A 55307-nucleotide genomic window follows, 5' to 3' on the forward strand; every position below is an offset into this window, starting at 1 on the left:
TAGACTTCGGGGAGACGGTGTACACCGAGGACGGCGACGTCATCGGGACGGTGCGCGGTGTACAGGAGGGCGGCATCCTCGTCACGACCCGGACGGGCGTCGAGGCGCTCAGCGAGGAGCACGTCCGCTCCGGCCAGTCGTGGGGGTCCGCCGAGTTGATGTGGCGCTGCATGGAGTGCGGCGAGATGGGTCCCATCGAGGGCGACATCCCCGACGGCTGTCCTAACTGTGGCACCGCCCGCGAGAACCTGATGTACTGGACGGAAGATTGAGGTGGTCCCCGGCGCCGGGGAGTGCCGGGCTGACGATGTAGCGGAGGGCCCTGGGCAGGTCGACGAGCACCCGCTGGGGTACCGCGTCGTGAACTGCTCGCGGACCCGGTCCGTACCACTGCACACAGAGTCACGAGGACTGGCACCCGTCCCCCGGTCGAACCGGCAAAACCCGACCGTACCGGGCTACAGAAAGCGCTTACCGCCGTCCGTTGCCGGGATGGCAGTACGCGACGGCCCGTCCGTGAACAGCGAGTAACCGACCGTAACGTCACGTCGTTCGGGCAGCGACGGCTCGAACTGTCGTCCAGCCCATCGACGGCGGAAGAAGTGACGGGGGTACCGCAGTCTGGAGGCCTACGCCTGGGACTGTGAGCGGATGATGTCGGCCGCATCCGCGAACTTCTCGCTGAGCATGAGGAGGACGTCGTCCAGCGCGACGATGCCCTCCAGGTGTCCGGCGTCGTCGACGATGGGGAGTCGGCGGATGTTCGCCTCGCTCATGCGGTCCAGCGCGTCGAAGATCGACTCGTCGGACGAGGCGGTCACGACCTCGTGGTCGACCAGGTCGGCGGCGGTCTTGTCGCCGATGTCCGGCATCGACTCGATGGCGAGTGCAATCTTGCGGTCGGTGAGGACGCCACGCGGTCTGTCGTTCTCGACGAGCACCACGCTACCGACGTTCTCCTTGGCCATCGACGCGACGACGGTCCGTATCGGCGTGTCGGGGTCGGCCGTGACGACGTCCGTCTGCACCACGTCCTCGACGCTCACCTGGCGCAGTCGTGGCTGGGGTCGCTGGCCGACCATCTGCTGGGGCTGGGTGGACGGCATCTGCATCTGCATGGACCCACTGGCCAGGCTCTGCTGGCCCGGCGGTTGCTGGTACTGTGTCGGCAGCTGCCCCTGCGCTCCTTGCTGGTACTGGCCCTGGGCTCCCTGCTGATACTGCTGGCCCGTCGGGATCTGGCCCTGGGGCTGGCCGTATCCACCCTGTTGTGGCTGTTCGTACTGCTGGCCCGTCGGGATCTGGCCTTGGGGCTGACCGTACCCACTCTGTTGTGGCTGTTCGTACTGCTGGCCCGTCGGGACCTGGCCCTGGGGCTGTTGCCCGTACTGGCTCTCGCCCTGCTGGTAGTACTGGCCCTGCTGTCCTTGCTGGTACTGCTGGCCCTGCTGGCCGAATCGTCCTGTCTGTGGCTGCTGCTGCCATCGTGGTGCGTTCGGGTCGTTCTCTTGGTATCTCATGGGAGTCACGTCGGCCTCGCGGCTAGCCAGTCGACCGACAGTTGGCCGATACGACACCGACCCAGTTAAAACCGATGGTACCCTGGAAATCGGGAGCGAGGGGGGTCTCGCTGGGCTGTATCCGTGTCCGCCCGCGCCTGCGCTCACGACCGTCCTCGTCAACGGCTGGGGCGCGCCTCTCGAAGGCGGTCCACCGCGGAGAAGAAGGCGTCACCGTGCTGGTAGCACGGTCGAAATTACCAGCGGTCCGGGACGACCTGCCCGCAGTCGTTACTGGTAGCCCTGCTGGGGCTGGGGCGGAACGACGACGATGTGGCCGTCGCTGTAGATGGTGACCTGACACCCCCAGAGGACGAAGTGGACGTGCCCGTTGACGAACGCGGAGTCGTCGGACTTCGACTGGAAGAGGCGGTCCAGCGCTTCCGGGTCGATGACGTCGGCGAGGGTGTGCTCCGTGTCGCTCACGTCGATGCCCGTCACGTCCGAGATGGCGTGGATCAACGTGGTCGTCAGCGACGCAGACCCGTCGAAGTCGTGCTTCACCGTGTACGAGGGGGCCTCCTGTCTCTGGTACTGGGGCGGAGACTGGGGAACCGATTGGGTGGTGTTCTGGTGCATTGGTTGATGGACGTTCGTTAGAACCTCGATAACTAAAAGTTTACTGCTGGTATAGACCTTCTAACTCGACCGACCGACCGCCAGGACGACTAGTTCCGCCCGACTCTAGGACGGCCTTACCTGCCGGGAACGCCTCGTTCGACGGCTGATACCCGCTCTGACCGCGCCATCCGGCCCGGCGGTCGTCTCGTGCGAGCCACTCCTCACAGGTCGATGTCAGGTCGTCCCGGTACGTTCGGCCTTCCGGACCGACGAACGGGGTCCGAGCGTCGATGCGACCGGCGAGTCCTCGGCGCCCCCGGCTCGGCGTGGCACCCGTTCAGCCTGTCGGTCTACGGGTGACTCGCGCCACCGGTAAGCCGACTGTCTGTAACCTTAGCCGAGAACGACGCCCGGAGGAGCCGCTACCGGCGCGCCGCGACGACGTGCGCCGTCGCGACACCGTTCGTTCTCGACGACAGGTCAGAGCCAGAGCCGTGTCGTGTCGGAGACGGCTCGTCTTCAGCCCGGGACGGTCGTGGGCACGCGACGAAGTGGCGACGTGGGCGTACTCGGACGCTGGCCCGTCGAACCGCTACGACGAGCCTCGCGAGACGGGGGCGAGTGATTCACCGGCGGTCCGACTCCCAGCCAGACCCTGCTCCGGGGTCTGTTCCGTGCCCTAGTCCTCGTCCTCGCCCTCCGTCTCGGGCTTGAGCAACACGAGCACCTCCCAGGTGCCGTACTGCGGGTTGAAGAAGCTATCCAGGACGTAGTCCTTCGGCCCGAGTGTGACCTGTTCCTGCTGGCTCCCGATCTGCACCCACTGGAGCGTCGGTTCGGAGACGCTCCCCTCGGTCGCCGGGCGCGTGGTCTGGGCCGGCTGGCGCTGTTCCGGTTGCTCCCAGCCCTGCTGGGCCTGTCCACTCCACTGCTGTCCCTGTTCCGGTGGTCGGCCGGGTTGATTGTTGGGTTGCATCGACAGGTACGAGGTTCGGCGGCGGCGTACAAAATTATACGTCCCGAAACGACCGGAGCGAGAGCGAGACGTCGTCGAGGAGTGCCGACTCGACGGTCAGTGACGGTCTGGTCGTCGCCGTCCGGCCGTTCCGTCGCGGTCGGGCCTGGACGCCCGGCGGCGGGCGACGCGGGACGGCAGTCGGCGTCGATAAGCGGGCATTTCGGGGGACGTGGCGGGAGCGGACGGACGACGAGCGCCGGACCGGCCGCCCTGGCCGTGTAACGCGGTTCTACCCGGGAAACGGCACCTTTTACCCGGAAACGTTCACCATAACAAAGACTCCCCCACGTGTTGGCACCACTGGCCTATTCGGGTCATAATGAGACAGAACGCTCGGAGACGTCAGTACACCCCACGAGGGGTGCACGTGCTGGTCGGGACGCGACCGCCGTTCACGGCGGCGCCCGGACCAGTACCGTCCGGACGCCCGCACGACCAGTCCTGCACGACGGCTCCGAGCAGTCACAGTCGACCGGTGCACGGTCGAAGCGAACCGCGGTCAGACGACACAACCGAGGAGAACCAAGATGGCAGACCCAGTATTCACGGACGACGACAGAGGAAAGCGCGTAGTGAACGCCGACGGCGACAAGATCGGGATGATCTCGAACGTCCAGGGTGACGTGGCACACGTCGACCCGGACCCCGGAATCACCGACCAGATTCGGTCGAAACTCGGCTGGGACACCGCCGGCCAGGAGGAGTTCCGACTGGACCAGTCCAAGGTGAACACGATAACGGAGGACGAGGTTCGACTCAAACGGAACTTCTAGAACGCGAGCACGGTCCAGTACCGCCGTCGGAGGGCGGGTCGGCGTCCGCCCCGTTCGGTGGGCGCCGACCTACCCAGTGACGGTGTGACCCCCCAACCACTCGGGTGCATCGACGTCGAACGACCTCTCGTACCAACTATGAGTCAGAACGAACCAGACATCACACAGACGGTCGAAGAAGGACAGAAGATACTGGAAACGGAACAGCGCGCCATGGCCGAAACGATGCAGTATCCCTACCAGCAGGCGGTCGAACTCCAGCGCAACGCGGCCCGGTTCATGCTGACCGGACTGGACATCGCCGAGTCGACCCAGCGGATGGGCGTCGACGCCACGCGGGCGGTATTCCAGAACTTCCTCGACGTGGTCGACCAGACGACGCGGTCCGCCGCGGAGCTGGCAGGTCAGGCCGGTGCGGCGATGGAGCAACCACAGTCGACCCAGCAGCAGCAGACGGCTGGTGGCCAGTTCCAGGCTCCGACGGGCCAGCAGTACCAGCCACAGGGTCAGCAGGCTCCGATGGCGCAGGGCCAGCCGTATCAGGCACCACAGGGCCAGCAGGCTCCGATGGCGCAGGGCCAGCAGTACCAGCCACAGGGTCAGCAGGCTCCGATGGCGCAGGGCCGGCAGTACCAGCCACAGGGTCAGCAGGCCCCGATGGCGCACGGCCAGCAGTACCAGCCACAGGGCCAGCAGGCTCCGATGGCGCAGGGCCAGCAGTATCAGGCACCACAGGGCCAGCAGTACCGGGAACCGGCACAGGAGCGACCGACCGAATCGCAGTACAGTCGGCGCCAGAGAGAAGAACCGCAGTACGAGCAGACGCAGTAGGCGGCGGTCCATAACCCACGCTGACGCCCGGCCCGACTGCTGTCGGACGCTCTATCCACCCTTTTCGCACCGGACTCGTCGCACGCCACGACCACTGGACCGGGTCGGCGTCTACCCCAGCCGGTCGCCCCGTCGACGGCCGTACCACCAACTACTACCACCCTAAGTACGTGTTACCGGTTACTCCGGTCTTCGTTCGGGAGGAAGTCGCCAGACTAGGTGCGGATTTCGGACGCCCTAACGTTCGTCCGGTCGGGGGCTCGCCACACGTTCCGTGACAACACGTGACTACTGGCGTTACAAGGATACAACTGTAACGTACGGGGCCGCGGGGTCGCCCAGTCGGCACCGGTAGCGACGTCTCGGTTCGACCGATTCTATGCTCTTTCTACCGTTGATATGCGACGTCTAACGGGGTATAATTTACGCGAACCGTCTGCTAGCTTTATACTCGCCTGCCGACTTCGGACGGCTGATGTCTGCAAACCAAGCTCCGCACGCAGAACTCACCGACGACTCGCGGCTGCACCTCCCGGACGGCCTCGAGACGGAACGCTCGAAGCTGGTCTACCTGACGCTCGCCGTCGAGGGCGAAGGAACCCCTCGCGGTATCGCCCGCGCTCTCCGTCTGCGGGCCATGGAGGTCTACCCGGTTCTGGGTTCCCTCGTGGCGAACGGGCTGGTCAAGAAGCGCGGAAACGCCTACGAGATTGCAGGTGGTGCCTGATGCCGACCTGCAACAACTGCGGGCAGTACGTCTCACACGACTTCGTCAGGGTGTTCGGGATGTCCGGCGAGGTCGAGAGCTGCATCGACTGTGCGCGGAACGTGGACCTCCACGAGGGCGAGGCAGCAGCACGGTAGCGACCGGGCTGGGTCGGGGCTGGGGACTCCTCGCTCGCATCGCTCGACGAACGTGAACGCCTTCGGCTCCCGGGTGTATGGACTGCCGAACCACTGTCGGCAGGACTCACCCGTGGAGTTACTTCAGGTAAGAAGTATATAGCAATAGGTCGCACTGGCGAGTCACGAGTCCATGCAGACCGTACTCCTTGCCGCAGGGGACGGCACGAGACTCGACACGCTGGCCGACAGGACGCCGAAACCGTTGCTCCCGGTCGCGGGCGAAGCCCTCGTCGTTCGGGCGGCCCGGAGCGCAGTCGAGGCGGGCGCCACGGAGCTGTACGTCGTCGTCCCGCCCGACCATCGCAGATTCGCCGACCGACTCGGTCGCTCGGTCGACGGCGCTCCGGTCACGTACGTCGTCCAGCCGCGTCCGATGGGGACTGCCGAGGCGCTTCGGAAGGCGGGCAGACACGTGGACGGCGACTTCGCCGTCGTCTGTGCCGACTCAATCTACGACACCGCGTCGCTCGCGCGGATCTTCGAGCGCGTCCCGAGCGTCGGCGTCGTCCCGGACGAGGCCGGCCGCCAGGACAGGGCCGGCAGACCTGCCGCCGTCGGGGACGGCGGTGCGCTGAACGTCGACGCCATCGAGGCAGCACCGCCGGAGGAGCGCGTCCACACTGGCGCGTGCTCGTTCCCGGCCGAGGCCGGCGACTGGCTGGACGTCCCCGTGAGCGACCGCGGCGAACGCGAACTCGCGGACGTCCTGACCCAGGTGGGGCGGACGCAGGACGTGGCGACGGTCGAACACGAGACCTACGTCGACGTCGACCGACCCTGGGACCTCCTCCGGGCGACCGAACTGGTGCTGGCGGAACAGGCCGGTCACGAGGACGGCCCGCTCGTCGAAGGCGACGTGGCCGACGGTGCCCGACTCCGCGGCCCGGTCCGCGTCGCCCCCGGAGCCACCGTCCGGGCTGGCGTGGTCGTCGAGGGCCCGGTCGTCGTCGACGGGGGCGCCACGGTCGGACCGAACGCCTACCTCGAACCGGCGACCTACGTCGGCCCCGACGTCCACGTCGGTCACGGCGTCTCGGTCGAGAACAGCGTCCTGCTGGCCGGCACCAGCATCGGTCACAACGTCACCCTCGCCTACAGCGTGGTCGGCGAGGACGTGACCGTCGGGGCCGGAACAACGGTCGCCCATCGCCGTCACGACGGCGGTCACGTCGCCGCCCGCGCCGACGGCGAGTACGTCTCGACGGGTCGCCGTCGCTTCGGCGTCGTCGCAGGGTCGAGGGCCAGCATCGCCGTCGACACCACCATCGGTGCCGGCGTGACGTTGGAACCCGGGACGAGGACCGAACCGGGCGAACGCGTCGTGGGGGACGACCGGGGACCCGCCGCGTCGGGGCCGTGACCGACCACGGACCCGGCGGAATGCGCTGTATAACAAACCGTGGTCGCCGCCCTTCGAGTCTACGATGCAGGGCACGAGTACACCGTTCGAGTGGATGCGAGACCAGTTCGACCGGCTGGGTGGGACCGTCCGGTCGTCGTCGATACCGACGGACGTCCCGCGCTCGACGGCGGGTCGCACCGAACGGCAGGTCGAGATACCGGGGTGAGTGCCGTGTACGAACACCTGCTCGTGGCGACCGACGGGAGCGAACCGGCGTCGAGAGCCGTCGAGGACGCCCTCGACGTCGCCGAGCGACACGACGCCACCGTCCACGTCCTGCACGTCGTCGACACGGGCCGATACGACGAGTCGGCGCTGTCGAGCGCCGAACTCGTCGTCGACGACCTGGAGGACGAGGGCTGGGCCCTCGTCGACGAGGTTGCGGCCTCGGCGTCCGACCGGGGACTCGACGCGGTCACGACGGTCTGTCACGGGCGACCGGCGGACGAGATACTCGCGTACGCCGACGGGCACGACGTCGACCTGGTCGTCCTCGGGTACACCGGTGAATCGCACAAGCGGACCGCCACCATCGGCCACGTCTCGGAACGCGTCGTCCAGCAGGCTCACAGGCCCGTTCTCGTCGTCTGAGTGTGAGTAGCCTCGGGCTGACAACCTACCCGCGCCCTTACTCCGGCTAACCGGGGAGTAACTATACCCAGACCGGACGACACGTTTCCCGTCAGGACCAGTCAGCGGTACGGAGACTGGCGGAAGACGGCACACATGCAGCTCACAGTGAAACCACTGCGGGAAGAGAACGTCCGCCGGGGGTTGGCAGCAGTGGACCTCGCGGCCATGTCCCAGCTCGGGCTCTTGAGCGGTGAGCACGTCGAGGTGAAGGGACCGGACGGCTCCGTCCGACCGCGAGTCTGGCCCGCGTACGCGGACGACGAGGGGTCACGCGTCATCAGACTCGATGACGACCACCGGAGACAGCTTGGCGCCGAGGTGAACGACTTGGTAGAGATCGAACCGACAGACATCGACGACGCCGAAGCGCTTCTCGTCGGCGTTCCAGACCGATACGACCTGACCGAGGAACTCGGCCGCACCATCCGGGACCACCTCGTCGGGTGCGTCGTCGGGGCCGGGGACACGGTCGCGACGCCGACCGACGGAGACGCGGGTGACGACAGGATTCCGGTCCGAATCGCCGGCACGAAGCCGAACGGCCCGGTATCGGTTACGGACTCGACGACGATGAAAATGCGAACGTACCAGGACGAGGACGAGATGGAATCGGACGACGAACGCTCGGACCGGACGACGTACGGGGACGTCGGTGGACTCGACGACGAACTGGCCCGGGTCAGGGAACTCGTCGAACTCCCCCTGCGCGACCCGTCGCCGTTCGACGAACTCGGCGTCGACCCGCCCACGGGGGTCCTGTTGCACGGCCCGCCGGGGACCGGGAAGACGCTGCTCGCACGCGCCGTCGCGGCCGAGACGGGCGTGACGTTCGTCTCGCTGTCCGGCCCCGAGGTCATGTCCCGGTACTACGGCGAGAGCGAGGAACGCCTCCGCGAGGTGTTCGAACACGCCGAGGAGAACCAGCCGGCGGTCATCTTCATCGACGAACTCGACGCCATCGCACCGGAACGCTCGGACGCGAGCGGCGACGTGGAACGACGCGTCGTCGCCCAGTTGCTCACCCTGATGGACGGCATCGAGTCGTCGGGCGACGTGGTCGTCCTCGCGGCGACGAACCGGCCCGAGGCCATCGACCCGGCGCTCAGGCGTGGCGGCCGCTTCGACCGGGAGGTCGAGATTCCGGTCCCCGGTCGGGACGCTCGCCTCGACATCCTCCGCATCCACGGCCGGGAGATGCCACTCGGCCCGGACGTGGACCTGGCGGACTACGCCGACCGGACCCACGGGTTCGTCGGCGCCGACCTCGCCTCGTTCATGCGGGAAGGCGCGATGCACGCGCTCGAACGCGCCGAGGGCTACTCCTCGGACGGCGGGGCGGTCGGAGAAGGCAGGACCACGTCGCTGGAGGTGACCGACGGCGACCTGGCGGCCGCGTTCCAGGCGGCCGAACCGTCGGCCCTCAGGCAACTGTACGTCGAGGTGCCGGACGTCTCCTGGGACGACGTCGGCGGTCTGCAGGAGGTCAAGCGCGACCTGCGCGAGGCCGTCGAGTGGCCCCTGTCGCACCCGTCGGTCCTGGACAGGGCCGGCATCGACACCGCGATGGGCGTCATGCTGTACGGTCCGCCCGGGACGGGGAAGACGATGCTCGCCCGGGCGGCCGCCTCCGAGTCCGACTGCAACCTCATCTCCATCAAGGGACCCGAGTTGCTCTCGAAGTGGGTCGGCGAGTCCGAACAGCGCGTCCGCGAACTGTTCGAACGCGCCCGGGAGAACGCCCCTGCCATCGTCCTCTTCGACGAGATCGACGCCATCGCGTCCGAGCGCGGACACGACCAGGGGTCGGGCGTCGGCGAGCGCATGGTCGGACAACTGTTGACCGAACTCGACGGCGTCGAACCGCTGGAGGACGTGCTGGTGGTCGCCACGACCAACCGGCCGGACATCGTCGACGACGCGCTGATGCGGCCGGGGCGACTCGACCGGCAGATACACGTCCCGGCACCGGACCGGAGCGCCCGTCGCGAGATATTCGCCGTCCACAGCGCGAACTCGCCGGTCGGACCGGCCGTAGACTTCGACGCGCTCGCGAGTCAGACCGAAGGTTACGTCGGTGCCGACGTGGCAGCCATCTGCCGGGAGGCCGCGACGCTCGCCACGCGGGAGTTCCTCGACTCCGGGTCCGACGGCCACGGCGGGTCGGCCGAGGAACTCGTCGTCACCGAGGCGCACTTCGAGGAGGCGCTGGAGACCGTCTCACCGAGCGTCTCGGCGGAGACGTGTCGTCGTCACGCCGAACGCGGACGGCGGTTCGACTCGTCGGAGGGGGAATCGGACCAGGACGACGGCCGCGGCTTCGAGTGACCCTGGTCGTTCCGGTCGCGAGACTGGCGTCGACACCGGGCAGGTCGGTGAGCGACTACTTCCCCGTCAGTCTCGTCGACAGTTCGTCTATCTCTCGAGCCGCGTCCTCGAGCGACCCGGCCAGCGATTCGACGTCGCTCGCCGGTTCGACGCGTCGCGTCTCTGGGTCGTACTGCAGCCACTCCGCACCGTCGAGCCGTGGGAGGTGCGTGTGGTGAAGGTCGATCCGTAACGCGTCCTCGTCGGAGACGAGCGCGGGCTCTTCCTCGGCCAGCGTCTCGGCGAGCGAGTCGAGCGTGACGGGGTCCGCCCGGTCGACGACCGTCCTGATGACCGCACGCCGACGCTGGTCGGCGAGGAGCGCCAGCGCTTCCTCCATCTGTGATTGGTCTGCCATACCTGACGTCGAAGAAAACGTCGTCCTATGGTATGGTTAAGCGGTTGCTTCGATTCGGCGTCCTGCTCCGCCGTCGCGCCCTGCCGATGAGAGCAGACGGCCGGAGCGAGAAATCTGCAGTTACCGTTCGTCCGGACCGACCGGGCGCAACCGGGTCACGTCCCCCGGTAGTATTAGGTTATCTACTGTTCAACGTCGGCGCACGACCGGTCCGGGTCGGGTCGCGGTCGCTCGCACTGGTCGGCGTGCCCGTCGGACGCTCGCTGTGCTGATGGAATCGAATCTCGGAGAAACGGACCGCTGGGGCGTCCGTCCGGGCCGGCGTCAGGTGGCGTCGAGACGGTCGTGCAGGGGGTCGAGGTGGTCGAACCCGACGACGGCGACGACGTCGCCTTCCTCCCGGAGGCCCTCGATCCGCCTGGCCATCGTCGACTCCCTGAGCCGGTCGAGGTCGCCGACCGACTGCGGGAGTTCGACGGCCGAGAGCAGCGTCCGACTGCGCGAGAGTTGCCGTCGTTCGTCTTCGGCCTGGTCGGCGGCCGAACTCTCGTGGGTCACGTCGAACGACGCCGACCTGTCCGGGACGAGTCTGAGGTGGGTCCGGGCGTCGATGACGGACGCGATGCGGTACCTGAGGGCGTGTCTGAGGATCGGCGTCGCTCCCGAGACGACGCCAGCGAGCGTCTCCCGGCCCGGTCGTTCCTCCCCGACGTACGCCGTCAGTTCGCGGATGAACCGTCGGTTCGGGGCGTCGATGCCGACGACGCGAGCGTCGTCGCTCCCCTGTATCGCGGCGGTCATCTCGCCGCCGTACCGGGGTGGGAAGTCGGCTCTGCTCGCGTGGCGTTCGAACAGGGGCATCGCGAGCTGGGGCAGTTCCAGGGCGACGACGTCCGGGTCGATGGCCGCCACCGTCTCTGCGGCGCGGTGGACGCTCGACGGGTGGTCGTGGACCACGCCGACGAGCAGGAGCGAGCCACGTTCTCGTGTCTCGGGAACGCTCCGGAACCACCGCTCGTCGAATCGCGGGTCGTCCTCGGTCGTGGGGAGAGTTTCGGTCATGTCGTCTTCGTTCATGGGTAACGCGCCGGGTTAGGCACCCGTTAAACAGTCGTTACCACCAGTAGACACCGGCTACGTATATCGCTGTCGAACCGTGCTAGCCGTTCACTCGGCGACCGTCGAACGGCCGGTGCGACCGGTCTCGTGCTGGCGGTGTACGAATCGCATACTAAAACCCGTGGTCGGTGACGGACTGGTATGGAGATTCGTGAAGCCCACGACACCGGCGAGCAAGTGCTCGACGAGGTGACGTCCGCAGTCATCGCCGACCGAAGGATGCTCCGGACCACGCTGACGGGGCTGTTCGCCCGCGGGCACGTCCTGCTGGAGGACGTCCCCGGGACCGGCAAGACGCTGACCGCTCGCAGTTTCGCGAACGCGCTCGGACTGTCGTTCAACCGCGTCCAGTTCACGCCGGACCTCCTCCCCTCGGACGTGACCGGCACGTCGGTGTTCAACGAACAGACCCGCGAGTTCCAGTTCAGCGAGGGTCCCATCTTCGCCAACGTGGTGCTGGCCGACGAGATCAACCGGGCGTCGCCGAAGACGCAGGCGGCCCTGCTGGAGGCGATGGACGAGAAGCAGGTCACCGTCGACGGCGAGACCCACGACCTGCCGAACCCGTTCTTCGTCATCGCCACCCAGAATCCAGTCGAACAGGGACAGGGGACGTTCTCGCTCCCGGAGGCCCAGAAGGACCGCTTCCTGGTGAAGCTGAGCCTCGGGTACCCCGACAGGGCGGGCGAACTCGAACTCCTGAACCGGCGGGAGTCCCGCCGCACGCCCCTCCCGGAGGTCGGCTGCGTCGTCTCGCCCGAACAGGTGCCGCAGTTGCAGGACGTGCCCGAGGAGGTGCGCGTCGACCCGGACCTCAAGGAGTACATCGTCGACGTCGTCCACGAGACGCGGGCCGACAGCCGGGTCGAGGTGGGCGTGTCGCCGCGAGGCTGTCAGCGACTGTTCGAGGCGGTCCGCGCGTACGCCGTCCTCGACGGCCGGGACTACGTGATTCCGGACGACGTGAAGGACCTCGGACCGGCGCTGCTCTCGCACCGCATCATGCTGACGCCCGACGCGATGGTCGACAACGTCAAGAAGTCGGACGTCATCGGGGACGTGTTCGAGTCGGTCGGCGTCCCGACGGTGAACCGGGCGGCACAGCGCTGACCGACCGTTTCGACGTCGATTCTCCGAGACGACGCCGGCGAGACCGCCGTCTCAGTCGTGCAAGGCGGCCGTGAGCAAGAGCACGCCAACGATCAGCACGACGAACGTCGTGAGCGAGGCGTCGGGCGTCTCGAGTCCAGCTGCGACGTTGCTGACCCTGACGGCGAGGAACGCGACCACGGCGGTCCCGGCGAAGTGCGTCAGTTCCACGCTCCACGTCTTCGCGTGTCGGCCGAGCTGTCTCCCGACGGAGATGGCGTTCTCGCCGAGGTCCCACGCGACGACGCAGAGCGTCCCGGCGAACAACTGGTCCGCCGGGGTGGTCTCCTGGACGACGGCGCTCGTGAGGACGCCGACGAACACGAGGCCGACGCCGAACCGGAAGAGCCAGCGCGACCCCTGGCCCCGGACGGGGACCAGCGCCAACCCGAGGAGCAGCACGCCGACGAACCCGGGCAGGATGTCGACGAGCGCCGGGGCACGAGCGAGTCTGGCCGCCGGGAGTGCGATACCGGCGACGGCGACGGCGAGTCCACCGAGTGCGACGACCCAGCCGAGCACCCACCAGCCGCGTCTGACGAGTGCGGCGCCACCGCCCACCACGACCAGGCCCCCGACGACGAGGAGGAGTCCCCGTCGAACGACGAGTTCGCTCCCGACGACGGAGATGGCGTAGGCCGCGACGAGGACGGCGAGGACGCTACTGACCACCGACGGTCGCTTCGAGACGACGACCGGGTCCGTCACGAGAGCCACCTCGTCTGAGTCGCCTCGACGGACCGCCCGAGCGGTACGTCGGGGTCCCACTCGACGATGGGGATGTCTCCCGCGCGCAGCGACGTGATCCGGTTCGACCGCTCGATGGACGCGAGTCGTCGGCCCAGCGTGTCCGACTCGACGACGTCCGGACTCACGATGCTCACCGGGTAGCCGTAGGCGTCGAGTCGCCGTGCGGCGGTGACGATCCAGTCGTCACACAGCGGCGAGAGCAGGATTATCTGGGCCGCGTCGGGGAGGCGTTCCCGGAGCGTCACGAACTGGTGGTCCGCGTCTTCGTCGTTCGCAGGTGGGACCGGGTGGAACGCCGGGTGCGTCGCGAGCGTCTGCTGGGTGCGGACGAGGTGGTCGCGCCCGTTGTTCGGCGCCACCCAGCACAGTTCGCGACCGAAGGCGGCGACGCCCGCCTGGTTCCGGTCGCCCAGCAGTTGCACGAGCAGTTGCTCGGCCGCGGAGACGCAGAGGCCGACGGCGTGGACGTCGTCGGCCGTCGAGTGGTACGCGCTCGACCGGGCGTCGACCAGGACGATGACGTTGACCGAGCGCTCGGTACGGAACTCGATGGTCGTCAGTTCGTTCGTGCGGGCGAAGCGCTTCCAGTCGATGCGGCTCTTCTCGTCGCCGTGTTTGTACTCGCGGGTGCGGTCGAACTCGATGCCCCGGCCGACCTGGTCCGAGAGCACGCGACCGACGTAGTCGAGCGTCTGGGGTCGAAGCGGCGACGAGTCGAGGTCGGCGGTGCAGTCGATCTCCGTCTCGCCGACGACGGTCGTCTCCAGTTCGTGCCCCCCGCTCACGTCCCGGACCACGGCAGTCGCGGGCTGGAAGTGGTGCTTCCCACGCTTGGCCTCGATCTCGTACGTGTACGTGAACTCGCCCCCCGGCCGGAGGACTGCGCCTCGTCGCGGGGAGTCGCCGACGACCGAGAGCGCGGGCGGGACCCCGTCGACGAACCGCAGGTCGAGTATCGGTCTGTCGCCGACGTTCTGGACCGTCGTCTCGACCGTGACGCGCTCGCCGTTCTTCGGCGACGGGTCGCTGAGCGACCGGGAGACGACGAGTTCCGGTCGCCACGTCGGGCTCAGCGACGGATAGACGCTGAAGACGACGCCGATGGCGGCGAGAACGAGCAACGACGGTCGCTTCGCCCCGAGCGCGACGACGACGGCGAGGAGTGAGAACGCCAGCACCCCCCGCCACCGGTTGGTCTCGTGGAACTCGCTCACCGGGTCTCACCGCCGTTGGCCGACTCGACGAGCACGGTCGCCGTCCGTCTCGCGCCGAGTTGCGTCCACGGTCGCAGGCGGACCCACGACCGAAACACGGCCCAGAGACGCGCCCCGGTCCCGACGTCGTCGGCGAGGAACAGCGCGGCGTCCCTGTCGTCCGTCCAGTCGCCCGTGGCGACGCGCTGGTCGGCCTCGGCCCGGGTGCAGTTGTCCGACCGCATCACCCAGAAGACGGCGGCGCGACGGAGTCGCTGACGGACGAACCCCCTGTCGGAACTGCCGACGAGCGGGACCAGTGCGAGGCGACTGCTCATCGCCGCGTCGAACTCGTCGCCGGGGACGGGGAGCGAGACGGCGCGCTCCGGGTCCGGCGTCGTCGCCTCGACCTGGCTCCCGGGTCGGCCCGAGAGCATGGCCAGGGCGGCGAGCAGCAGGGCACCGGCGGCGAACGCGACCACGAGCAGGTAGTCGTTCCCGAGGACGTCGACCGCCGCGTCGACGGGGAGGGTCGAGACGAGTCCCACCCTGGCGACCACGACCGTGACGACGGCCAGGCCGAACAACCCGAGGAGGAGTCGACGCGGATTCGGGCGTGACGTCATCGCAGCGACGCACCCCCGTACTGCCTGCGGAACTGGTGCAGGTTCTCCTCCGCCAGCTGGATGCGTTCGTCGGTGATAGGTTCGCCCGCGTACCGGACCTGCTCGTACAGGTCGGTGAGCGACCGTGCGACGGTCGGGTTCACCCCCGCGTCTGCTGCGGCGCGGGCACACTCGCGCGGCGTCTTCGAGACGTCCTGGTCGAGGTTCAGTGCGCTGACCATCTCGTACCAGGCCTCGCTCACCTCGTCGTCCGGCTCGGCCACGTACGTGACCGGCGGGTCGGCCGGTCCGTCCGCCCGCTCACCGAACCGGTCCCGGAACGCCTCGAGGATGCGGTGGCGAAGCAGGTAGAGAACGGCTAGCGTCGCCAGCAGGAGTATCAACGGGAGCAACTGCTGGAGCAGCGCGAGCAGTCTCTCCAGGAGCGACTGCTCCTCCTCGCTCGGCCCCTCGCCCCCGGAACCGGCGGTCTGTTGCTGGGCGGGGCCGGACGCCTGCTCGGCCGACGCACCGCCCTGGTCGTCGCTTTCCCCGTCTCCGCCAGCGTCGTCGTCGTCGCTGTCCATGGAGTCGGCGGATTGCTCGTCGTCGCCCCCGGGGTCGGGGACCTCGCCAGACGGGTCGCCCTCGTCACTCGCGGATGCGCTCCGGGTGTCCTCGGCCGCCGGGTCGCCCGTCACCGCGTCCTTCAGTTCGCCTGTCTCGTCCTGGCTGAGTGGGAGCGACGCGTAGTCGATGTCGATGACGTCGTCGGGTTCGGTCTCGATGGCACTCTCCAGTGCGTTCGCACTCGCGCCGAGCGCGAACAGGAGACAGACCGCCAGTCCGACGCTCAGTGCGCTCTCGTAGTCCATGTGTATCTCTGCTGTTGATGTCGGTCGTCTCGACCGTCGGGCGGTAATCCGCATAAATATAGGGCGCATAGGTCCGGTAGGACACCGTTTCGAACAGCGAGTACGGCGAAACGAGTCGCTATGGCGTCCGGGCGGATTCGTAGTTCCTGTCTGCCCGAATCGGGGTCGGGCGTACGTAGAATATTACTAATGGGGTAAGTGGGGATTGGAAGGATATGTCTCGACGACTGTCAGACGACGACTGGGACCGAATCGAGAAATTCGCGAACACGCCGGCATACGAGCGCCAGCCGGAACAACTCGTCCCCGAAGACGAGACCGACGACGACATCCGTCGCGAGTAGGCCTGCACCTCACTCGACGAGGTTCTGGGTCTCCATCTGGTTCCAGATGTGTTCCCCTGTTTCTGTGATACCGTACACTCGTCCCTTGCGTCGGTTCTCCGGGACGAGCAACTCGACGAGGTCGCGGTCGCCCAGTTCGTTCAGCGCACGGGAGACGTGGGTTATCGCGATGTCCTCGTCGTTCGCGATCTGTGAGGGCGTCGCCGGTCCCTCGTTGAGCCGCCGGAGGACGGTGACGCGGTAGCTGGAACTGATGACGAACCCGATGGCGTTCCACTCGTCGCTCACTGTCCCCACCTCCTAGCGTTCGTATAACAAAGCAGGCCTCCCCCGAGTGGACGTGTGTACCATGGAACGTGTACGCCTGCGCGAGTCGTCCGACGCCGGAACGTGTGAGAACTGCGGTGCCCACCTCTCGTCGAGTTTCGTCCGCGTGTTCGGGGACAACGACGGCACTCTCCACCGGTGCTCGGAGTGCTCGACCGTGAGCGAACTGATGAGCGGACTCGGTAGTAACGCCGGCAGGTAGCGGTCGGTCGCCGGTACTCGATGCCGTCTCCAGGTTCGGTTGTGGGTACCTTCATCCTTCGTTCTCCACTGGAATCTCGTCCAGGTTCTGGTGGTTTCTACTGCTTTGGATGTAGTGTGCGACGGAGAGGCCGGCGAACGCACCGACGATGACGAGGCCGGCGATTGTCGTCGATATCGCCCCGAACACGGGAACGTTCAGCGCCACCAGCGCGTAGAAGCCGGCTGCGGCGATGGCGAGGCCGATGTAGTACCGGTGCCACGGCGTCTCCGTCGTGTCGTCGTTGGGCATGTATCGGTCTATCTCCTTCGCCTGTTCGGAGAGCCGTATCAGTCCGGTGTCCGGGTCGTAGTCGATGAGACCCGTCGACTCGAGCTTGGGGACGTGCGTCTGGTACACCGAGACGTAGACCCGCTTGCTCTGCTTGTCGGTTAGTTGGTCCACGGTCGTGTCGTTCTCCCAGGCCGCGATTCGGTTCGCCAGCTCCATGAGGCCGACGGGCTCGTCCTGTTGCTGAAGGTGCGACAGGATGAACCTGCGACGTGAGTTGCTCAGGATGTCGAACACGACGTCCTGAGACAGTTCCTCACCCTCGGATTCTGACATCGGTTGTAGATTCACCGCTCCATCATCTGTCTTTGGATAGACACTGGTACGACGTTTCCGTCCTTAGTTACGGAGCGGTTAGCGAGTGTATGGTGGCCGTACTCGCCGTGAGTGCCCGCGTTCGGGTTCTGTGTCTGGTATCTCACTGTCTCACTCCACGGTGACGCTCTTGGCGAGGTTACGTGGCTTGTCGATGTCCCGGCCGAGTGCGTCGGCGACGTCGTACGAGACGAGTTGCAACTGGACGTTCGCGAGGACCCCACGGAGCGCCGGCACGGTCTTCGGAATCGGCAACACGTCGTCGACGACGCTCGTCACCGCCTCGTGGTCCGGGTGGGTGATGCCGATGACCGGCGCGCCCCTGGCCTTGACCTCCTGGACGTTAGCGAGCATCTTCTCGACGTTCCGTCCGGTGAACACGGCGAACACCGGCGTGTTCGGTCCGACGAGTGCCAGCGGACCGTGCTTGAGTTCGCCGGCGGCGAACCCCTCGGCGTGCTCGTAGGTTATCTCCTTGAACTTCAGCGCACCCTCCAGGGCGACCGGGTAGCCTTCCGCCCGCCCGATGAAGAAGTACGCGTCCTCGCCACGGTACCGTTGCATGACGTGGCCCACGGAGCCGTCGTGGAGGACCGTCTCGATGTGGCTGGGCAACGAACTCAGGTTCGAGAGCAACGCCGGGGCGTCGTCGCTGTACGACCCGGTACGGTCCTTCACGAGGCGCTCCACGAACAGCGCCAGCGTCACGACCTGCGAGGAGAACGTCTTCGTCGCGGCGACCCCGATCTCGGGGCCGGCCCGGATGAAGAGCGCGTCGTCGAACTCGCGTGCGGCGGTCGACCCCACGACGTTGGTCACCGTGAGCGTCCTCGCCCCGACGGCCTGCGCGTGTCGAAGCGACGCGAGCGTGTCGGCCGTCTCGCCGCTCTGGGTGACGCCGACGACGAGGGTGTCGTCGTCGATGGGCGGCGGGTTGGTCGCGTACTCGCCCGCGCTGTAGACGTGGGTGGGGATTCCACGGTCGAAGAGGAACTGCCGGGCGTACAGCGAGGCGTGGAACGACGTCCCCGCGGCGACGAACTGCACGTTGCGCACGTCCGAGAACGTCCCGGGTTCGAACTCGGCGAGCTGGACGTCCGTGAAGTCACCGCCGATGCGCCCCCGGACGCTCTGTCCGACGGCGTGGGGCTGTTCGTGGATCTCCTTCAGCATGAAGTGGTCGTAACCCTTCTTCGTGGCGGCCTCCGGGTTCCAGTCGACCGTCTCCCTGTCGGGGTCGACCGGGTCGCCGTCGAGGTCCGTCACCTCGAAGCCGTCATCCGAGACGGTCACGACGTCCTCGTCCTCGATGTACACCACGTCCCGCGTCTCCTCGAGGAAGGCCGGGATGTCGCTCGCGAGGAAGTACTCGGACCCGTCGACGCCGAGGACAAGTGGCGACCCCTGTCGCGTGGCGTAGAGACGCTCCTCGTCCCGACAGAGGACGACGACGGCGAAACTCCCCTCCAGTCGGGCGACCGTTCGCCTGAACGCGGTCTCGTGGTCGGCCCCCTCGTCCAGCGCCTGCTCGACGAGGTGGGGGATGACCTCCGTGTCGGTGTCGCTAGTGAACTCGTGTCCCTGCGCCTCCAGTTCGTTTCGCAGGGCTTCGTGGTTCTCGATGATGCCGTTGTGGACGACGGCGATGGAACCCTCGCAGTCGACGTGCGGGTGCGCGTTCTCGTCCGTCGGCGGACCGTGGGTGCTCCATCGCGTGTGTCCGATACCGACCGACCCGCTCGGGCGCGTCTCGGCGACGGCGGCCTCGAGCTCGGATATCTCCCCCGCCTGCTTCACGACGGAGAGGTCGTCGTCCAGGACGGCGATGCCCGCCGAGTCGTAGCCCCTGTACTCGAGGTTCGTCAGTCCGGTGACGAGGCTATCGACGACGTCGCCGTCGCCGAATCGACCGACGATCCCACACATCAGTCCACTCCGTGGTCTCGGCGCTCTGTCTGTGGTTCGTCCGACCAGGCGACGTCGGACCGGTCGATGCGCTCGTGATCGGGAGTAGACGGTATCGTGGTCATGGGTGTACCCTCGCTTCCCGCGCTACCGACGGGAAGTGACGATACCGAAGGGTCCGGGAGTATCTGCTTAGTTATGCGTCAGTTGGACGCCCACAGGTACCTGCTAGATGAGGTAGCAGTTCTGTACCGTCGCTGGTCGGGGTCGTACGGGGGCGACGAACGCTATCGAAACGGCTCAATCGGCGCGACTGTCCCGCACCTGTCGCATCCCGACGAGGACGAACAGGACCAGCATCGAGAAAATGATGAACCCGCCCGCGAGCTGGCCCGCGAACCCGCCGAACGCGGCGAGTGCGTAGGTGACGACCGCAATCGACGCGAGTGCGATGTACCCCATCGGACTCTCCTCTTCCGTCTCGATGTCGAGGTACGGCTCTAGCTGGTCGATGTTCGCACCCGGTCTGATGATTCCGCGGTTCTTGTTGAAATCCACGATGCCCGAGTCTGCCATCTTCGGCAGGTGACACTGGTAGAGACCGACGTATACGCGCTTGCGCTGCTGAGCGCTCAGCGACTGCACCGTCGTGTCGTTCTCGATGGCCGCGATGTGTTCGGCCAGGTCGCTCAGCGTCACCTCGTCCTCGTCGATCTCGTCCAGGTACTGCAGGACGAGGCGTCGTCGCTCGTTCCGGATTATCTCGAAGACGATGTCGAGCGGCAACGTCTCTGACTCCGGTTCGTCTTCGGTCTGTTCGGCCCCGGATTCTTCCTGTGTCTGTGCGACGTCCTCCCCCTCGGAGTCGTCGGGCAACGATTCTCCCTTCTCTCCTGAGATAGCATCGCCGTGTGTGCTCATCTGTGGTCTCCAGCGTTTGCGGATTTCATTTGTTGGTTGGCGGCTTGTGTTAATGGTTCGACTACCACTGGAACGAACGCGCACCGACGGTTCCTCACGCGAAACCTCTCCCATCGGTGGACTCTCTCCCTTAGTCTATGCGTTTCACGTTTTGTACGTGGCATACCCCTAGATGATATCGACTGTTATAAAATTAATCTCACAATATCTACCCATGCGCTGTCAGGGCTAGCCCCCGAATCGAGAGCAGTACGGCGATTGAATAACGACTGGATTCGAACAGGTCGAAGCTATCTGCCAATTCTCCGATTCGAACCGCTCACCCGGCTGTCGGGCCGGTCGCGTCCCGGGGGGAGACGACGATTCGACCCTCGCTCGAGAGGAAGACGCGACTCTGCTCGTAACAGAACGATATCGAGACCGGCGTGTCGCAGTCGCAGCGGAACAGTTCCGTGATCGCGTCGCAATCGACCCACTTGCCGAGTGGAGAGATATCCATCACGTCCCGTCCCGTCGCGTCCGCGACCGCCATCGCGGTCTGTGTCGCGACGGACGCGGCCGCGTCCGGGTCGAATTCGGTTACGTATTCGTTGCGCTGATCGACCGTCCCTGCAATTTCAGTGCTATTTTCTGACATCTTGGCCACCCTTGGTGGTTTCGCGTACCACACACCACAGCCAACCGCTGTATTATTCGACGAACGATACTATCTTGCTCGTTGCTAATGTTCGCCCTACTCTGAGTACGCTTGAGTACCTGCTTAATAAATCAATCGCATTCTATCGACGGCCGCCTGAATATGCGTATCAGTAATCTCTGTCGTTTAGGTGGTCGTTCCGTGCCCTGTCGAGCAGTACTGCGCCGAACAGGGAGACCAGTGCGGCCGCGAACAGGGTCAGCGGGTTCAGTCGCGCGTCCGAACTGCGGCCACGGGCGACCAGGAGACGGACGACGGCCGCGAGTCCCGAGACCACCCCGAGTCCGTACAGCGCTGGAACGTCCCGAACGCCACGGTCGACGTACCGGGCGCGCAGGCGCCAGAGGAAGTTCCGCAGGAGCATCGCGGACACCCGGGGGACGTAGCTCTGGAGTCTGATGCCACTGTCCTCGTCCGCGTAGGTCACCGGCCGGGGCACGTCGACGACGCGGAGGTCGTTCACGTTCATGCGGACCAGCAGTTCGTTACAGTAGCCGTAGAACTCGTACAACTCGTCGATGTCCACCGCCCGCAGCGCCCGGAGCGATATCGCGGTGTAGCCGCTCTGGGGGTCGCCGACGGACCAGTACCCGCTCGCGACGCGGGTGAGCAGTTCGAGGAGTCGGTTGCCGACGCGACGGAGTTCCGGCATGCCGTCGAGTTCGCCCGGGGACATGAAGCGGTTGGCCTTCACGTAGTCGGCGTCCCCCTCGACGATGGGAACGAGCAGTCGTTCGAATATCTCGACCTCCATCTGTCCGTCGCCGGCCATCACGACGGTCACCTCGACTTCGTCTTCGCGCGCGCGTTGATAGCCCGTCTTGATGGCGCCGCCGACCCCACGGTTCTCGCTATGGCGGATTGGAACGACCGTCGGACCCTCGTCGTGGTCGGCCCAGGTCTCGGCGGCCGCCTGTATCTCCGCGAACGTGTCGTCGGTCGACCGGTCGTCGACGGCGTACACGCGGTCGACGTAGGCCGGTACCGACTCGATTACGTCTCTGACGAAGCCAGCTTCGTCGTACGCGGGTACGACGACCCCGATGGTGTGTCCTTCGTACATGATGGTGCAGATAGCGGACGCGTCCGCTTCATGGGGTACTCGGTTCGTCCACCCATTGTTAGACGCTACTTGCGAACCGAAGGAGTGAGAGCACGTCACCGTGTCTCCGCCCTCGGATAGTGGCAATCGACGTCGCGGGGGAAATCCGGCCATAACAAAGACTGGGTCTACGGAACTGGGCCGCGATGCCCGAACTGACGGCCGACTCGGTGTCCAGTCTGTGTCGCCCACCCCTCCGGGCCACGACGCTCGTCGTCGTCGCTCTCAGTCTCGCGGTCGTGGGAACGGTACTACTCGGAAGCGTCACGGCCGCGGGTGCGGCCGAGGCACCGCCGCCGGAGCAGTACTCCGTCGTGCAGGGGGACCGTTGCGTGAACGTCGCGCCGGTGACGGGGTCCCAGTCGGTCGAGGAGTTCTACGACTACCGGAACCCGTACCCGTCGATCACGGGCAATCCCGAGGCGGACACGTACAGCGCGTACGGGATGCGGGAGTACCAGGAGAACCAGGTGAGCACCCTGTTCGTGTACCGCGGCACGGACGGCGATAGCCTCGTCTCCATCACCGGGGAACTCGGCTCGGACGCGCCCGGCGGGAGCACCACGACCTTCACGTTCGAGAACCTCCCGTCGACCGGGAGCTGGGCGGTCCAGGACGACGAGTACCCGGACCGGGACGACACGTGGGAGGTCGGACCCACGACGACCACCGTCACCTGGCGATGGGCCGAGAACCGCACCGACGGCGGGGCCTACACCGGACTCCACCGGTCCACCCGGCCGGTGACCATCGACGCACGGTTCAACGAGGAGGCCCCGGCGTGGGGCGAGTGGGACGAGTCGGGGTCGCCCGACCACCGCATCACGAACTGGCGGGTCGTCGACGGGTCCGGTGGGACCGTCGACCTGAACATGACGCAACCGGTCTACCTCTCGCGCGGGTCGTGCACCGGTCGACCCGCGCCGTCGCTGCAGGCGAACGCGACGACCGTCGCCCGCAACCAGTCCGTCGGCTTCCGTGCTGGCGAGTCGACCGCCGGGGCGAGTGGGTCAGTCCTGGAGTACCGCTGGGACTTCGACGGCGACGGCACCGTCGACCGGGTCACCGAGTCGCCGCGTGCGACGTACCGCTACGCGTCCGCCGGGACGTACGACGCCAGCGTCAGCGTCCTCGCGACGGACGGGCGGTCCGAACCCGCGAACCGAACGGTCCGCGTCGCACAGACCGACGAGGCCGCCATCTCGGTCGACGGTATCGACGACGCCACCGCCGTCGCCGGCGAACCGTCGCCCGTTCGCGTCTCGGTCGTCAACGACGGTGGCGGTGGCGGCACCGACGTCGTCGAACTGGTCGCGGACGGCGAGGTCGTCGGCACGAAGGAGGTGTCGGTCGGCGCGCTCTCGGAGCGGACCGTGACGGTCGACGCGACGTTCCCGTCTGCGGGCGAGTACGTGGTGTCGGCCGGTAGCGCCGACGCCCGGGTCGAGGTCGAGGAGGCGAACCCCGAACTCAGCGTCGACGAGGTCAGCGTCGGTGACGACAGGGTGGCCGTCGACGAGGCGGTGACGGTCACCGCCGAGGTGGAGAACGTCGGCAACGCCGGCGACGAGTTCGACGTCCGACTGGAACTGTTCGACGAGGTCGTGTCGAGCAAGTCCGTGGAGGTGCCCGCCGGCGAGACGCGCACCGTCGAGTTCAGCGTCGCCGTGAGTGAACCGGGCAACTACACGGCGCGCGTCGGCGACGAGTCGGCAGAGTTCGTCGTCGACGCCGACGTGACCCCGGAGCCACCCGGAGACGACGGTCCGGAAGGGAGTGCCATACCTGGTTTCTCGGCCCTGGCTGCCGCGCTGGCGGTCGTCGCGCTGCTCGCGGTGATACTCCGGGACGGGGACGGCCCCTAGCGGCCAGTTACCCCGTACAGTATCTCCGTAACAAAGGTTTGAGGACCAGAACGGCGGCGTATGAAACTCAGACACCTGAAATCGTCTAGCGTCGTCGTGGAGGAGGACGGAACGCGTGTCCTCTGTGACCCGTGGCTCCAGGACGGTGCGTTCTACGGGTCCTGGGCGCACTACCCGCCCCTCTCGTTCGAACCGGAGGACTACGCGGACGTGGACTACATCTACGTCTCGCACATCCACCCGGACCACTGCCACCTCGACACGCTGGACCGGCTGGACAAGGACACCCCGGTCATCATCCACGACTACCAGTGGGACTTCCTGGCGAACAACCTCGAACGGCTCGGGTTCGACGTCGTCGAACTCGACCACGACGAGCGGATGCACCTCGGCGGCGACCTCCACCTCAACGTCCTCGCGTCGGACGACTGCGACCCGGAGGTCTGTGGGAAGTACTTCGGCTGTGGCTGGTTCATGGACGACGTCTCCGGCGGGACGGCGGGGTCGACCCAGATCGACTCGATGGGCGTCTTCGACAACGGCGACGAGGTCCTCGTCAACGCGAACGACTGTCGCTGGCCGATGACCAGCGCCGCCGCCCAGCGCGTCCTCGACCGGTACGGCGGGGTCGACATGCTGTTGATGCAGTACGGGGCGGCGAACTTCTACCCGCAGTGCATGCTGGACTACACGCACGAGGAGCGCCTGGAGGCGGCCGACGAGGTGGCAGAGGAGATGCTCCAGGACGCCGAGTCGTTCGTCCAGGTGTTCGAACCCGACTACTTCATGCCGTTCGCCGGCAGCTACACCCTCTCGGGACCGCTCTCGGACCTGAACCAGTACCTCGGCGTCGCGACGCGGGCCGGGGCCCGGGAGTACTTCCGGTCCAGTCCGCGGGTGCCCGAGGGCTCTGAGTGCATCCTCCTCAACAGCGAGGAGTACTTCGACCTGACCGAGGGGCGGCAATCTGCAGAGTACACGCCGGTCGACCCCGAGCGCAAACAGCAGTACATCGACGACGTGCTCGCGGACCGCTCGTTCACGTTCCACAGCGACGACATGCCGACGCTGTCGGAACTCCAGGAACTCCTCCCCGTCGCCTACGACCACATGGAGGAGAAGCGGCAGGGAATCGGCTTCGAGAGCGACACGACGATACTGCTCGACCTCGTCGAGGACACCGTCGCGGCCATCTCGCTTCGCGGCGAGGGCATCGAGTACGTCTCCCAGGCACAGAGCGAGGAGATAGACGAGTACGTCCGGATGCGCATCGACCCGCGCCTGCTCCACAAGATACTCCGCGGTCCGCAGTACGCCCACTACAACAACGCTCAGATAGGGTCCCACGTCCACTTCGCCAAGGAACCCGACATCTACGAGCGCCCGGTCTACTACTGCATGAACTACTTCCACGCGTAGCACCGGTCGGCGGTCGTCTCCCGCTCGTCGTCGGCGCACACCAGACGGCCAGTCGACGCCGCCGTCAAGCGACCGAATACGCCGACGGGGCGCCCGGTCGACCCCTCGACGGCTCGACGGTAGGTGTACTATTACAATGCTCCACGTGCTCCTACGAGGTGGCTAGTGACCCGAGTCGCCCTCGATTCGAACAGCACCGCACTCGCCAGCAGGACGTTCGTCACGCACGTCGCCCGACCCGGCGACGCCGACCGATGAGCGGGACCGTCACGAGGGGCGGGTCCGTCGAGCGCCGGTCGTACGACCTCGCCGCCGTCGGGGCGTACGCCGTGGTCGCCTACGTGCTCCTGTCGCTCCTGGGGAACGCCCTCCCGACGCTACGGGTCCTGCTCGGTGCCCCGCTCGTACTGTTCGCGCCCGGCTACGCCGTCGTCTCCGCGTTGCTCCCGGTCCGGACCGACGACGGGGACGGCATCGCCTCACTCGACCGACTGGAACGCGTGGCGCTCGCCTTCGGGACGAGCGTCTGCCTCGTCGTCCTCGGCACGCTGGCCGTCTCGCCGGCGTTCCCCGCCGGTCTCTCGACGGTCCCGTTCCTCGAACTCATCGTGACCGGGACGGTGCTCGCGACGGTGGCCGCCTACGCGAACCGACTCCGGTATCCGGCGGAGCGCCGGGACGGACTCCGGACGAGCAGGGAGCGTCCGTCCACCGCAGGGTCGGCCACCGCGACGTTCCTCGAGGTGGCGCTGGCGGTGTCCGTCGTCCTGGCTATCGGTGCCGTCGGGAGCGGGTTCGCCGCCCCGCAGGCCGAGACGCCCCACACCAACGCCGCCCTGTTGACCGAGGGGCCGGACGGCAAACTCGTCGCCGACGGCTACGTCGAGGAGGTCGGCCCGAACGAACAGGTCCCGGTGACCCTCGCACTGGAGAACGAGGAGGGCCATCGACAGACGTACACGGTCATCGTGGCACTCGAACGGGTCCAGAACGGGTCCGACGGCCCAAGGGTCGTCCAGCGGACGCAACTCGACAGGATGACCGTCGAGGTGCCCGCAGGTGAAGCGGTCCGCCAGCGCATCGCCGTGACCCCGGACGCACTCGGGGAGCAACTCCGGATCAGCTACTACGTCTTCCTGGGCGACCCCGGCGAGAGCCCGACGGCGAGCGAGGCGTACCGCCACCTCTTCCTCTGGGTCACCGTCTCCGACCAGCAGCCAGCCGCCGTCGACGACCCGCGGGCCATCCCCCTGGTGGGGGACCCCTGACCGTGTGGCCGTGGGAACACGTCGCCGTCGCCTACCTGCTCGTCTCGGCGACGTGCTGGCTGCTCCGGCGCGAACCGCCATCGGGGGCGGTCGCCGCCACCGTCGGGGTCGCCGCGGTGCTCCCGGACCTGGTCGACAAACCGCTGGCGTGGTGGCTGCACGTCCTGCCCGACGGTCGGTCGTTCGCGCACTCGCTGCTCTTCGCAGTCCCGGCAGTCGTGGCCGTACTGACGCTCGCCCGACGTGCCGGGCGCGACGACGTCGGCATCGCCTTCGCCGTCGGCTACCTGAGCCACCTGCCCCTCGACGTGCTGAGCTCCGGAATCGGCGAGGACTCGTTCGAGACGCGGTTCCTGCTCTGGCCGGTCCGCCGGGGCGAGGAGGGCGTCCCCGACAGCGCCGTCCCTCACCTCCTCGAACTCCACCGCGAGTTCCTGGCGTACCTCTCGAGTCCCGCCGGACGGCTCTACCTCGCGGCCGAACTCGCGCTGTTGACCGTGGCACTCGCGGTCTGGCTCCGCGACGGCCTGCCCGGACCGCGGTGGCTCGTCGCCCGAGTCCGCCCGGCCCGGAGGGCGGAGTAACTCCCTACCGGGCGTCAGTCGCGGTCTAACAAAGCCCGAGCAGTCGAGACACTCCGGTCGTTCATGCTGGATAGACTGACCCTCCCATGGCGAACCCGTGGAGCCGCCCTGATAACACTCGCACTCGTCGCCACGCTCGTGCTCGCGGGCGTGGGTGCAGCCATCGGCGTGGACGACAGCGACGACACGTCGACCGCCGTCGCGTCGAACGCCGAACTGACTCGCGGTGACACGAGTCCCGGGGCCGTCACGAACCACACGTTATCGTACGACCTCGACAACGCGACGGAGACCGGGACGGAGTTCGACGTCGTCGTCATCGACTACTCGAACCCGACCACCGACCTCAGCGCCGTGACCGCGTCGGGAATCACGATGCGGGACGACACCGGCCACTCCTGGAACGGGACGGACATCGAGTCCGTCAGCGTCTCGAACTCCGAAAGCCGGTTGCGCATCGTCATGACCAAGAACGCCAGTTTCTCGCTGAACGACCGGGAACGCGTCTGGGTCTCCTACGAACCGGTGACGAACTCCATCGTCTCCTCCGACAACCTCTCGGTCACGATGACGCTGTACGACGAGGCGACGGCAGTCGAGACCGGAACGGTCCAGTACGCCGTCGGGGAGGAAGAGACCACGACCACGACGACGACGTCCACCACGACGAGCGAGACGTCCACCACGACCGCCGGTTCCACCGCGACTGACCCGCCCGCGACGACCACGGCACCGGCCGGAACCGACCAGACGACACCCGGTTCACAGCCCGGCTTCGGCGTCGGTCTCGCAGTCCTCGCCATCGCCGCAACGATGGTGGTCGCGGTGCGTCGGCGCGCCTGACCACCTACCCGACCCGGTCCCCGTCCGTCGGTTCGTCTCCTCGGACCGACCCCGCGTTCGTGTGTGAGACGGTGTCACGTCAGCGTCGTGTCTTCTCCCCGTAGTAACGCTTTACCGGCGGGATTGTGCGGCATAACAATGGCCGGCGGGACGCCCAGTGTGGACAGAATGACGCTCAAGACAGCCGTCGTCGGCGCGGGAACCGTCTCCGAAGTACACCTCTCCGGTCTCTCCGCCTGTCCACGCACCGAACTCGTCGCCGTCTGCGACCTCGACGGGGAGGCGGCACGGGAGGCGGCCCAGCGACACGGGATCACGCCCTACACCGACGTCGACCACCTCTTCGACAGCGTCGACCTCGACTGGCTCCACGTCTGCACGCCGGTCAAGACCCACCGCGACATCGCCGTCGCGGCCATCGAGGAGGGTATCCCGGTACTCATCGAGAAGCCGGTGACGGAGACGGTCACCGAGGTACAGGACATCGCGGACGCCGCCTCGTCGAACGACGTGCCGGCCTCTGTCGTCCACAACCACCTCTTCTCGCCGGCGATGCGCACCGCCCGTGAGCGCATCGACGACGGTAGACTCGGCACCGTCCGTGGGGTCGACCTCCTCTACACGGGGTCGACCGCACCGGACGTGAAGAACCGGGGTGCGTGGAGCTTCGAACTCGTCGGCGGCGAGTTCGAGGAGGGACTCCCGCACCCGCTGTACACCCTGTTGAACACGGGTGGCTACCCCCGCGACGAGGCCGCCGTCCAGGCGTCGACGGCCCTCGCGGGCGAGTACGAGCAGGGGTTCGGGTACGACGGCGCGACGGTCCAGTACGTCACGGAGGACGAGGTGCTCTGCTCGGCGACGATGCTCTCCGGGACGGTCCCCCATCGGTCGCTGTACGTCCACGGCGAGGAGGGGTCGATGGTCGTCGACCTCGTCTCCCAGACGGTGGTACCGTTCGAACGCGACTACAAGGCCTCGGCGAAGAACCGTGCGCTGAAGAACGCCGACGAGATGCTCGCCCGGGGTCGTGGCACCATCGACAACCTCGGCGCCGTCGCAAAGCGCGCGACCGGTGGCGGCTGGAAGGCGGAGCGTGACCTGAACGCACACTACTACCAGTACGACGCCACGGCGAAGGCCATCCAGGAGGGCGACGAGATGCCGGTCCCGCTCTCGGAGGGTCGCTGGACCATCCAGCTCATGGAGGAGATCCGCGACGCGTCGACGCACGAGCAGCGTGGCGGTCGCCAGCTGGCCAACAGAGAATGAACGGACCGACGACGGACGTATCGCAGCCGGGCACCGGCGCTGTTCGGTCGAAAACGGAAGGGATGGGGAACAAAGGGGTGGACGCCCTCCTGTCGAGGGCGAAACGTGGAGCCCGGAGTCGCTGGATGGGAAGTGACGACTGTCGTTCGCAGGGGGAATGCCCGGGCGAGAGTTGGGGTTCTCTCGTCCACGGAGCGCCGCTTCGGTGCCACCCCAGTCACGGCTTGGGGTGTGTTCACCTTTGTTATAGAGCTGTTTTCGGCGCGCTCGCCCGCGTCCGGAGCGAAAACACGTCGTTACTCGGGGGGACGCCCGGTGGGACCGATGTTCGCTAATCTCGAATCGAGCGTCCGGGCGGCCGGCCGCCGGGTCGTCGAGAGCTACCCGGCGGCCACGGGGCCGCTCGTGGCCCTGCGGTCGTGGTACGCCCGGGCCCACCTCCTCTGGATCCGGGAACGGTCGCGGTTGCGACACGACGCGGTTATCGACCCGTTTCGGGTCGTCTGGATAGACCTCGACGCGCTCGAACTGACCGCCGAGCACTTCGAGGGCATCCCGAAGTACCGCCGTGCGGGCAGGCTCGCCGGCGGCGACTGGGACCAGGACACCGAACGCTTCCGGGACAGGACCATCTACCGGTCCTTCGCGGCCCACTTCGACGACGGCGTTCCGTGGTCCGAGACGGAGTTCTACGAGTCCATCGTCGACCGCCTGGAGTCCGGGGAGAGCTGGTGGGACTGTACCACTGAGGCGGAGTTCCAGGAGCGATGCAGGCGACTCGACGAACTGTACGACCGCATCGCCGAGCACGGCCTGCTCTCACAGGAGGAACTCGCGGCGAAGGGCTACGACGAACCGATAACGAAGGAGCGGTCCAGCACCTTCTCGCGGACGCTGGAGGACGAGATCGCGGTCCACGTCGGTCGGAACGGTGAGTTCCTGTTCTGTGACGGACGGAACCGGCTCGCCATCGCGAAGGTGCTCGACGTCGACGAGATTCCGGTGCGAATCATGGTCCGACACGAGGAGTGGCAGGCGTTCCGCGACGACGTGGCCGCGGGCCGCGTCGACCCTGGCGAGTACGCGACCCACCCGGACGTCCGGCCGTTGCTCGACTGACCTGGAGGGCGCTCAGGCCTCGTCCGCGGTGACCTGGGTGGCGTCGCCTCGACCGGGCGCGACGCGGTCGGCGGTCGGCGCGACGTCGACGTTGCGCCGCGAGAGGTACGGGGCGAGGGTCTCCGCCGAGACGATGCCACGGTAGACGCCGTCCTCGACGACGGGGAGGTGGCCGACCCCGTTCGTCCGCATCCGTTCGGCCGCCTCCGACAGCGTCGCGTCGGGAGAGACGGTCACGACCGGACTCGACAGCACCGACGCCACGGTCGCCGGGTCGCTCCCGTCTGCGACGTGTGCGACGACGTCGGACTGGGTGACGATTCCGTCGACCGTCTCGTCGGCGCCGAGGACGACCAGCGCCGTGACGCCCGGGTCTCGAAGGGCTCTGGCGGCCTCGGTCACCGCCGTCTCGGGGGTGACGGTGCGCGCCGTTCGAGTAGCCACTGCCTCGACGTGTATCGCTATCATGGCTGCTCGACGGTACCACCTAGCAGTACTTAGCTTCGGCCTGGAAACGTGTTTCAATTCCTAGTATCCCTAGAAGGGGCGACGGTCAGGTCGGTTCGACCTGCCGCGCCAGCAGGGACTCCAGTCCGGCCGCGAGCGAGACGTCCGCGTCGAAGCCGAGGCGGTCGCGCGCCTTCGAGACGTCGGCGACGCTGTGCTCGATGTCGGCGGGCCGGGGGTCGTCGTGGTGGACCGGCACCGAGTCGTCCGACAGGTCGCGTATCAGTTCGGCGAGTTCGGCGATGCTGGTCGCCTCGCCGGTCCCGACGTTGAACGCCTCGCCGGTGGCGTCCGTCGTCGCGGCGGCCAGCAGCGCCCGGACGACGTCGGAGACGTGGACGAAGTCGCGGGTCTGCTCGCCGTCGCCCTCGACGACGAGCGGTTCGCCGGCCCTCGCGTTCGACAGGAACGTCGGAATCACCCCCCTGTCGGGCAGTTGCCGTGGGCCGTAGACGTTGAAGAACCTGAGCGCGACGGCCGGGACGTCGAACCACTGCTCGTACCGGCGGACGTACTGGTCGCTCGCGAGTTTGGCGACCCCGTACGGGTTCCGCGGCGTGAGGGAGTCGTCCTCGGAGATGGGCGTCTCGTCCGGGCGGCCGTACACCGCCGCGCTGGAGGCGAAGACGACCCGGGCGTCTACCCGCCGTGCGTGTTCGAGGATGGCACCGGTGGCGCTCGCGTTCACCTGGAGACAGCGCGTCGGTTCGGCCATCGTGTCCGGGACGGCCGACAGCGCGGCGAGGTGGAAGACGACGTCGACGTCCGCGACCGCGGCCGACAACTGCGCCGGGTCGGTGACGTCGCCCTCGAGCAGGACGGCGTCTTCGTCGACGTTCGCAGCACGCCCCGTCGAGCAGTCGTCGAGGACCCTGACGTCTGCAACCGGGGCGAGTGCGTCGACGAGGTGACTCCCGACGAAGCCGGCACCCCCCGTGACGAGTATCGTCGCGTCGGCGAGGTCGCTCGCCTCGCGTTCGAGTCCGTGATCCTTCGGCATCCCTCGAATTGGTGGGTCGAACCCGGATAGTTATGGACTCGCTTCGCGGCCGGGCGGTGACCGTGAGGGTGAACGACCGAATCGGTTATCGGTGTGCGCGTCGTTCCCACGAGACACGGCCGACGTCCGGTCGGCCACTACCCCAGCCATGAGACCGAAGGAACTGGAGCCATACTTCAGGTTCGCCCTCGACTACCCCGTCGACAGCACCGAAGTCCGCGACCGACTCGGCCTCGTCGAGGTGACCGCACCGGGCGGCACCGACGGGACCACGCTGGACGAACTGCTCGCACACGCCGAGGGGGAACGATACGACAGCCATACCGCGTTGTACGAGGCCGTCATGGGCCTCCTCGACGAGACGCACGTCGGGCGGAAGTACTACGACGACCGTGGCGGCGCCCCGCCGCACGGACCCGGCCCGACGGACGACCGGAACCGCTCCTTCTGACCCCGGCGTCCCGCCTCCGGCCCGTGGTCACCTGACCATCGTCCTGATCTGCTCGACGTCGAGCAGTCCCGTCCCGACGCCGAGTACCGCCCAGACGGCGGCCCCGACCCCGACGACGAGGAACAGCGTGAGCAGGCCGGAGACGATGGGGAGCGCGAGCACGACCACGAGTCCCATCCCCGTCGCGATGGCACAGACGACGGCGAGTCGACGGGCCATCTGCCGGACGCGAAGTCCGAGTTCGGAGTGGATGACGTAGACGTTCGTCCCCGTGTAGACGGTGTAGGTCACGACGGTCGCTGCGGCGGCGCCGACGGCGCCGAACACGGGGATGAGCAGGACGTTCAGCCCGGCGTTCGATACGGCCATCGCGCTCTTGACGGTCGCTCTCGCCCGTGCACGGCCCAGGTAGTCCAGCGCGTCGCTGGTTATCTTGTTGACGGCGTTGACGAGGATGAACCCGCTGAACACCTGGACGACGGGCACGGCGGGGGCGTACTTCTCGCCGAAGACGTAGACGACGGTCGGGCTGGCGACCAGTACCAGCCCGAGGCAGGCCGGGACGTAGACCAGCAGGACGTAGGTCAGGGACTCCTCATAGAGCCGTGCTGCGCGCGCCACGTCCTCGGTGGCGCTCTGTTCGCCGAGGATGGGCGAGAGGGCGAACCCGAACGACGTCGCCGGCATCGAGATGAAGTCCGACAGTTGCTTGGCGATGGTGTAGTAGCTGACCGCTGTCAGGCTGGCGAGCGACCCGACGAGCACGACGTCGACCTTCTTGTCGAGGACGTTCGCGCCACGCGTCGCGGTCAACGGGACGGCGTACTCGAGCAGTCGTCTCGTGAGTCCCTCCTCCATCTCCGGTGCGGGGTCGACGGGTCGGTAGACCCGCCAGTAGAGCAGGCCCCCGCCGACGAGCAGGGCGACGCCGAAGCCGACGACGTAGCCGAGGAAGGCCCCGAACGCCCCGAACCCGAGCAGGACGAAGACGCTCGCGAACACGACGCGACTCACGTTGTTGACGGCGTTCGTGACGGCGCTCCAGTCGACGCGGTTGACCCCCTGGAAGTTCGCCACGACGAACTTGACGCCCGCCCGGAAGCCGACGTACGCGGCACCGACGAGCAGGAACGGTATCAGCGCCTCCTGGTGACCGAGGAGGGCGGCGAGTGGCCGGTGGACCAAGAGCAGCGCCACGCCGACCAGGACGACCATCACGAGGACGGCCTTCGCCCCGACGGCGAGGACGTGTGGCAACTGGGACTCGTCGGTCTTCGAGTACTCGTTCGCGTACCGGGCCGCCGACTTCGGCAGTCCGAGGGTGCCCAGTATCGACAACACCGCCAGCACCGACAGCGCGTAGTTGAGCAGGCCGTACTCGGTCGGGGTGAGCAGGAACCTGGCGAGCAACACGATGAGCGCGGCGTTCGCCAGCGTGTTGAGGACGTTCGAGGCGAACGACGCCGTCGCCCCGCGGCGGAGGGTCGAGAGCACGTCGTCGCCCACGTCAGCCACCTCCCCATGACCGGGCCGCTGCCGGGCCGGGCGACGCCCCGCACAGGTGGACCGCCAGGGGCGAGGGGCCGTCCGTCGCGGACGACCCGCCCTGCGGTCGCGTCGCTATCAAGACCGGCGATACCGTCGTCGGTGTCGTCTGGTTCGATGTCATCGTACGCGTCGGTGTCGTCGTCTCGCGCCGCCGTCGCTCGCGTGCCCGGCGGCGATGTCGGTACGCCCGGCGGCGAGTTCGGGCCCTGGCGACGGGGGCCGTACCGACCTGTCGCGGCTCGCCGTGTCGTCCGCGTCGTCGCACGGTCCAGCCTTTGTTATAGTACGGTTACACGGGCCGGGCGGCGCCCCCGAGGATGGGGGCGGGTACGTGAATCGTGAACGCGTCGGACGGTAAGGCGAGGCTGAAGCCCCCCGTTAGGAGGTCCGTTGGGAGGACCTGACCGTCGTTGCCGGCGTCGTCCTCGTCGAGCGTGGTCCTGTTTTCGGCGGCCTCGACGGACAGGTTGTCGTCACCCGGGTCGTTCGTGTCGCCGTCGCCCCGGAGGTAGTACAGTTCGAAGCCGCCGTTCGACACGACGCGGTTCACCCCCGGCGTCGTGTGGAGCCGCTGGAACCCGTCCCTGCTGAACCGCAACTCGTCGTACAGTCCGACCTCGACCGGTCTGGTGCCGTCGGTGAGGACGAAGTACCTGTGGTTCTTGTACCGATAGCCGAGACCACCTTTGAACGCGCGTGGTGAGACGGCGTCCTCGTAGCCGGGGAAGTCGAGTCGGTCGCGCGCCTGGTCGGTGCCGTACACCGCGTCGACGTAGCGCTGTGGACCGCCCCGGATGCCGGTGAACTCGACGCCGTCGCCCCGGACGTCGAACGCGAACTGGTAGCCCTCGTACTGGAGTTCCGTCACCTGCGAGTTGGCCTGGTAGACGTAGGGCGACGGGAACGCAGACAGTACCGCCAGCGGTATCATCGAGAGGACGACGGCCGTGAGCAGGACCCTGGACGCACTCGGATACTCGTAGCCCAGGCCGCGTTCCCCGAAGGCGCGCACGAGGGCGACCGCACCGAGGACGCTCGTGATGACCATCAGGAACCCCTGGTACCGGAAGTACATGTCGCCGGGGCCGCCGAGGAACACGACGAAGAACAGCCCCGACAGTGGCACGAGGGCGAACCCGAGGTAGACGACCATGGCGTTCCGGTGCGGGTCGTCCTCGGAGAGCCAGCCGAGCAGGGCGACCGTTATCAGCACGCCGGCGAGGAGCGAGAGGACCGTTCCGGTCAGGAACAATTTCACGAACAGTTCCGGGATGCTCCCGCCGACGGCGGTGATGGAGGTCGACTTCTGGTTGACGACCGAGCCACTCTCGCCGCCCTGCTGGACGATGTTGTAGATGATGGCGCTGGTGTTCCCGCCGACGCGCTCGAACCGGGGCGCCCAGAGGGCGAACATGCCGGCGAACGCCGACGCCTGGACGTACAGCGGTCGGTGTCCGGCCACGTAGCTCTCCGGCGCGAACTGGCGAGCGAGGAACTGGAACACGGCGACGCCCCCGAACAGCACGAGGAGGTTCGCGGCCTGCTGGGGGTGGACCAGCAGCGACGTCGCCGCGCCGATCGCGAGCAACGCCCCGACGCCGGTCACCGGGTTCAGGACGGCGTTCCGGCCGGGTTGCCGGAGGTAGACGAGAATCAGGAACAGCACGAACGGTGCGAACAGGATGGCCTGACTCGACGTGTGGGGCACCAGGTGGGTGCTGATGACGTTGATGGGGGCGAGCATCGCGGCGACGAACGCGCCGACGAGGAGGCCGTCCCGCCGCCCCGATATCAGGCGAACGCAGAGAGGCACGAACACGAGGAAGACGGCGACGAACGTCAGCACGGCGTAGAGCATCGTTCGACGGTAGGGCAGTCCGAGGACCTCGCCGAGGACGACCGTGAGTTCGTGGAGACCGGGGTAGAGCAACCCGCCGGGCCGGAGCGATCCGTCGGCGAGTTCGCGCGCCCAGCCGAGGTGGCTCAGCGAGTCGCCCGACCCGAAGAAGTAGTAGCCCCGGACGATGGGAAGGCCGGCGAACGAGATGCCGGCCAGCCAGACGAGTGCCGTCGCTGCGAGTCGCCGCCGTGACGACGCGCTCGGCACGAACCCCGCGACGGCGGCGGCGACGAACGCGGCGACCAGCCCCAGCCAGAACAGGAGGGGGGTGTTCGCGTAGATAGAGAGTTCGTACCCGCCGGCCGGCGAGAGGAGGGCGGCGGTGACGCCGACGGCCAGCGCGAGGTACCCGCCGATCAGGACCGTCGTCGTGGAAGGAGTCGACGAACGGGCCCCGCTCATCGTCGACGCTGGCCTCGAACGGGTGACGGTGCCGCCCCACGGTCGTCCGGGGCGGTTCGAGACCGCACGGTCCTGCAGGCGGTCGGCCGGGGCCACCGGTCGCGTTGCCGTCCGGCGTTCGTGCGTCGCGCTCTCCTTGCATCTGCCGACGTGGCGATGCGAGACATATCGTGACGGTCGAAGCGTGTTCGGGCCTTTGTTATACCACCGCTACGACGGCGTCGGCGCCGTGTACGCCAGCGTGACTGTCGCCGGTGCGCCTCGACTGCGGCGAACGGTTCCGCGACGACTCCCGGTCGGAGTACCCGGGCGACGGCGCACGGCGTGCCGACGACCGCGTGTGCCAGCCGATGACACGACCGCGGTCGAGTAGAACCCACTTACCCTCGCCGGCGTGTGGCTAACAATCACGACACCTCGCACAACTCGGTAGCATGGTAGAGCACGTTCCGTTCACCGAGATATACGTCGACGACGACGTCGTCGACCGAACCGAATCCGTCGTCCGAAGCAGGCGGTACGTCCAGGGTCCCGAACTGGACCAGTTCGAAGCCGAGTTCGCCGACGAGTTCGAGGTCGAACACGCGGCAGGCGTCAGTAGCGGGACCGCTGCGCTGTCGCTCGCGTTCCGGGCCTGCGGCGTGGGTCGCGGGGACGACGTGTTGCTCCCGGCACACACGTTCTTCGCGACGGCGTCCTCTGCGATGAACCTCGGTGCGAACCCCGTCTTCGTCGACGTCGACCCCGAGACGTACACGATAGACGTCGACGACCTCGCCCGTAAGGCGGACCGTGCCGACGACCCCGCGGCGGTCGTGCCGGTCCACATCTACGGCCAACCGGCCGACATGGACGCCGTCCAGGCCATCGCGGACGACCACGACATGGCCGTCGTCGAGGACGCCTGCCAGGCCCACGGGGCGCGGTACGACGGCGAGATGGTCGGGTCCATCGGCGACGTCGGCTGTTTCAGCTTCTACCCGTCGAAGAACATGACCGTCGGCGGCGACGGCGGCATGGTCGTCACCGACGACGACGATATCGACGCCGCGGTCAGGCGCCTCCGGAACCAGGGTCGGACGCCGAACGGCGACCACGTCGACCTGGGACTCAACTACCGCCTCGACGAGTTCAAGGCGGCCTTCGGGCGCGAACACCTCTCCCACGTCACGGAGTGGGGACGCATGCGCCGGGAGAACGCCCACCGCTACGACGAGCGTCTCGCCGACGTGGCGGCGGTGGAGACGCCGACGGTCCGCGACGATCGGACCCACGTCTACCACCTGTACGAGATACAGGCCGACGACCGGGACGAACTCAGGTCCTTCCTCTCCGACCGCGGCGTCGAGACGGGCATCCACTACCCGCAGGCGCTCCACCAGCACCCGGCCGTCCGCCGGCGCGACGACGACCTGCCCACGCTCCCGACAGTCGAACGACTCGTCGACCGCATCGTCTCGCTCCCGATGCACCCCTGGCTGACCGAGGCGGAGACGGCACACGTCTGTGACGCCATCGAGGCGTTCTACCGGGGTGAATCGCCGTGAAACTCGCCGTCGTCGGTGCGGGCTACTGGGGGTCGAACCACGCCCGCATCGCGAGCGAACTCGTCGAGTCCGGCGTCGTCGACGACGCACTGCTCTGTGAACTCGACGAGGAACGCGCCCGCGAGGTGGCGGCCGACAACGGACTCCAGTACGTCACCGACCACCGGCAACTCGCCGACTACGGGGTCGACGCGGCCGTCGTCGCCACGCCGTCGCCGACCCACGAGTCCATCGTCGTCGACCTGCTGGAGGACGACATCGACGCGATGGTCGAGAAACCGCTCGCCCTCTCCGTCGAGGCCGCGAACAACATCGTACAGACCGCGGCGGCCAGCGACCGGACCCTCGGCGTCGGCCACGTGTTCCGCCACCATCCCGCCCTCGACGCGCTCCGGGAACGAATGCAGGCGGGCGAACTCGGCGAAGTAACGCACCTCCGGACCGTTCGGCACGCCTGCCAGCCGGCCAGGCAGGTCGGCGCACTCCACTCGCTCGCGGTTCACGAGGTGGACATCTACCGGTACCTGCTCGACCAGAACCCCGACACGGTCTACTGCCGCCTCGACGCCGCCGTCGCCACCGACACGCACGACACGGCGACGCTCGTCCTCGGCTTCGACGACGTGACCGGGGTGGTCAGCGAGTCGTGGACCATCCCGGTCGCCGGGAAGCGCCGGGACCTCGTCGTCGTCGGCAGCGAGGGGGTCGCCGCCGTCGACTACCTCGAGGACACCGTCGTCGAGTTCTACGACGTCCCCCCGGAACGGAGCGACGACGGTACTCGACAGGGCCACATGGAGGAACTGTGTGACCCGCGGACCGTGCTCGACGTCGACGGTGCGGAACCGCTCAAGAGCGAGGTGACCGACTTCGTCACCGCCGTCCGCGACGGCCGCCAACCGCTCACGACCGGCGTCGACGGCGCGTGGGCGGTGAAACTGCTCGCCGACGCCGAGCGCTCCGCGGAGCGCAACGCCGTCGTCGACGTCCGTGCGGACGCGATGGTGCAGTCCCGGTAGGGACGCCTCACAAGGGGTCTCGTTTCTCAGTCCCGGTAGCCGACGATCCTCGCCGGGTTGCCCGCGACGATGGCGTCGGCCGGCACGTCCTCGGTGACGACCGCACCGGCACCGACGAGGGCGTTCTCCCCAACCTCGACGGGCAACAGCGTCGCGTTGGTCCCGACGACTGCCCCGTCGCCGACTCGGGTCGGTTCCCACTCGGACTCGTCGCCGCTCGGCGGGTACGGGTCGTTGATGAACTTCGCGCCGTGACTGACGAACACGTCGGTCCCGATCTCGACGAGCGAGCAGACGAACGCGTGGCTCTGGATGCGCGACCGGTCGCCGACGACGGCGTCCTCCTGTATCTCGACGAACGAACCGACCATGCACTCGTCGCCGACGTCGCAGCCGTACATGTTCACGTACCGCCAGATTCGGCAGTCGCGTCCGATGCGACAGTCCACCAGCGACGAGAACGGTGCGACGTCGGTTCCACCACCGACTTGACAGTTCTCGACCTGGCTCGTCCCCTGCTGGGCTCGCTGGGCCATGACAGAACCTGGGACGGCACGAAACTAAGAATGCGCCGGCTAACCGACTGCCCGACCGATACCTGGTTGCTTACAAAGGGGGCTGCCCTCGGCACACCGACTGCATGGACGCAATCGTACTCGCTGCAGGAAAAGGAACGCGTCTCCGTCCGCTGACCGAGGACAGGCCGAAGGGGCTGGTCGAGGTCGGCGGCAAACCGATACTCGAGGACTGCCTCGACCAGCTCGTCTCGCTCGGCGTCGACCACCTCGTCGTCGTCGTCGGCTACGAGGGCGGACAGATCGTCGACCACTTCGGCGACGACCACCGTGGTTGCCCCATCGACTACGCCGTCCAGGAGGAACGCGACGGGGTCGCCTCGGCGCTGCTCGCGGCGGAGGACGAGGTCGAATCGGAGTCGTTCCTCGTGATGCTCGGCGACAACGTCTTCCGGGCGAACCTCGGGGCGGTCGTGGCGGCACAGGAGGGCGACGCCGACGGGTCGGTCCTGGTCGAGGAGGTCCCGCGTTCGGAGGCGAGTCGGTACGGCGTCTGCAGGCTCGACGCGGACGGCGGCATCGACACGCTCGTCGAAAAACCGGACGACCCGCCGTCGACGCTCGTCGCCACCGGGATGTACTCGTTCACGACGGCGGTGTTCGACGACTGTCGGCGCATCGAACCCTCCGACCGCGGCGAGTACGAGATAAGCGACGCCATCTCGGCGTACGCCGAGGACAACCACGTCGAACCGGTTCGACTCGAGGGCTGGCGCGTGGACGTCGGCTACCCCGCCGACCGGGACGAGGTGGAGCGACGGCTAGCCGGCGAGCGTGCGGCGTCACAGGAGAGTGCAGGCGTGGTCGAATCCTCGGACTGAGCGTCGACCGGTTCCGTCACTGTGCGGCGGTCGTGGGACGCCTCGGTAGCCCCGCCGGCCTGTTCAGTCGAGGACCTCGTCGTAGACCGCACGGATGCGCGTCGCCATCGTCTCGGTCCCGAGGTCCGTGACCGCACCACGTTCGCTGCCCGGTTCGTGGTCGGCGCCCGTCAGCACGTCGACGACGCCCTCGACGAGTTCCGGGTCGCTCTGGCAGACGCGGGACAGTGCCGCGTCCGCCACGCGTCTGTCGACGTCGCCCACGTCGACGGAGACCACCGGCGTGTCGCAGGCGAGTGCCTCCTTGACCGCGTTCGGAGACCCCTCGCGGTGGGACGTGAGCAGGAGCAGGTCGGCCGCACCGTAGTACAGGGGCATCCGGTCGTGGTCGACGCCGAAGACGGTCTGTAACTCGACCGGTCGGTCCACGCGCTCGCTCGCGGCGTCGACCACCCGGCGGGCGCGGGGGTAGTTCTTCACCCTCCGCTCTTTCGGATAGGGGAACAGGACCTGGTACGAGTCGTGGTCCCAGCCGAGTTCGGTCCGTGCGTCGGCACTCGGAATCGGCCGGAACGTGTCGAGGTCGACGGCGTGGGGGATGACGTGCGCCTCGCGGTCCAGCCGTGCCGCCATCTCGTCCGTCATGACGATGACGGCGTCGGCCCGGTTCGCGAAGAACCGGGTGAACCGGCCGTACTTCCCCATCAGGTCGGTCCCCCACAGCGACACCACGACCGGCAGGCACTGCTGGAGGAGGGCGGCGGGCGCCGTCAGGCCGTTGTTCGCGTGTACGAGGTCGAAGTCGTCCAACGACCGACGCAACGTGGTCGGGACCAGCCGGGCGTACGCGAGTGGCGACCGGCTCTCCCCGGCCGCGGGTTCGCGGCCGACCGCCACCGTCTCCGTCTCGATTCCGGCCGCCTCGAGCGCACGCGTCTGGTGCTGGTAGAACGTCGCCTCCGGCGTCGTCACGAGGTTGAGTACCCGCATCGGTCACCTGGCGACGAACTGGTACACTTGCTTCGCCAGCCCCATCGGCTGGCCGCCGCTCTCGACGACGTAGTAGGGCACCAGTTCAGCCCCGAACTTGCTCTTGTACTTCGAGAGTCGTTCCGTGTCTGCACCCATCAGGTCGTAGGCGGTCAGGGAGTCGAACGGGTCGCCGTCGACGACGTCCTCGACGATGGCCCAGTGGACCAGCGCGTTGACGCTCGTCCCGTCGTAGTCGCCCCGGGTCCCGCCGAGCCAGTACAGCGCCTCGTCGTTCGAGAACAGCGCGACGATACCGCTGAGTAGCTCCCCGTCCGGGGACCGGACGACGTACGTCCGGGCGCGCTCGCCGAGTTCGGTGACGAGGTCACGGACGTACGGCCACGTCAGCGTGAAGCCGCGGTCCTGCTCGTCGTATCGGTCTCTCGTCTGCTCGTAGACCGCCCTGGCGGCCTCGACGCCCTCCACCGACACCGACACGTCCAGTTCCCTGGCGTCCCTGATGGAGCGCCGGAGGCTCTTGCTCGCGTCCCCGAGAGCATCGTCTGCCGACCGGTCCGAGAGGTCGAGGTGGTAGGTGAACGAGACGGTCACGTCGTCGTCGTCCCAGACGTACGGGCGCGGGTCGCCGTACTCCGGGGGACAGACGAACCGGAACAGCGTCGTCCGCTCGTCGAGGTCGAGTTCCTCGCGGACGGCCCGGGCGAACGTCCGGTTCACCTTCTCGCGCTTGCGCTGTTTCGGACTGAGGGGCGTGACGATGGGCCCGAGTTTCGGGACGCTCATCGCGGGCGGTGGTGAGGTGACGGTCCGCCCGACGATGCGCTCGGTTACGAACACCGGGACCAGGCCGACGGCCTGCTGGCCCTTGTAGCCGACGTATAGCTGTAGCTCGCCGTCGACGTGGTCGTCCAGCACCGACAGTGCCTCCGGCGTGTGAAACACCTCGAAGCCACTCGAGGGCAACGCGTCCTCCCACTCCGCCAGGTCGACCTGTTCGATATCCATCTTAGCGCACCCGTGCATCCGAGATTTCTTGTCCTGATATCGTCATGCTACTCGCGTGTTCGGTCCGCGGGACGACCCGACTGGTCGTCGTCCGCGTCGTGGTTCGATTCGTCTCCCTGTTCGCCCGTCGCGCGCTCCACACCGTAGTCCGGCCCGGCCGTCCGTCCACCGTCGGTCCGCCCATCGGTCAGTGTCGCCCACTGCCGATCGGCCGGGACACGGTCCCGGCCGGTACTAGGGTGTTCGAGTTGCTTGTACAGTTCGCCGGGGGACCCCACCCACGCACCCCGTTCGAGTGCCGTCCGCACCAGTCGCCGGTAGAGCCGACGGTGGCCCGGGAAGTCCTCTACGGCGAAGAACCGGGGGTGCCAGAGCACCGACATCACGGCGTCGTTCTCGGCGGCCTCGTCGAGCAGGGCGTCGAGTTCCCGCCACGCCGTCTCGAACGACTCGCCCGGGTCGGGCAGTGCCGTCTCCATCACCGTCAGGGGGAAGACGACGAAGTCGTCGTCGAACGGGCGCAGGATGCCGTACTCCCCGCCGAAGCCGTACTGCTTGTTGGAGCCCAGCGAGGTGTCGTACTTGAGTCCGACCGACCGCTGGTACCGCCACGTGAGCGGGACGTCGATGTTGAGGTAGTGCTGTCGCCCCCCGAGGAGTTCGCCCTCGAGTATCGACTCCAGCTTGACCTTCTCCCGTTCGAGCTGATCCCGCTGGAGGTAGGAGAAGTACGACCCGTGGAGCCCGACCTCCCAGTCCTCCGATTCCAGCCGACGGATGAGGTCGACGATCGCCGGGTCGGTGAGGGAGTACCGGCCGGTGAACAGCCGCCAGTTCTTCGGCTTGAACCAGTCCCTGACCGGCAGGTCGAACAGGTGCCGTTCGTCGAGGAAGTTGAACGACGACCGGACGCCGAGTTCGTCCTCGACGGCACAGAGGTCGTCGAAGGTCCAGAACGGGTTCTTCCCGGTCAGCCCGGTCCAGAGCTGTCCCGGGTCCCGGTCCCGAAGCGCGTAGTAGGGGAACTGGTAGGTCTTGTACGGGCGGTCGACGTCGTGTGTGAGCAACAGCGCGAACTCGTGGTCCTCTGGAACCACGGTCATCGCTGTCCCTCCAGTTCGACGAGGTCTAGCATGTATCCTGTCACGTCTATCTTGTCCGCGAGCAGTCTGTTCCTGGCCTCGCGCCAGCGCGCCGCCGCCGCGTCGGGATGGGTGACGACGCTCCGCGTCAGGCCGAGGAGGCGCTGTTCGTCCTCCGTCGAGTGGACGAGTCCGTACTCCTCCTCCAGTTCGACGAAGTTGTGCAACGCGCCCTCGCCGAACGTGTCGTACCGGAGTGCCGGCGTACCGAGGATGCCGGCCTCGGCGGCCGTCGTGTTCGAGTCGCCGACGTAGCAGTCGGCGTAGTACAGCAGGTCGTGCAACGCCTCCGGCGGGACCGGCATCGGTTCCGCGCCCTCGGGGACCGGGCCGTCGCCCTCGACGGAGGTGTACACCGTCCCCCGGTCCGAGAGCAACTCGACCAGTCCGGTCTTCCCCTCGGGGGAGAAGGTGGCGTTGCCGTAGTCGTGGTGGGCGTCGCTGGCGACGAGTCGCAGCACCGAGTACGGTTCGTCGACGTCGACGCCGGCGTCGCGGAGGACCGCGGGGTCCGGGTCGAATCGGGACGGGTGGAGGTACGCGAGTTCCTGGTAGCCGGCGTACCGTCTCTGGTCCGACCACTCCTCGTCGAACCCGTCGGGCGTACAGACGGCGTCGGCCAGGGGCAGCGTGTACTTCGCCAGCGCCCCGGCGGGTTCGGTGTCGTGGAAGACGATGCTCTTCGCACCGACCAGTCGGGCGGCGTGGACCGCCGCCGGGTTGAGCCTGCTCACGACGACGTCCGGGTCGAACGACCGGGCGGCCCGGACGACCCGGACCTCGCGGCCGACCCACTCGCGGACGAGTCCCAGCGGGGAGTCGCCCTTCGTCGACAGCACGTCGTGCTCGATGCCCTCGGCGTCGAGCAGGTCGGTGGTCACCTCCTTCTCGCGGGAGAGGACGCGGACGTCGTGTCCGTCTGCCTCCAGTTCGCGGACCGCGTGCTTGAACAGGTGGACGTGCGCCGGGTGACTCACGTCGAACAGGACGCGCATCGTCACTCGAGGTAGCCGAGGTCCGCGAGCCGTTGCTCGACCGCGGCGTCGTCCTTCTCCGGTGCCTCTCGGGTACCGGAGAGCGGTTCTCGGGTCCGGACGGGCGTGTTCCCCGGGACGGACTCGGGACGGAACACGTCCAGTACCCGGCCGTCCACGTCCTCCGGGACGCGCGACCCCATCGAGTGCAAGAGCGTGGGCGCGAGGTCGACGATGCGTGCCTCGCCCGTCAGGCCCTCCTCGCGGAAGGAGGGCCCGGAGAACAGGAACAGGCCGCTGGGTTCGTTGCCGCCCTTCCAGACACCCTCGTCAGCGTACCACGGACCGTGGCCGACGGCGTCGCTGGTGTGGACGTTCGTCCCCTGGTCGAGGACGAGGTCCGGTGCGTTCTCCGCGTACGGCCCATCGTAGTACTCCTCGCCGCGGTGGACCTCGGCGACCAGCGTGTGCCCCGTCTCCGGGTGCTGCAGCCCTTCGAGGTCGTCGATGAGTTCGTCTCGCGTCGCCTCGTAGTCCGGGTCGTCCGGGGTGAGCGTGAGGTAGATGGGTCCCTGGTTGCTGGCGACGGCGGTCGTCGACTCCCAGTTGACGGCCGAGAGGACCCGGTCGCGCTTGACGCCTTCCTCCCACGGCACGAGTTTCTGGACGCGTTCGGGGACGACGCGACTCAGCGTCTCGACCATCCGTAGGCGCTTCGCCACGGCGAGTGCGCGTTCGCGGGTGATTCCGGCCCGCCGGAACACCTGGTCGACGCTCGTCCCGAGCGAGAGGTAGCCCGCCTCTGCGAGCCAGCGGTTGACGTAGAAGACCGTGTCGACGTGCTGGGTCCCGTGGTCCGACATGATGAGGATGTCGTGGTCCTGCTCGGTGAACCGGGTGAGGTTCTCGTCGATGCGCTTCCAGGCCTGCTTGACGGGCTCGTCGCGCCAGAAGTAGTGCTGGAGCGCCATGCTGTAGAACACCGTCAGGTGGAGGAAGTCCGGATTCTCGCGGTCGAGCAGGCGCTCTGCCGCCTCGAACCGCATGTCGATGAGTTCGAGAATCGCCTCCACCTCGGCCTCGCCCGTCTCGGAGGGCGATATCATCGGGGACGGGTGGACCGAGTAGTCGAGTTCCTCGTCGAGGAAGCGCTCGACGTCGTCGGGCGTCGCGTAGCCGGCGTCGAGCGACCGGTACTCGGACTCGGACGCGTCCGGCCCGCCGGCGACCACGAACCCGTCAATCTCCTTCGGCGGGTACGTCGAGGGTTTGTTCACGACACCTGCGGTCTTGCCGTCGTCGTTGAGGTAGTCCCACAGCTCTGCACTCTTGAAGTCGGTCGCGTCGTGGAAGACGTGGTCGCGTTCCTGCGTGTCGATGCGGTCGAACCGGAACACGTCGAGCTTTCCGGGGTTCTTCCCCGTCGCGTAGCACTTCCAGTTCGGGACGGTCAGCGGTGGGAGGCAGCTTCGAGACGTCCCACCGACGCCGTTGTCGACCAGTCGTTGCAGGTTGGGGAGGTGGCCCTCGTCGAGCCAGTCGCCGATCAGGTTCCAGTTCGCTCCGTCGAGTCCGATAACTATCGTTGTCATGAGAAGTGGTTGATTCCGTGTTTTACGATGTTGGTCGCGGTGTCTTTCGTTTGCTCTACGACGAGTTCCACGTAGTCGCCGGCCCACCGGTTCGGATGGGAGAGGACGCAGGCCCGTGAGAGACGGTGGTCACGGAAGAGTCCGGCGAGTTCGTGGGTGGTGTCGGCCTGGACGCGCTTGTCGCCCTCGCCCATGGTGTGGTCTTTCACCTTGAGAGCGCCGTCGCGCCAGGTCCGACCGGTGTCCGAGAAGTAGACGACGTCTTCGAAGTTCATCGAGAGGTACGCCTCGCCGAGCAGGTCGAAGTCGGAGAGGTCGGCGGCGTCCCACAGGTCGCGGTTGTCGTGTGGCGTCAGCGGGTTCCCGTGCATGCAGACGGTGTCGACCGGGACGAGACTCCGGACCATCTCGAGGTTGCGCTCGAACACCTCCTTCGCTCGCTGGAGGTCGCCGCCGGCCCGGTCGACCGCCTCGTAGTGGTAGCCGACCTCGTGACCGAGGGCCTCCAGCCGACGGATGATGTCCGGTCGGAACACCTCGTCGGTCGTCCTGACGTAGTAGGTGCTCTGGACGCCCCGGTCGGCCTCTATCTCGGCCATCGTCAGCGAGTTCTGGGGCTTGCGGTCCACGTCGTGACGGTTGATGACGAAGCACTCCGGCAACTCGTCGCAGGCCAGGTACTCGCGGACGGTCAGCGTCTCGTACCCCGCAGCTGACAGCGAGTCGAGCAGCATCCGGTAGGCGTCGAACGTGAAGTCGGTGGGGACGGTCGGTACCATCTCACCCACCTCCGACCGTGTAGACGGCGTGGTCCGTGTCGTCCAGGTCGAGGGCCTGCCGACCGTCCACGACGGCCAGTGGCTTCTCGAACGCATCCCAGTCGATTGCCTCGAACTCCTCGTGGGCCGTGACGAGGGCGACGCCATCGACGTCACGGTCGTACAGCGACTCCTGGGGGACGAGTTCCAGCGGGAACGACGGCGCCTCGTCGAGCAGGGGGTCGACGCCGAGGACCGTCGCACCCCTGGCGTGGAGGCGCTTCGCCAGGGGGAGTGCCGGCGTCGCACGCAACTCCTTCACGCCGGGGCGGTAGGTGAGTCCCAGGACGGCGACGGTCGCGTCCTCGACGTCGACGCCGACCTCGCCGAGCTGGCTGCCGAGGCGGTCGGCGACGAACACCGGCATCTCGTCGTTCACCTCGCGGGCGGTCCGCAGGAGCGTCGCCTCCCGGCGGAACTGACCGATGACGAAGTACGGGTAGTACGGGATGCAGTGGCCGCCGACGCCGGCACCGGGCGTGTGGATGTCGCAGTACGGCTGGGTGTTCGCCGCCTCGATGGCCTCGTTCACGTCGATGCCGAAGTCCGAGGTGAACTGGGCGAGTTCGTTCGCCAGGGCGATGTTGACGTCCCGGTAGAGGCCCTCGAACACCTTGACTGACTCTGCCGTGGTGGCGTCGGAGACCGTGATGACGCCGCTGTCGTTTATCTCGTGGTAGACGCGACGGGCGAGTTCGGTGCTCTCGTCGTCGACGCCGCCGACGATCTTGGGGTAGCTCCCCCGGATGTCCTCGATGGCCCGACCGCTCATCGTGCGCTCCGGGCAGAACGCCAGGCCGAACTCGTCCGGGTCGACGCCGCTCTCGGCGGCGAGCAGGGGCTGGAGGAAGTCCTCGCAGGTACGTGGCGGGACGGTACACTCGACGAAGACGGCGTCGCCGGGGTCGAGTCCGGCGGCGACGTCGCGGGCGACGTCCGCCAGTATCGACAGGTCCGGTTCGTTGTCCTCCCGGATCGGCGTCGGGACCATGACGACGTGGAGGCTCGCGGCGTCGGCGGCGTCGCGGGCGTCGGTCGTCGCGCGAAGCGCGCCACGGTCGACCGTCTCCGCGACGAGGTCGTCGAGGCCCGGTTCGCCGCCGACGTGGCTCCGGCCGTCCTCGACGGCCGCCACGACCGACGGGTCGACGTCGACGCCGACGACGTCGCTCGACACGTCGGCGAACACCCCGGCGAGGGGCAGTCCCATCTTCCCGAGTCCGTACACCGCGACGGGGTACCGGCCGCGCTGGAACGCGGCGGCGAACGTCGCCTGGTCCCCCGGTGGCGGGTACGGCGCGTCCGTCTCGAGTCGACTCATTGCTCGACCACCTCGCGTCGGTCGAGCGATTGCTCGACGCGCTGTGCCAGCTCGACGGCCCGGATGCCGTCCTCGCCGGTCACCTCGGGTTCGGTGCCGGTCCGGACCGCCTCGACGAACGACCGGAGCTCGTTCCGCAGCGGTTCGCCGTTCTCGACGATTGGGCGTTCGACGACGCTCGCGGTGCGGTGGCGGACGTTCCCGTCGTCCGCGACCACCTCGGAGAGCGAGTGACGGTACAGTTCGAGCGACTGGGCGAGGTAGTCGAGGGTGACGTAGCACTCGCCGGCCGTGACCGTCAGTTCCCGCACCTTCTGCTGGGTGGCGCGACTCGCGTCGAGCGTGGCGACGGTCCCGTCGTCGAACCGTAGCTGGGCCGAGACGTGCCGGTCGGACAGCGTCCCGACGGCCGACATCGTCTGTACCTCGGCGTCGACCAGCGTGGTCAACACGTCGAAGTCGTGGACCATCAGGTCGAGCATCACCGAATCCCGGCCCCCGTCGCTCGGCGGGGGACCGAGGCGACGCGCCGACATCGCCACGACGTCGAGGTCGTCGACGAACGTCTGCAGCGCCTGGACGGCCGGGTTGAAGCGTTCGACGTGGCCGACCTGGAGCGTCACGCCCTCGTTCCGGGCGTAGCGGATGAGGTCGCGTCCCGCCTCGACGTCGTGGACGAACGGTTTCTCGACGAGGACGTGGACGCCGGCGTCGATGCACGCCTTCGCCGTCTCGACGTGGTAGGGTGTCGGCACGGCGACGGAGACGACGTCCGCCCGTTCGAGCAGGGCTGACTGCGGGAGTGCCGGCACCCCGTGTTTTCTGGCGACCGACTGGGCCGTCTCGGCGTCGGCGTCGGTGACGCCGACCAGGCGCGTCTCCGGCAGGTCGGCGTAGACCCGGGCGTGGTTCGCACCCATGTTCCCGACGCCGATGACGCCCGCGGCGAGGACCTCGTCAGTCACGGTGGAACCTCCGTATCTCGCTGGCGACGCGTTTCACCTCGTCGTCGTCCAGTCCCGGGTGGACCGGAAGCGACAGGACCTCGTCGGCGAGTCGTTCCGAGACCGGATACGACCCGGAGACCGACTCGTAGGCCGGTTGCTGGTGGATCGGCGTCGGGTAGTAGATGCCCGTCTGGACGTCGGCGCGCTCCAGGTGGTCGGCCAGCTGGTCGCGCCGGTCCACGCGGATGGTGTACTGGTTGAACACGTGGAGGCGGTCGGACGGGGTCCGCGGCGTCCTGACCGGCAGGTCGTCGAGACGCTCGGTCAGGATGGCCGCGTTGGCCCGTCGCCGCCGGTTGAACTGCGGCAGCTGTCGGAGCTGTTCGCGGCCGATGGCGGCGGCGATGCTCGTCAGCCGGAAGTTGTGGCCGACGTCGACGTGGTCGTAGCCGGCGGAGTCGCGCCCGTGGTTGACGAACTGCCGGGCCCGTGCCGCGACGTCGTCGTCGTCCGTCGTGAGCATCCCGCCCTCCCCGGTCGTCATGTTCTTCGACGGGTAGAAGCTGAAACAGCCGACGTCGCCGATGGACCCGACGGGCCGGTCGTCGACCTGCGCCCCGTGGGCCTGGCAGGCGTCCTCGACGACGGTCACGTCGTACGCGTCGCCGAGGTCACGCAGCCGGGACACGTCGGCGGGCAGGCCGAACAGGTGTACCGGGATGACGGCGTCCGCCTCGCCGTCGGTCTCGCGGAGGTAGGCCTCGACGGCGTCGGCGTCGAGGGTGTAGGTCGTCCGGTCGACGTCGAGGAAGACGGGGTCGGCCCCGAGCATGCGGACCACGTTCGCCGTCGCGACGAACGTGAACGGCGGCACGAGAACGGTGTCACCTTCGCCGATTCCGGTCGCGTGCAGTGCCGTGTGGAGCGCCGTCGTCCCGTTGGACGTCGCGACTGCGTGCTCGACGTCGCAGTACTCGGCGAACTCGTCCTCGAACGTCCTGACCTCGGGGCCGTCGGCGAGTCGCCCCGAGACGAGCAGGTCGTCGACGCGCTCGCGCGACCGTTTGCTGATCGTGGGGTCTACCAGGTCGATCATCTTCCACCGTTCGGCTCGTCGAGTCCGTCGGGGAGTGGTTCGAACGTCGCTGGAACGCCGGTGGCGAGCGTCAGCGGCGGTACGTCCTCGGTGACGACCGCGCCGGCGGCCACGAACGACCGCTCCCCGACCGTCAACTCGGGCAGTATCGTCGCGTTGGCGCCGATACTCACGTCGTCCTCGAGTTTCGGCCCGATGAGCTCCATCTCCTGGCGCATCGGGTACGGGTCGTTCGTGAGGGTGGCGTTCGGTCCGAGGAACACCCGGTCGCCGATGCTCGTGTACGAAGGGACGTACGTGCCGGTCTGCATACTGACGTCCGACCCGACGTTGGTGTGACCGTCGATGACCGCCCGCGTCCCGACGGTCACGTCGTCGCCGATGCGCGTCTCCTCACGGATGAGCGCGTGGTGCCCGGTCTGCAGCCCGTCGCCGGCGACGACGTCGGAGTAGACCACGGTCCCCGCCCTGATGACCGGTTCGCGACCCAGCGTCGGCGGGTCGCCGTCCGGCGGCGTCCCGAGGACGGCTGTCGGGTCGACGAACCCGTCACCTGCCCCGTACTCGCCGCCCGTTTCACGACGCTCCTCACTCATCTGTGTGGCCCCCGTTCGGGTGCACGTCTGCCTGCTGGTTCGAGAACGATATCGTGTGACATATTGCTAGTACTCCATGGTCCCCGGCGATACGTCCGGGATTGCTACGCAGGTCTGTTCGTCCGTCCTTTGTTATGCAGTACTTGCACCTTTCCCACGTCGTTTAACCCGTCTGTGTCTTGCGAATCCGCGGTTCGTGTGCCGGCTTCACACGACTGTGGAGTCGACGCGACCGCACCGGGTCCCCGTACGAACTCGCCGTTCGGAGGCAACCGCTACCTGCCCGTCGACGGTCACCGCGTCGCGACGAGCAGGCCATCCGCGTGTGCCCTGTTTCGCACGACTGTGACCGGTTCGGACGGTGGGTCCTTCCTGGCCGTTCGTCGTGACCCCGGGTCGGGACCGTCGACCCGCCGAGGTGGGGCGAGGCGCTGGAACGGGGGACTCACGCCGCCCGATACCGGTAGACCGGAGTTTATCGCGCGTCGAGCAGGTAGCCGGGCTATACTAAGGGTCCGCGCGTCCCCGACTCTCGCTATATGGGTTCCGTGGTAGTCTCCGTCGACGCAGAACTTGGCTGGGGTTTTCACGACCAGCGGTCGCCCCCGAGCGACCGCGCTCGCGCCGGTCGAAACGGGTGGCGCCGATTGCTCGACCTGTTCGACGAACACGAGATACCGGCGACGTGGGCCGTCGTGGGCCACCTCTTCCTCAGCTCGTGCGACCGGCGCCACAGGGAGATCCCCGCCCCGATGGGCTGGTTCCACTCCGAGCAGAACGGCCTGCTCGCCGACCCGGAACTCAGGTACGCCCCCGAACTCGTCGGCGCCACGGTCAACGCGGACGTGGACCACGACGTCGGGATACACACCTTCTCGCACGTCCAGTTCGGGTCCCTGGAGACCTCGACCGCACTCGCGCGCGCCGAGGTGGATGCGGCGGTCGAGGTCGCACGGCGCGCCGGCATCGACCCGGTCTCGTTCGTGTTCCCCCGGAACGACATCGGCCACCTCGACGTGCTCGCCGAGTCGCCCATCGAGTGCTACCGCGGCCACCGGCCGGACCAGCGCGGCGAGGTGAGCCAGAAACTCGGGAAGTTCCGCGACGCGACCATCGGACCCCGGACGCCGACGCTGGTCGAACCGTCGGTCGACGGGAACGGACTCGTGAACGTCCCCGCGTCGCTGTTCCTCTACGGGTTCGAGGGCCTGACCCGGACCCTCGCGGCGACGGTCCGCGAGGACCCCGTGGTCGCCAAGGTGCGTCGGGGGCTGGAGGCGGCGAGCAGTTCGGACGGCATCCTCCACCTGTGGCTCCACCCGAACAACCTGGTCAGTAGACGCCACGTCGACCGGATGGCTCGCATCTGCGAACTCGTCGGCGACTACAGCGACCGCGGCGAGGTGTCTATCCGGACGATGCGGGACGTTGCAGAGCAGGCACGGCAGCGTGGGCCGACCCCCACCACGGGGGACTGACCGGGCGCGTTCTCGACTGGCTCAGACGGAGGCCCTCACCGGGAGTCGTGTTCGCTGAGCGTCAGCGCCCAGTTCTCCGGCCGACGCAACTCCAGGCCGCCGACGCGCCAGGACGGTTCGTCCTCTCGCGTGAGGTCGTAGGCGACGTGCCTGCTCGGGGACGTGACCGCGGACAGCGGCCGTCGGTCGTCGGGCAGGAAGCCGAACCGACGCAGTAGCGACCGGTCGACGCTCCGGCCGGCGAAGGCGACCACGTCCGACTCGTCGGCGTCGCGGACGACCGCCTCGAACAGCGCGCGCGTCGCGTCTCGCGGACGGGCACCGGGGTCGAGGGGGACCGGTTCCATGACGTTCGTCACCACCGCGTCGTCCCGTTCGCCGGTGCCGGTGACGAGCGCGGCGACGTCCTCGCCGTCGCGTTCGGCGACGTACGCCCGGTACTCCCAGCGTGGATTCCGGAAGCGCCACCCGTAGAACGCCTCGTCGCGACGGGCGTGGATGCCGGGTTCGTTCGACCCGTCGGCGAGCGCGGCGAGGCGTCCCGGCGGCGGGCGCTCGTGTCGCATCACCCGGACGCCGTCTGGCACTCGCCTGGCGGCGTCGACCGCCGCGGTCGCCGCGTCGACGACGCCAGCCCCGGCGTTCGCCACGCGAGCGAGGACCGAGCTATCGGCCTTGCCCGCGAGCCCCGCCGGGTCCTGGACCCGATAGTGCGTGGGTATCTCCTCGACGACGTGGCCCCCGGACTTGAGGTAGCCCGGTTCGGACAGTTCGTTCGGGAAGTTGAACGCGAACGCCGGCGGGTGTCGCCGGTAGTAGTCCATCGCCTCCGTGGTCGTCGCGGTGAACAGGCCCCGTCGCCGGTGGTCCTCGTGGACGATGGTGTCGCCGAACCGGAGCGCGAGCGTCTCCTCGCCGTCGACGACCATCCGGTAGGGGACCTGCGGGCGGGCCGCGGCCAGTTCGCCGGAGGACTCGGCCTCGGCCACGAGGACCGGAACGTGCGAGACGGCGGGGTTCTCGACGTACTTCCAGTCGAACCACTCCGGCGACGCGGACCCCATGATCGGGCGGTAGAGGTCGAGGAACGCCTCTCGCTCGTCCTGTCGAAGGAACCGAATCCGGTACGTCTCGTCCGTGCCGTCCGGTTCGTAGGTCGTCATCGGCACCTGGCGGCCGGTGCTGTCCTCGACCGCCGACGTTTCTCAATCATCGTCGGCGGGCTCGGCCTCCAGTGCCTCCGGTCGTTCGTACACTTCGCAGTGCTCGGCGTGGTGGAACTCGAACCGGTCGTTGCAGATGTCCGCTTTCATCGGCGAGACGAACTCCTCCTGGATGGCACAGTAGGGGCGTTCGTGGTCGTTCTCGCCGTCTTCGTCGAATTCACGGTACTCGAGATACGGGCAACCCATGGGTCCACGTCCACCGAGAGCGACCAATGTAATGCGTTCATTAGGGACCGCACAGGGCAGGCCGCACCACGGTTCGTCTCACGTTACCCCAGTCACGTCAGGCGCTGGGACCGGCGAATACGGCCGATACGTCGCGTAATAAAGCGCGTAACTATGTCCTACCCCGTCGGAGTCGTCGTATGTTCGAGTCGATACCTGTGGTGTCGTGGCTCGGCCTGGGTGGTTTCGTCTCGTCGGCTGCACGGTCTTCGGGGCAGAGCGTCGAGTCCGACCTGACAGTGTCCGCACTGGACAGCATCCACGACGTCGACCCGAACCAGTGGAACAACCTCGTCGAGCAGTCGGACCTCGGCAGCGTCTTCCAGCGCCACGAGTGGTTGGCGCTCACCGAGGACACGGTCGCCGAGTACGAACCGTTGCACGTCGTCGTCTCGAAGGGGGAGAACCCGGTGGCCGTGCTCCCCAACGTCGTCCGACCGGTGCACGTCCCGGGGGACCCGGCCCTGGTCGACCGACTGCCCGCCCGCGAGGCCGTCTCGTTGCAACCCGGGTTCGGCGGTCCCATCGTCGGTGCCAGAGAGTGCGAGTGCCTCCCCCTGCTGTTCGACGAACTCGAGTCGACGACCGGCCCGGGCGTACTCTATCACACGATTCGTGGGTCGGACACGGCGTACGGCCGCTACGCGAAGTGGCTCGCCAAGCGGGGCTACGAACCGACGAACGTGAACTGCCGGTTCCGTCTCCACCTGGACCGGGGCTGGGAGGCCCTGCGCGAGAACATGCACAGCAGTCGCCGACGGGCCATCGACGCCGTCGAGGACGTGTCGGTGCGAGAGCGCACGTGCGACGCCTCGACCGCCCGCGACACCTATCCGGACTACGCCGCGAACGTAGAGCGCGTCGGCGGGGAGCCCTACCCGTTCGAGTTCTACGAGGCACTCGTGACCGAGTTCTCCGAGCGCGTCCTCGTGGTCACGGCCAGCCACGACGGCGAGGACGTCGGTTCGTACCTCTACCTCCTCGACGACGAACAGGACACGGTCCACTACTGGTTCGCGGCCGTCCCGGACGAGACGTGCTACGAACACAACGTCTCGGAGGCGTTGCACCGGTACGGCATCGAGTGGGGCATCGACGAGGGGTACCGGTACTACGACTTCGGCGCGACGGGTGCCCACTTCGACGACGGGGTGTTCCGCTACAAGGCGCGGTACGGGGGTGAACTCGTCCTGACGCCGCAGTGGCAGCGAGGGCACTCCCGGGCCGGCTGGATGGCGTTCAAGACGGGTCGGCGACTCTACCGCCTGGCGACGTACTGACCGGTCACGTCATCCCGAGCATCTCGCGCGCCTCGTCGGGCGTGGCCAGGTCCCGGCCGAGGTGCTCGACGAGGTTGGCGGTGCGGCGAACGAGTTGCTGGTTGCTCTCTGCCTGCTTGCCGCGTTCGAAGTAGAGGTTGTCCTCCATCCCGACCCGGATGTGACCGCCGAGGATGGCCGCGAACGTCGTCAGTGGGAGCTGGTGCCGGCCGGTCGCGAGGAGATTGAACTCGGA

General features: G+C 67.7%; 56 protein-coding genes and 1 pseudogene (2 of these 57 cut by a window edge). 24 read left to right on the forward strand and 33 right to left on the reverse strand.

Annotated features, from left to right (window positions below; genetic code table 11):
• Positions 1-272, forward strand: partial view of a DUF7130 family rubredoxin-like protein gene (locus tag ACSC1W_RS07775; RefSeq protein WP_435346363.1) — the 3' portion only. It extends 52 nt beyond the left edge of the window; 272 of the gene's 324 nt are visible here — the last part of the coding sequence; the start codon falls outside the window, past its left edge; it ends in the stop codon at positions 270-272.
• Positions 273-629: 357 nt separating this feature from the next.
• Here the strand turns inward: ACSC1W_RS07775 and ACSC1W_RS07780 are convergent, their stop codons facing one another.
• The 3 genes from ACSC1W_RS07780 to ACSC1W_RS07790 form a co-directional block, all read right to left on the reverse strand.
• Positions 630-1520, reverse strand: a complete 891-nt coding sequence (locus ACSC1W_RS07780) for a CBS domain-containing protein (RefSeq protein ID WP_435346364.1) — start codon at positions 1518-1520, stop codon at positions 630-632.
• 270 nt (positions 1521-1790) lie between these two features.
• On the reverse strand, positions 1791-2138 hold the full coding sequence (locus ACSC1W_RS07785) for a HalOD1 output domain-containing protein (protein ID WP_435346365.1): 348 nt from the start codon (positions 2136-2138) through the stop codon (positions 1791-1793).
• Positions 2139-2799: 661 nt separating this feature from the next.
• Positions 2800-3096, reverse strand: coding sequence for a hypothetical protein (locus tag ACSC1W_RS07790; protein WP_435346366.1), 297 nt, complete (start codon positions 3094-3096; stop codon positions 2800-2802).
• Positions 3097-3665: 569 nt separating this feature from the next.
• Between ACSC1W_RS07790 and ACSC1W_RS07795 the strand changes: the two genes are divergently transcribed.
• The 7 genes from ACSC1W_RS07795 to ACSC1W_RS07825 all read left to right on the forward strand — a co-directional run bounded on the left by ACSC1W_RS07795 (position 3666) and on the right by ACSC1W_RS07825 (position 10008).
• Positions 3666-3911: a DUF8593 domain-containing protein gene (locus ACSC1W_RS07795; protein WP_435346367.1), complete on the forward strand. Its 246-nt coding sequence runs from the start codon at positions 3666-3668 to the stop codon at positions 3909-3911.
• A 138-nt stretch (positions 3912-4049) separates the two neighbouring features.
• The gene (locus ACSC1W_RS07800; RefSeq protein ID WP_435346368.1) at positions 4050-4742 is read left to right on the forward strand and encodes a hypothetical protein; all 693 of its coding nucleotides are present in this window, start codon (positions 4050-4052) and stop codon (positions 4740-4742) included.
• A gap of 475 nt (positions 4743-5217) precedes the next feature.
• Positions 5218-5469: a helix-turn-helix domain-containing protein gene (locus ACSC1W_RS07805; protein WP_435346369.1), complete on the forward strand. Its 252-nt coding sequence runs from the start codon at positions 5218-5220 to the stop codon at positions 5467-5469.
• Complete coding sequence (locus ACSC1W_RS07810; protein ID WP_435346370.1) at positions 5469-5606, forward strand: DUF7563 family protein; 138 nt, start codon at positions 5469-5471, stop codon at positions 5604-5606. Before ACSC1W_RS07805 ends, ACSC1W_RS07810 begins: the two co-directional genes overlap by 1 nt.
• Before the next feature lie 172 nt (positions 5607-5778).
• Positions 5779-7008 (forward strand): bifunctional sugar-1-phosphate nucleotidylyltransferase/acetyltransferase, encoded by a 1230-nt coding sequence (gene glmU / locus ACSC1W_RS07815; RefSeq protein ID WP_435346371.1) that lies wholly within the window; start codon positions 5779-5781, stop codon positions 7006-7008.
• Positions 7009-7212: 204 nt separating this feature from the next.
• Positions 7213-7641 carry a universal stress protein gene (locus ACSC1W_RS07820; protein WP_435346372.1) on the forward strand — a complete coding sequence of 143 codons (429 nt, stop codon included), beginning with the start codon at positions 7213-7215 and terminating at the stop codon, positions 7639-7641.
• A 135-nt stretch (positions 7642-7776) separates the two neighbouring features.
• Positions 7777-10008: a CDC48 family AAA ATPase gene (locus tag ACSC1W_RS07825; RefSeq protein WP_435346374.1), complete on the forward strand. Its 2232-nt coding sequence runs from the start codon at positions 7777-7779 to the stop codon at positions 10006-10008.
• 55 nt (positions 10009-10063) lie between these two features.
• Here the strand turns inward: ACSC1W_RS07825 and ACSC1W_RS07830 are convergent, their stop codons facing one another.
• Positions 10064-10405 carry a DUF7344 domain-containing protein gene (locus ACSC1W_RS07830; RefSeq protein WP_435346376.1) on the reverse strand — a complete coding sequence of 114 codons (342 nt, stop codon included), beginning with the start codon at positions 10403-10405 and terminating at the stop codon, positions 10064-10066.
• A gap of 324 nt (positions 10406-10729) precedes the next feature.
• Complete coding sequence (locus tag ACSC1W_RS07835; protein WP_435346378.1) at positions 10730-11482, reverse strand: TraB/GumN family protein; 753 nt, start codon at positions 11480-11482, stop codon at positions 10730-10732.
• A gap of 183 nt (positions 11483-11665) precedes the next feature.
• On the opposite strand from ACSC1W_RS07835, the gene ACSC1W_RS07840 reads away from it, so the two are divergent.
• Positions 11666-12634 (forward strand): AAA family ATPase, encoded by a 969-nt coding sequence (locus ACSC1W_RS07840; RefSeq protein ID WP_435346379.1) that lies wholly within the window; start codon positions 11666-11668, stop codon positions 12632-12634.
• Between the two features lie 51 nt (positions 12635-12685).
• Here the strand turns inward: ACSC1W_RS07840 and ACSC1W_RS07845 are convergent, their stop codons facing one another.
• From ACSC1W_RS07845 to ACSC1W_RS07860, 4 genes are read right to left on the reverse strand one after another with little or no spacing between them, the layout of a single operon-like run.
• Positions 12686-13381 (reverse strand): DUF7519 family protein, encoded by a 696-nt coding sequence (locus ACSC1W_RS07845; RefSeq protein ID WP_435346381.1) that lies wholly within the window; start codon positions 13379-13381, stop codon positions 12686-12688.
• The gene (locus ACSC1W_RS07850; RefSeq protein WP_435346383.1) at positions 13378-14637 is read right to left on the reverse strand and encodes a DUF58 domain-containing protein; all 1260 of its coding nucleotides are present in this window, start codon (positions 14635-14637) and stop codon (positions 13378-13380) included. The genes ACSC1W_RS07845 and ACSC1W_RS07850 overlap by 4 nt, the downstream gene beginning before the upstream one ends.
• Positions 14634-15242 carry a DUF7269 family protein gene (locus ACSC1W_RS07855; RefSeq protein WP_435346385.1) on the reverse strand — a complete coding sequence of 203 codons (609 nt, stop codon included), beginning with the start codon at positions 15240-15242 and terminating at the stop codon, positions 14634-14636. Before ACSC1W_RS07855 ends, ACSC1W_RS07850 begins: the two co-directional genes overlap by 4 nt.
• Positions 15239-16096 (reverse strand): DUF4129 domain-containing protein, encoded by an 858-nt coding sequence (locus ACSC1W_RS07860; protein ID WP_435346386.1) that lies wholly within the window; start codon positions 16094-16096, stop codon positions 15239-15241. Before ACSC1W_RS07860 ends, ACSC1W_RS07855 begins: the two co-directional genes overlap by 4 nt.
• Positions 16097-16311: 215 nt before the next feature.
• On the opposite strand from ACSC1W_RS07860, the gene ACSC1W_RS07865 reads away from it, so the two are divergent.
• Positions 16312-16440, forward strand: a complete 129-nt coding sequence (locus ACSC1W_RS07865) for a hypothetical protein (RefSeq protein WP_435346388.1) — start codon at positions 16312-16314, stop codon at positions 16438-16440.
• 9 nt (positions 16441-16449) lie between these two features.
• Here the strand turns inward: ACSC1W_RS07865 and ACSC1W_RS07870 are convergent, their stop codons facing one another.
• Positions 16450-16728, reverse strand: coding sequence for an ArsR family transcriptional regulator (locus ACSC1W_RS07870; RefSeq protein ID WP_435346389.1), 279 nt, complete (start codon positions 16726-16728; stop codon positions 16450-16452).
• A gap of 61 nt (positions 16729-16789) precedes the next feature.
• Between ACSC1W_RS07870 and ACSC1W_RS07875 the strand changes: the two genes are divergently transcribed.
• Positions 16790-16969, forward strand: a complete 180-nt coding sequence (locus tag ACSC1W_RS07875) for a DUF7563 family protein (protein WP_435346390.1) — start codon at positions 16790-16792, stop codon at positions 16967-16969.
• Positions 16970-17020: 51 nt separating this feature from the next.
• Here the strand turns inward: ACSC1W_RS07875 and ACSC1W_RS07880 are convergent, their stop codons facing one another.
• The 5 genes from ACSC1W_RS07880 to ACSC1W_RS07900 all read right to left on the reverse strand — a co-directional run bounded on the left by ACSC1W_RS07880 (position 17021) and on the right by ACSC1W_RS07900 (position 22200).
• Positions 17021-17575, reverse strand: a complete 555-nt coding sequence (locus ACSC1W_RS07880) for a DUF7344 domain-containing protein (protein WP_435346392.1) — start codon at positions 17573-17575, stop codon at positions 17021-17023.
• A gap of 150 nt (positions 17576-17725) precedes the next feature.
• Positions 17726-19540: a glutamine--fructose-6-phosphate transaminase (isomerizing) gene (gene glmS / locus ACSC1W_RS07885; RefSeq protein WP_435346393.1), complete on the reverse strand. Its 1815-nt coding sequence runs from the start codon at positions 19538-19540 to the stop codon at positions 17726-17728.
• Positions 19541-19819: 279 nt separating this feature from the next.
• Positions 19820-20440 (reverse strand): DUF7344 domain-containing protein, encoded by a 621-nt coding sequence (locus ACSC1W_RS07890; RefSeq protein ID WP_435346395.1) that lies wholly within the window; start codon positions 20438-20440, stop codon positions 19820-19822.
• Positions 20441-20759: 319 nt separating this feature from the next.
• Entirely contained in the window at positions 20760-21077 is a 318-nt protein-coding gene (locus ACSC1W_RS07895) for a HalOD1 output domain-containing protein (protein WP_435346397.1), read from the reverse strand.
• Between the two features lie 169 nt (positions 21078-21246).
• Positions 21247-22200 carry a glycosyltransferase family 2 protein gene (locus ACSC1W_RS07900; RefSeq protein WP_435346398.1) on the reverse strand — a complete coding sequence of 318 codons (954 nt, stop codon included), beginning with the start codon at positions 22198-22200 and terminating at the stop codon, positions 21247-21249.
• Between the two features lie 185 nt (positions 22201-22385).
• Between ACSC1W_RS07900 and ACSC1W_RS07905 the strand changes: the two genes are divergently transcribed.
• From ACSC1W_RS07905 to ACSC1W_RS07935, 7 genes are all read left to right on the forward strand, one after another.
• Positions 22386-24104: a CARDB domain-containing protein gene (locus ACSC1W_RS07905; RefSeq protein WP_435346400.1), complete on the forward strand. Its 1719-nt coding sequence runs from the start codon at positions 22386-22388 to the stop codon at positions 24102-24104.
• Between the two features lie 60 nt (positions 24105-24164).
• Positions 24165-25523: an MBL fold metallo-hydrolase gene (locus tag ACSC1W_RS07910; protein ID WP_435346401.1), complete on the forward strand. Its 1359-nt coding sequence runs from the start codon at positions 24165-24167 to the stop codon at positions 25521-25523.
• A 254-nt stretch (positions 25524-25777) separates the two neighbouring features.
• On the forward strand, positions 25778-26791 hold the full coding sequence (locus tag ACSC1W_RS07915) for a DUF1616 domain-containing protein (RefSeq protein WP_435346402.1): 1014 nt from the start codon (positions 25778-25780) through the stop codon (positions 26789-26791).
• A 2-nt stretch (positions 26792-26793) separates the two neighbouring features.
• The gene (locus tag ACSC1W_RS07920; RefSeq protein WP_435346404.1) at positions 26794-27375 is read left to right on the forward strand and encodes a metal-dependent hydrolase; all 582 of its coding nucleotides are present in this window, start codon (positions 26794-26796) and stop codon (positions 27373-27375) included.
• A 63-nt stretch (positions 27376-27438) separates the two neighbouring features.
• Positions 27439-28218: a PGF-CTERM sorting domain-containing protein gene (locus ACSC1W_RS07925; RefSeq protein WP_435346406.1), complete on the forward strand. Its 780-nt coding sequence runs from the start codon at positions 27439-27441 to the stop codon at positions 28216-28218.
• 168 nt (positions 28219-28386) lie between these two features.
• On the forward strand, positions 28387-29490 hold the full coding sequence (locus ACSC1W_RS07930) for a Gfo/Idh/MocA family protein (RefSeq protein ID WP_435346408.1): 1104 nt from the start codon (positions 28387-28389) through the stop codon (positions 29488-29490).
• Positions 29491-29814: 324 nt separating this feature from the next.
• Positions 29815-30609 carry a ParB N-terminal domain-containing protein gene (locus ACSC1W_RS07935; RefSeq protein ID WP_435346409.1) on the forward strand — a complete coding sequence of 265 codons (795 nt, stop codon included), beginning with the start codon at positions 29815-29817 and terminating at the stop codon, positions 30607-30609.
• A 12-nt stretch (positions 30610-30621) separates the two neighbouring features.
• Here ACSC1W_RS07935 and ACSC1W_RS07940 read toward each other — a convergent pair whose 3' ends face one another.
• The gene (locus ACSC1W_RS07940; protein WP_435346411.1) at positions 30622-31077 is read right to left on the reverse strand and encodes a CBS domain-containing protein; all 456 of its coding nucleotides are present in this window, start codon (positions 31075-31077) and stop codon (positions 30622-30624) included.
• Positions 31078-31162: 85 nt separating this feature from the next.
• Positions 31163-32116: an NAD-dependent epimerase/dehydratase family protein gene (locus tag ACSC1W_RS07945; protein WP_435346413.1), complete on the reverse strand. Its 954-nt coding sequence runs from the start codon at positions 32114-32116 to the stop codon at positions 31163-31165.
• A 148-nt stretch (positions 32117-32264) separates the two neighbouring features.
• On the opposite strand from ACSC1W_RS07945, the gene ACSC1W_RS07950 reads away from it, so the two are divergent.
• The gene (locus tag ACSC1W_RS07950; RefSeq protein WP_435346415.1) at positions 32265-32567 is read left to right on the forward strand and encodes a DUF5789 family protein; all 303 of its coding nucleotides are present in this window, start codon (positions 32265-32267) and stop codon (positions 32565-32567) included.
• 27 nt (positions 32568-32594) lie between these two features.
• Here the strand turns inward: ACSC1W_RS07950 and ACSC1W_RS07955 are convergent, their stop codons facing one another.
• Both ACSC1W_RS07955 and ACSC1W_RS07960 read right to left on the reverse strand, forming a co-directional pair.
• On the reverse strand, positions 32595-34082 hold the full coding sequence (locus ACSC1W_RS07955) for an oligosaccharide flippase family protein (protein ID WP_435346417.1): 1488 nt from the start codon (positions 34080-34082) through the stop codon (positions 32595-32597).
• Positions 34083-34404: 322 nt separating this feature from the next.
• Entirely contained in the window at positions 34405-36417 is a 2013-nt protein-coding gene (locus ACSC1W_RS07960; protein WP_435346419.1) for a hypothetical protein, read from the reverse strand.
• Between the two features lie 434 nt (positions 36418-36851).
• On the opposite strand from ACSC1W_RS07960, the gene ACSC1W_RS07965 reads away from it, so the two are divergent.
• A complete protein-coding gene (locus ACSC1W_RS07965) occupies positions 36852-37964 on the forward strand; it encodes a DegT/DnrJ/EryC1/StrS family aminotransferase (RefSeq protein WP_435346421.1) in 1113 nt (370 codons plus the stop codon).
• Positions 37961-38983: a Gfo/Idh/MocA family protein gene (locus tag ACSC1W_RS07970; RefSeq protein ID WP_435346423.1), complete on the forward strand. Its 1023-nt coding sequence runs from the start codon at positions 37961-37963 to the stop codon at positions 38981-38983. The genes ACSC1W_RS07965 and ACSC1W_RS07970 overlap by 4 nt, the downstream gene beginning before the upstream one ends.
• A gap of 32 nt (positions 38984-39015) precedes the next feature.
• Here the strand turns inward: ACSC1W_RS07970 and ACSC1W_RS07975 are convergent.
• A pseudogene (locus ACSC1W_RS07975) lies at positions 39016-39171 on the reverse strand (acyltransferase); the annotation flags it as partial.
• Between the two features lie 452 nt (positions 39172-39623).
• Here ACSC1W_RS07975 and ACSC1W_RS07980 point away from each other — a divergent pair.
• Entirely contained in the window at positions 39624-40379 is a 756-nt protein-coding gene (locus ACSC1W_RS07980; RefSeq protein WP_435346424.1) for a sugar phosphate nucleotidyltransferase, read from the forward strand.
• Positions 40380-40442: 63 nt separating this feature from the next.
• On the opposite strand, the gene ACSC1W_RS07985 is transcribed toward ACSC1W_RS07980, so the two are convergent.
• Genes ACSC1W_RS07985 through ACSC1W_RS08030 form a run of 10 tightly spaced genes read right to left on the reverse strand, consistent with a single transcriptional unit; the run spans position 40443 to position 50863 of the window.
• A complete protein-coding gene (locus ACSC1W_RS07985; RefSeq protein ID WP_435346426.1) occupies positions 40443-41369 on the reverse strand; it encodes a glycosyltransferase in 927 nt (308 codons plus the stop codon).
• A 3-nt stretch (positions 41370-41372) separates the two neighbouring features.
• A complete protein-coding gene (locus tag ACSC1W_RS07990; RefSeq protein WP_435346428.1) occupies positions 41373-42377 on the reverse strand; it encodes a GNAT family N-acetyltransferase in 1005 nt (334 codons plus the stop codon).
• Positions 42378-42424: 47 nt separating this feature from the next.
• Entirely contained in the window at positions 42425-43480 is a 1056-nt protein-coding gene (locus tag ACSC1W_RS07995) for a polysaccharide deacetylase family protein (protein ID WP_435346430.1), read from the reverse strand.
• Positions 43477-44514, reverse strand: coding sequence for a DUF354 domain-containing protein (locus ACSC1W_RS08000; RefSeq protein ID WP_435346432.1), 1038 nt, complete (start codon positions 44512-44514; stop codon positions 43477-43479). The genes ACSC1W_RS07995 and ACSC1W_RS08000 overlap by 4 nt, the downstream gene beginning before the upstream one ends.
• A gap of 2 nt (positions 44515-44516) precedes the next feature.
• Complete coding sequence (locus tag ACSC1W_RS08005; RefSeq protein ID WP_435346434.1) at positions 44517-46085, reverse strand: alkaline phosphatase family protein; 1569 nt, start codon at positions 46083-46085, stop codon at positions 44517-44519.
• Complete coding sequence (locus ACSC1W_RS08010; RefSeq protein WP_435346436.1) at positions 46082-46864, reverse strand: polysaccharide deacetylase family protein; 783 nt, start codon at positions 46862-46864, stop codon at positions 46082-46084. Before ACSC1W_RS08010 ends, ACSC1W_RS08005 begins: the two co-directional genes overlap by 4 nt.
• Position 46865: 1 nt before the next feature.
• Positions 46866-48224, reverse strand: coding sequence for a nucleotide sugar dehydrogenase (locus ACSC1W_RS08015; protein ID WP_435346438.1), 1359 nt, complete (start codon positions 48222-48224; stop codon positions 46866-46868).
• A complete protein-coding gene (locus ACSC1W_RS08020; protein ID WP_435346440.1) occupies positions 48221-49189 on the reverse strand; it encodes a Gfo/Idh/MocA family oxidoreductase in 969 nt (322 codons plus the stop codon). Before ACSC1W_RS08020 ends, ACSC1W_RS08015 begins: the two co-directional genes overlap by 4 nt.
• On the reverse strand, positions 49182-50267 hold the full coding sequence (locus ACSC1W_RS08025) for a DegT/DnrJ/EryC1/StrS family aminotransferase (RefSeq protein WP_435346441.1): 1086 nt from the start codon (positions 50265-50267) through the stop codon (positions 49182-49184). Before ACSC1W_RS08025 ends, ACSC1W_RS08020 begins: the two co-directional genes overlap by 8 nt.
• Positions 50264-50863 carry an acyltransferase gene (locus ACSC1W_RS08030; RefSeq protein WP_435346443.1) on the reverse strand — a complete coding sequence of 200 codons (600 nt, stop codon included), beginning with the start codon at positions 50861-50863 and terminating at the stop codon, positions 50264-50266. The genes ACSC1W_RS08025 and ACSC1W_RS08030 overlap by 4 nt, the downstream gene beginning before the upstream one ends.
• Positions 50864-51402: 539 nt before the next feature.
• Here ACSC1W_RS08030 and ACSC1W_RS08035 point away from each other — a divergent pair.
• On the forward strand, positions 51403-52341 hold the full coding sequence (locus ACSC1W_RS08035) for a polysaccharide deacetylase family protein (protein WP_435346445.1): 939 nt from the start codon (positions 51403-51405) through the stop codon (positions 52339-52341).
• Between the two features lie 35 nt (positions 52342-52376).
• Here the strand turns inward: ACSC1W_RS08035 and ACSC1W_RS08040 are convergent, their stop codons facing one another.
• A complete protein-coding gene (locus ACSC1W_RS08040) occupies positions 52377-53504 on the reverse strand; it encodes a GNAT family N-acetyltransferase (protein ID WP_435346447.1) in 1128 nt (375 codons plus the stop codon).
• A gap of 42 nt (positions 53505-53546) precedes the next feature.
• Positions 53547-53753: a hypothetical protein gene (locus tag ACSC1W_RS08045; protein WP_435346449.1), complete on the reverse strand. Its 207-nt coding sequence runs from the start codon at positions 53751-53753 to the stop codon at positions 53547-53549.
• 278 nt (positions 53754-54031) lie between these two features.
• Here ACSC1W_RS08045 and ACSC1W_RS08050 point away from each other — a divergent pair, with 278 nt between their 5' ends.
• The gene (locus ACSC1W_RS08050) at positions 54032-55072 is read left to right on the forward strand and encodes a lipid II:glycine glycyltransferase FemX (protein WP_435346451.1); all 1041 of its coding nucleotides are present in this window, start codon (positions 54032-54034) and stop codon (positions 55070-55072) included.
• A gap of 4 nt (positions 55073-55076) precedes the next feature.
• On the opposite strand, the gene ACSC1W_RS08055 is transcribed toward ACSC1W_RS08050, so the two are convergent.
• On the reverse strand, positions 55077-55307 hold the 3' end of the coding sequence (locus tag ACSC1W_RS08055; protein ID WP_435346452.1) for a beta-keto acid cleavage family enzyme. Its footprint extends 606 nt past the window's final position; the window shows 231 of its 837 coding nt (coding positions 607-837); its start codon lies beyond the right edge, outside the window — the gene reads right to left on this strand; it ends in the stop codon at positions 55077-55079.

This window comes from Haloarchaeobius marinus, from assembly GCF_051207415.1.
Taxonomy (GTDB): domain Archaea; phylum Halobacteriota; class Halobacteria; order Halobacteriales; family Natrialbaceae; genus Haloarchaeobius.

Bases quoted from the DNA above. Each gene is read 5' to 3' on its own strand.
- ACSC1W_RS07910 (WP_435346401.1), top strand. From the start codon at position 24,165: ATGAAACTCAGACACCTGAAATCGTCTAGCGTCGTCGTGGAGGAGGAC.
- ACSC1W_RS07855 (WP_435346385.1), bottom strand. From the start codon at position 15,242: ATGACGTCACGCCCGAATCCGCGTCGACTCCTCCTCGGGTTGTTCGGC.
- ACSC1W_RS07785 (WP_435346365.1), bottom strand. From the start codon at position 2,138: ATGCACCAGAACACCACCCAATCGGTTCCCCAGTCTCCGCCCCAGTAC.
- ACSC1W_RS08005 (WP_435346434.1), bottom strand. From the start codon at position 46,085: ATGACAACGATAGTTATCGGACTCGACGGAGCGAACTGGAACCTGATC.
- ACSC1W_RS07790 (WP_435346366.1), bottom strand. From the start codon at position 3,096: ATGCAACCCAACAATCAACCCGGCCGACCACCGGAACAGGGACAGCAG.
- ACSC1W_RS07980 (WP_435346424.1), top strand. From the start codon at position 39,624: ATGGACGCAATCGTACTCGCTGCAGGAAAAGGAACGCGTCTCCGTCCG.
- ACSC1W_RS08025 (WP_435346441.1), bottom strand. From the start codon at position 50,267: ATGATCGACCTGGTAGACCCCACGATCAGCAAACGGTCGCGCGAGCGC.
- ACSC1W_RS08035 (WP_435346445.1), top strand. From the start codon at position 51,403: ATGGGTTCCGTGGTAGTCTCCGTCGACGCAGAACTTGGCTGGGGTTTT.
- ACSC1W_RS08000 (WP_435346432.1), bottom strand. From the start codon at position 44,514: ATGCGCGTCCTGTTCGACGTGAGTCACCCGGCGCACGTCCACCTGTTC.
- ACSC1W_RS07930 (WP_435346408.1), top strand. From the start codon at position 28,387: ATGACGCTCAAGACAGCCGTCGTCGGCGCGGGAACCGTCTCCGAAGTA.
- ACSC1W_RS07990 (WP_435346428.1), bottom strand. From the start codon at position 42,377: ATGGATATCGAACAGGTCGACCTGGCGGAGTGGGAGGACGCGTTGCCC.
- ACSC1W_RS07825 (WP_435346374.1), top strand. From the start codon at position 7,777: ATGCAGCTCACAGTGAAACCACTGCGGGAAGAGAACGTCCGCCGGGGG.
- ACSC1W_RS07890 (WP_435346395.1), bottom strand. From the start codon at position 20,440: ATGAGCACACACGGCGATGCTATCTCAGGAGAGAAGGGAGAATCGTTG.
- ACSC1W_RS08030 (WP_435346443.1), bottom strand. From the start codon at position 50,863: ATGAGTGAGGAGCGTCGTGAAACGGGCGGCGAGTACGGGGCAGGTGAC.
- ACSC1W_RS07965 (WP_435346421.1), top strand. From the start codon at position 36,852: ATGGTAGAGCACGTTCCGTTCACCGAGATATACGTCGACGACGACGTC.
- ACSC1W_RS07900 (WP_435346398.1), bottom strand. From the start codon at position 22,200: ATGTACGAAGGACACACCATCGGGGTCGTCGTACCCGCGTACGACGAA.
- ACSC1W_RS07950 (WP_435346415.1), top strand. From the start codon at position 32,265: ATGAGACCGAAGGAACTGGAGCCATACTTCAGGTTCGCCCTCGACTAC.
- ACSC1W_RS08040 (WP_435346447.1), bottom strand. From the start codon at position 53,504: ATGACGACCTACGAACCGGACGGCACGGACGAGACGTACCGGATTCGG.
- ACSC1W_RS07960 (WP_435346419.1), bottom strand. From the start codon at position 36,417: ATGAGCGGGGCCCGTTCGTCGACTCCTTCCACGACGACGGTCCTGATC.
- ACSC1W_RS07935 (WP_435346409.1), top strand. From the start codon at position 29,815: ATGTTCGCTAATCTCGAATCGAGCGTCCGGGCGGCCGGCCGCCGGGTC.
- ACSC1W_RS07905 (WP_435346400.1), top strand. From the start codon at position 22,386: ATGCCCGAACTGACGGCCGACTCGGTGTCCAGTCTGTGTCGCCCACCC.
- ACSC1W_RS07895 (WP_435346397.1), bottom strand. From the start codon at position 21,077: ATGTCAGAAAATAGCACTGAAATTGCAGGGACGGTCGATCAGCGCAAC.
- ACSC1W_RS07945 (WP_435346413.1), bottom strand. From the start codon at position 32,116: ATGCCGAAGGATCACGGACTCGAACGCGAGGCGAGCGACCTCGCCGAC.
- ACSC1W_RS07875 (WP_435346390.1), top strand. From the start codon at position 16,790: ATGGAACGTGTACGCCTGCGCGAGTCGTCCGACGCCGGAACGTGTGAG.
- ACSC1W_RS08045 (WP_435346449.1), bottom strand. From the start codon at position 53,753: ATGGGTTGCCCGTATCTCGAGTACCGTGAATTCGACGAAGACGGCGAG.
- ACSC1W_RS07795 (WP_435346367.1), top strand. From the start codon at position 3,666: ATGGCAGACCCAGTATTCACGGACGACGACAGAGGAAAGCGCGTAGTG.
- ACSC1W_RS07880 (WP_435346392.1), bottom strand. From the start codon at position 17,575: ATGTCAGAATCCGAGGGTGAGGAACTGTCTCAGGACGTCGTGTTCGAC.
- ACSC1W_RS07925 (WP_435346406.1), top strand. From the start codon at position 27,439: ATGCTGGATAGACTGACCCTCCCATGGCGAACCCGTGGAGCCGCCCTG.
- glmU (WP_435346371.1), top strand. From the start codon at position 5,779: ATGCAGACCGTACTCCTTGCCGCAGGGGACGGCACGAGACTCGACACG.
- ACSC1W_RS07780 (WP_435346364.1), bottom strand. From the start codon at position 1,520: ATGAGATACCAAGAGAACGACCCGAACGCACCACGATGGCAGCAGCAG.
- ACSC1W_RS07830 (WP_435346376.1), bottom strand. From the start codon at position 10,405: ATGGCAGACCAATCACAGATGGAGGAAGCGCTGGCGCTCCTCGCCGAC.
- ACSC1W_RS07940 (WP_435346411.1), bottom strand. From the start codon at position 31,077: ATGATAGCGATACACGTCGAGGCAGTGGCTACTCGAACGGCGCGCACC.
- ACSC1W_RS07865 (WP_435346388.1), top strand. From the start codon at position 16,312: ATGTCTCGACGACTGTCAGACGACGACTGGGACCGAATCGAGAAATTC.
- ACSC1W_RS07800 (WP_435346368.1), top strand. From the start codon at position 4,050: ATGAGTCAGAACGAACCAGACATCACACAGACGGTCGAAGAAGGACAG.
- ACSC1W_RS07860 (WP_435346386.1), bottom strand. From the start codon at position 16,096: ATGGACTACGAGAGCGCACTGAGCGTCGGACTGGCGGTCTGTCTCCTG.
- ACSC1W_RS08015 (WP_435346438.1), bottom strand. From the start codon at position 48,224: ATGAGTCGACTCGAGACGGACGCGCCGTACCCGCCACCGGGGGACCAG.
- ACSC1W_RS07835 (WP_435346378.1), bottom strand. From the start codon at position 11,482: ATGAACGAAGACGACATGACCGAAACTCTCCCCACGACCGAGGACGAC.
- ACSC1W_RS07915 (WP_435346402.1), top strand. From the start codon at position 25,778: ATGAGCGGGACCGTCACGAGGGGCGGGTCCGTCGAGCGCCGGTCGTAC.
- ACSC1W_RS07985 (WP_435346426.1), bottom strand. From the start codon at position 41,369: ATGCGGGTACTCAACCTCGTGACGACGCCGGAGGCGACGTTCTACCAG.
- glmS (WP_435346393.1), bottom strand. From the start codon at position 19,540: ATGTGTGGGATCGTCGGTCGATTCGGCGACGGCGACGTCGTCGATAGC.
- ACSC1W_RS07810 (WP_435346370.1), top strand. From the start codon at position 5,469: ATGCCGACCTGCAACAACTGCGGGCAGTACGTCTCACACGACTTCGTC.
- ACSC1W_RS08010 (WP_435346436.1), bottom strand. From the start codon at position 46,864: ATGGTACCGACCGTCCCCACCGACTTCACGTTCGACGCCTACCGGATG.
- ACSC1W_RS07805 (WP_435346369.1), top strand. From the start codon at position 5,218: ATGTCTGCAAACCAAGCTCCGCACGCAGAACTCACCGACGACTCGCGG.
- ACSC1W_RS07840 (WP_435346379.1), top strand. From the start codon at position 11,666: ATGGAGATTCGTGAAGCCCACGACACCGGCGAGCAAGTGCTCGACGAG.
- ACSC1W_RS07995 (WP_435346430.1), bottom strand. From the start codon at position 43,480: ATGACCGTGGTTCCAGAGGACCACGAGTTCGCGCTGTTGCTCACACAC.